The 57,671-nt window shown below is 66.7% G+C and carries 49 protein-coding genes (1 of these 49 running past the window's edge); 35 read left to right on the top strand and 14 right to left on the bottom strand.

Going from position 1 to position 57,671, the window contains the following annotated elements; all coding sequences use genetic code 11:
• The 3 genes in view from QC821_RS18660 to QC821_RS18650 are tightly spaced (each overlapping or abutting the next) and all read right to left on the bottom strand, a layout consistent with a single transcriptional unit that may run on beyond the window.
• A protein-coding gene (locus tag QC821_RS18660; RefSeq protein ID WP_309724557.1) for a bifunctional DedA family/phosphatase PAP2 family protein crosses the window boundary here: on the bottom strand, window positions 1-218 show its beginning. The gene continues 1,189 nt to the left of window position 1, outside the view; the window shows 218 of its 1,407 coding nt (coding positions 1-218); it begins with the start codon at window positions 216-218; its stop codon lies beyond the left edge, outside the window.
• A complete protein-coding gene (locus QC821_RS18655) occupies window positions 215-1,159 on the bottom strand; it encodes a diguanylate cyclase domain-containing protein (protein ID WP_309724555.1) in 945 nt (314 codons plus the stop codon). Before QC821_RS18655 ends, QC821_RS18660 begins: the two co-directional genes overlap by 4 nt.
• Window positions 1,156-2,013: a hypothetical protein gene (locus tag QC821_RS18650; protein WP_309724553.1), complete on the bottom strand. Its 858-nt coding sequence runs from the start codon at window positions 2,011-2,013 to the stop codon at window positions 1,156-1,158. The genes QC821_RS18655 and QC821_RS18650 overlap by 4 nt, the downstream gene beginning before the upstream one ends.
• Before the next feature lie 105 nt (window positions 2,014-2,118).
• On the opposite strand from QC821_RS18650, the gene QC821_RS18645 reads away from it, so the two are divergent.
• The 11 genes from QC821_RS18645 (at window position 2,119) to lipB (ending at window position 12,498) form a co-directional block, all read left to right on the top strand.
• On the top strand, window positions 2,119-3,399 hold the full coding sequence (locus QC821_RS18645) for a glutamate-5-semialdehyde dehydrogenase (RefSeq protein ID WP_309724551.1): 1,281 nt from the start codon (window positions 2,119-2,121) through the stop codon (window positions 3,397-3,399).
• A complete protein-coding gene (gene nadD, locus QC821_RS18640) occupies window positions 3,380-4,048 on the top strand; it encodes a nicotinate-nucleotide adenylyltransferase (protein ID WP_309724549.1) in 669 nt (222 codons plus the stop codon). The genes QC821_RS18645 and nadD overlap by 20 nt, the downstream gene beginning before the upstream one ends.
• A gap of 55 nt (window positions 4,049-4,103) precedes the next feature.
• Window positions 4,104-4,466, top strand: a complete 363-nt coding sequence (gene rsfS, locus QC821_RS18635; RefSeq protein WP_309724547.1) for a ribosome silencing factor — start codon at window positions 4,104-4,106, stop codon at window positions 4,464-4,466.
• Window positions 4,463-4,930 carry a 23S rRNA (pseudouridine(1915)-N(3))-methyltransferase RlmH gene (gene rlmH, locus QC821_RS18630; protein WP_309724545.1) on the top strand — a complete coding sequence of 156 codons (468 nt, stop codon included), beginning with the start codon at window positions 4,463-4,465 and terminating at the stop codon, window positions 4,928-4,930. Before rsfS ends, rlmH begins: the two co-directional genes overlap by 4 nt.
• Before the next feature lie 33 nt (window positions 4,931-4,963).
• The gene (gene mrdA, locus QC821_RS18625; RefSeq protein WP_309724543.1) at window positions 4,964-6,871 is read left to right on the top strand and encodes a penicillin-binding protein 2; all 1,908 of its coding nucleotides are present in this window, start codon (window positions 4,964-4,966) and stop codon (window positions 6,869-6,871) included.
• A gap of 22 nt (window positions 6,872-6,893) precedes the next feature.
• Window positions 6,894-8,051 carry a rod shape-determining protein RodA gene (gene rodA, locus QC821_RS18620; RefSeq protein WP_309724541.1) on the top strand — a complete coding sequence of 386 codons (1,158 nt, stop codon included), beginning with the start codon at window positions 6,894-6,896 and terminating at the stop codon, window positions 8,049-8,051.
• A gap of 43 nt (window positions 8,052-8,094) precedes the next feature.
• The gene (gene mltB, locus QC821_RS18615) at window positions 8,095-9,153 is read left to right on the top strand and encodes a lytic murein transglycosylase B (protein WP_309724539.1); all 1,059 of its coding nucleotides are present in this window, start codon (window positions 8,095-8,097) and stop codon (window positions 9,151-9,153) included.
• On the top strand, window positions 9,132-10,112 hold the full coding sequence (locus QC821_RS18610; RefSeq protein ID WP_309724537.1) for a septal ring lytic transglycosylase RlpA family protein: 981 nt from the start codon (window positions 9,132-9,134) through the stop codon (window positions 10,110-10,112). The genes mltB and QC821_RS18610 overlap by 22 nt, the downstream gene beginning before the upstream one ends.
• Window positions 10,113-10,163: 51 nt before the next feature.
• Window positions 10,164-11,372 carry a D-alanyl-D-alanine carboxypeptidase family protein gene (locus tag QC821_RS18605; protein ID WP_422720128.1) on the top strand — a complete coding sequence of 403 codons (1,209 nt, stop codon included), beginning with the start codon at window positions 10,164-10,166 and terminating at the stop codon, window positions 11,370-11,372.
• Window positions 11,373-11,484: 112 nt separating this feature from the next.
• Window positions 11,485-11,796 (top strand): HP0495 family protein, encoded by a 312-nt coding sequence (locus QC821_RS18600; RefSeq protein WP_309724535.1) that lies wholly within the window; start codon window positions 11,485-11,487, stop codon window positions 11,794-11,796.
• Window positions 11,797-12,498: a lipoyl(octanoyl) transferase LipB gene (gene lipB, locus QC821_RS18595; protein ID WP_309724534.1), complete on the top strand. Its 702-nt coding sequence runs from the start codon at window positions 11,797-11,799 to the stop codon at window positions 12,496-12,498.
• Here the strand turns inward: lipB and lipA are convergent.
• Both lipA and QC821_RS18585 read right to left on the bottom strand, forming a co-directional pair.
• Window positions 12,482-13,555, bottom strand: coding sequence for a lipoyl synthase (lipA, locus tag QC821_RS18590; protein ID WP_309724532.1), 1,074 nt, complete (start codon window positions 13,553-13,555; stop codon window positions 12,482-12,484). The genes lipB and lipA overlap by 17 nt on opposite strands.
• Before the next feature lie 382 nt (window positions 13,556-13,937).
• Window positions 13,938-14,933 carry a LysR family transcriptional regulator gene (locus QC821_RS18585; RefSeq protein WP_309724530.1) on the bottom strand — a complete coding sequence of 332 codons (996 nt, stop codon included), beginning with the start codon at window positions 14,931-14,933 and terminating at the stop codon, window positions 13,938-13,940.
• Between the two features lie 75 nt (window positions 14,934-15,008).
• Here QC821_RS18585 and QC821_RS18580 point away from each other — a divergent pair, with 75 nt between their 5' ends.
• The 3 genes from QC821_RS18580 to QC821_RS18570 all read left to right on the top strand — a co-directional run bounded on the left by QC821_RS18580 (window position 15,009) and on the right by QC821_RS18570 (window position 20,887).
• Window positions 15,009-16,424, top strand: coding sequence for an acetyl-CoA carboxylase biotin carboxylase subunit (locus QC821_RS18580; RefSeq protein ID WP_309724528.1), 1,416 nt, complete (start codon window positions 15,009-15,011; stop codon window positions 16,422-16,424).
• A 26-nt stretch (window positions 16,425-16,450) separates the two neighbouring features.
• Window positions 16,451-18,259 carry a sodium-extruding oxaloacetate decarboxylase subunit alpha gene (gene oadA / locus QC821_RS18575; protein WP_309724526.1) on the top strand — a complete coding sequence of 603 codons (1,809 nt, stop codon included), beginning with the start codon at window positions 16,451-16,453 and terminating at the stop codon, window positions 18,257-18,259.
• 267 nt (window positions 18,260-18,526) lie between these two features.
• The gene (locus tag QC821_RS18570) at window positions 18,527-20,887 is read left to right on the top strand and encodes a DUF3141 domain-containing protein (protein ID WP_309724524.1); all 2,361 of its coding nucleotides are present in this window, start codon (window positions 18,527-18,529) and stop codon (window positions 20,885-20,887) included.
• Between the two features lie 62 nt (window positions 20,888-20,949).
• On the opposite strand, the gene QC821_RS18565 is transcribed toward QC821_RS18570, so the two are convergent.
• Together QC821_RS18565 and pyk are read right to left on the bottom strand one after the other, a co-directional pair.
• Entirely contained in the window at window positions 20,950-21,441 is a 492-nt protein-coding gene (locus QC821_RS18565; RefSeq protein ID WP_309724522.1) for a methylglyoxal synthase, read from the bottom strand.
• 3 nt (window positions 21,442-21,444) lie between these two features.
• Window positions 21,445-22,902 (bottom strand): pyruvate kinase, encoded by a 1,458-nt coding sequence (pyk, locus tag QC821_RS18560; protein WP_309724520.1) that lies wholly within the window; start codon window positions 22,900-22,902, stop codon window positions 21,445-21,447.
• Window positions 22,903-23,232: 330 nt separating this feature from the next.
• On the opposite strand from pyk, the gene topA reads away from it, so the two are divergent.
• The 11 genes from topA (at window position 23,233) to QC821_RS18505 (ending at window position 37,929) form a co-directional block, all read left to right on the top strand.
• Window positions 23,233-25,869 carry a type I DNA topoisomerase gene (gene topA, locus QC821_RS18555; protein WP_309724518.1) on the top strand — a complete coding sequence of 879 codons (2,637 nt, stop codon included), beginning with the start codon at window positions 23,233-23,235 and terminating at the stop codon, window positions 25,867-25,869.
• Window positions 25,866-26,327 carry a DUF6586 family protein gene (locus QC821_RS18550; RefSeq protein ID WP_309724516.1) on the top strand — a complete coding sequence of 154 codons (462 nt, stop codon included), beginning with the start codon at window positions 25,866-25,868 and terminating at the stop codon, window positions 26,325-26,327. The genes topA and QC821_RS18550 overlap by 4 nt, the downstream gene beginning before the upstream one ends.
• Window positions 26,328-26,508: 181 nt before the next feature.
• The gene (locus QC821_RS18545) at window positions 26,509-26,745 is read left to right on the top strand and encodes a hypothetical protein (RefSeq protein WP_309724514.1); all 237 of its coding nucleotides are present in this window, start codon (window positions 26,509-26,511) and stop codon (window positions 26,743-26,745) included.
• 220 nt (window positions 26,746-26,965) lie between these two features.
• Window positions 26,966-29,164, top strand: a complete 2,199-nt coding sequence (locus tag QC821_RS18540) for a TolC family protein (protein WP_309724512.1) — start codon at window positions 26,966-26,968, stop codon at window positions 29,162-29,164.
• A 5-nt stretch (window positions 29,165-29,169) separates the two neighbouring features.
• Complete coding sequence (locus QC821_RS18535) at window positions 29,170-30,312, top strand: efflux RND transporter periplasmic adaptor subunit (protein WP_309724510.1); 1,143 nt, start codon at window positions 29,170-29,172, stop codon at window positions 30,310-30,312.
• On the top strand, window positions 30,309-33,464 hold the full coding sequence (locus QC821_RS18530) for an efflux RND transporter permease subunit (RefSeq protein ID WP_309724509.1): 3,156 nt from the start codon (window positions 30,309-30,311) through the stop codon (window positions 33,462-33,464). Before QC821_RS18535 ends, QC821_RS18530 begins: the two co-directional genes overlap by 4 nt.
• 28 nt (window positions 33,465-33,492) lie before the next feature.
• On the top strand, window positions 33,493-33,966 hold the full coding sequence (locus tag QC821_RS18525; protein WP_309724507.1) for a LabA-like NYN domain-containing protein: 474 nt from the start codon (window positions 33,493-33,495) through the stop codon (window positions 33,964-33,966).
• Window positions 33,967-34,351: 385 nt separating this feature from the next.
• Entirely contained in the window at window positions 34,352-34,810 is a 459-nt protein-coding gene (locus tag QC821_RS18520; protein WP_309724505.1) for a hypothetical protein, read from the top strand.
• 364 nt (window positions 34,811-35,174) lie between these two features.
• Window positions 35,175-36,761 (top strand): ABC-F family ATPase, encoded by a 1,587-nt coding sequence (locus tag QC821_RS18515; protein ID WP_309724503.1) that lies wholly within the window; start codon window positions 35,175-35,177, stop codon window positions 36,759-36,761.
• Between the two features lie 119 nt (window positions 36,762-36,880).
• Window positions 36,881-37,477 carry a L,D-transpeptidase family protein gene (locus tag QC821_RS18510; protein ID WP_309724502.1) on the top strand — a complete coding sequence of 199 codons (597 nt, stop codon included), beginning with the start codon at window positions 36,881-36,883 and terminating at the stop codon, window positions 37,475-37,477.
• A gap of 188 nt (window positions 37,478-37,665) precedes the next feature.
• The gene (locus tag QC821_RS18505; RefSeq protein ID WP_089660681.1) at window positions 37,666-37,929 is read left to right on the top strand and encodes an Lpp/OprI family alanine-zipper lipoprotein; all 264 of its coding nucleotides are present in this window, start codon (window positions 37,666-37,668) and stop codon (window positions 37,927-37,929) included.
• A 260-nt stretch (window positions 37,930-38,189) separates the two neighbouring features.
• Here QC821_RS18505 and QC821_RS18500 read toward each other — a convergent pair whose 3' ends face one another.
• Window positions 38,190-39,293, bottom strand: coding sequence for a L,D-transpeptidase family protein (locus QC821_RS18500; protein WP_309724498.1), 1,104 nt, complete (start codon window positions 39,291-39,293; stop codon window positions 38,190-38,192).
• A 44-nt stretch (window positions 39,294-39,337) separates the two neighbouring features.
• Window positions 39,338-42,799, bottom strand: coding sequence for a transcription-repair coupling factor (mfd, locus tag QC821_RS18495; RefSeq protein WP_309724496.1), 3,462 nt, complete (start codon window positions 42,797-42,799; stop codon window positions 39,338-39,340).
• Between the two features lie 185 nt (window positions 42,800-42,984).
• On the opposite strand from mfd, the gene QC821_RS18490 reads away from it, so the two are divergent.
• The 10 genes from QC821_RS18490 (at window position 42,985) to sthA (ending at window position 53,360) form a co-directional block, all read left to right on the top strand.
• Complete coding sequence (locus QC821_RS18490; protein WP_309724494.1) at window positions 42,985-44,448, top strand: glyceraldehyde-3-phosphate dehydrogenase; 1,464 nt, start codon at window positions 42,985-42,987, stop codon at window positions 44,446-44,448.
• 286 nt (window positions 44,449-44,734) lie between these two features.
• Window positions 44,735-46,087, top strand: coding sequence for a Na(+)-translocating NADH-quinone reductase subunit A (locus QC821_RS18485; protein ID WP_309724492.1), 1,353 nt, complete (start codon window positions 44,735-44,737; stop codon window positions 46,085-46,087).
• Window positions 46,087-47,313 (top strand): NADH:ubiquinone reductase (Na(+)-transporting) subunit B, encoded by a 1,227-nt coding sequence (locus QC821_RS18480; protein WP_309724490.1) that lies wholly within the window; start codon window positions 46,087-46,089, stop codon window positions 47,311-47,313. The genes QC821_RS18485 and QC821_RS18480 overlap by 1 nt, the downstream gene beginning before the upstream one ends.
• On the top strand, window positions 47,313-48,128 hold the full coding sequence (locus QC821_RS18475) for a Na(+)-translocating NADH-quinone reductase subunit C (RefSeq protein ID WP_309724488.1): 816 nt from the start codon (window positions 47,313-47,315) through the stop codon (window positions 48,126-48,128). The genes QC821_RS18480 and QC821_RS18475 overlap by 1 nt, the downstream gene beginning before the upstream one ends.
• 2 nt (window positions 48,129-48,130) lie before the next feature.
• On the top strand, window positions 48,131-48,799 hold the full coding sequence (locus tag QC821_RS18470) for an NADH:ubiquinone reductase (Na(+)-transporting) subunit D (RefSeq protein ID WP_309724487.1): 669 nt from the start codon (window positions 48,131-48,133) through the stop codon (window positions 48,797-48,799).
• 1 nt (window position 48,800) lies between these two features.
• A complete protein-coding gene (nqrE, locus tag QC821_RS18465; protein WP_309724485.1) occupies window positions 48,801-49,418 on the top strand; it encodes an NADH:ubiquinone reductase (Na(+)-transporting) subunit E in 618 nt (205 codons plus the stop codon).
• A 72-nt stretch (window positions 49,419-49,490) separates the two neighbouring features.
• On the top strand, window positions 49,491-50,723 hold the full coding sequence (nqrF, locus tag QC821_RS18460) for an NADH:ubiquinone reductase (Na(+)-transporting) subunit F (protein ID WP_309724483.1): 1,233 nt from the start codon (window positions 49,491-49,493) through the stop codon (window positions 50,721-50,723).
• Window positions 50,720-51,556, top strand: coding sequence for an FAD:protein FMN transferase (locus tag QC821_RS18455; protein WP_309724481.1), 837 nt, complete (start codon window positions 50,720-50,722; stop codon window positions 51,554-51,556). Before nqrF ends, QC821_RS18455 begins: the two co-directional genes overlap by 4 nt.
• Window positions 51,557-51,585: 29 nt before the next feature.
• On the top strand, window positions 51,586-51,840 hold the full coding sequence (nqrM, locus tag QC821_RS18450) for a (Na+)-NQR maturation NqrM (RefSeq protein WP_076747544.1): 255 nt from the start codon (window positions 51,586-51,588) through the stop codon (window positions 51,838-51,840).
• Between the two features lie 128 nt (window positions 51,841-51,968).
• A complete protein-coding gene (gene sthA, locus QC821_RS18445) occupies window positions 51,969-53,360 on the top strand; it encodes a Si-specific NAD(P)(+) transhydrogenase (protein WP_309724478.1) in 1,392 nt (463 codons plus the stop codon).
• Between the two features lie 101 nt (window positions 53,361-53,461).
• On the opposite strand, the gene QC821_RS18440 is transcribed toward sthA, so the two are convergent.
• The 5 genes from QC821_RS18440 to QC821_RS18420 all read right to left on the bottom strand — a co-directional run bounded on the left by QC821_RS18440 (window position 53,462) and on the right by QC821_RS18420 (window position 57,401).
• Window positions 53,462-54,337: a DNA replication terminus site-binding protein gene (locus QC821_RS18440; protein ID WP_309724476.1), complete on the bottom strand. Its 876-nt coding sequence runs from the start codon at window positions 54,335-54,337 to the stop codon at window positions 53,462-53,464.
• A gap of 2 nt (window positions 54,338-54,339) precedes the next feature.
• Window positions 54,340-54,582, bottom strand: coding sequence for a DNA gyrase inhibitor YacG (gene yacG, locus QC821_RS18435; RefSeq protein WP_309724474.1), 243 nt, complete (start codon window positions 54,580-54,582; stop codon window positions 54,340-54,342).
• A gap of 1 nt (window position 54,583) precedes the next feature.
• On the bottom strand, window positions 54,584-55,216 hold the full coding sequence (coaE, locus tag QC821_RS18430; protein WP_309724472.1) for a dephospho-CoA kinase: 633 nt from the start codon (window positions 55,214-55,216) through the stop codon (window positions 54,584-54,586).
• Between the two features lie 95 nt (window positions 55,217-55,311).
• Entirely contained in the window at window positions 55,312-56,166 is an 855-nt protein-coding gene (locus QC821_RS18425; RefSeq protein WP_309724630.1) for a prepilin peptidase, read from the bottom strand.
• A 2-nt stretch (window positions 56,167-56,168) separates the two neighbouring features.
• Window positions 56,169-57,401, bottom strand: coding sequence for a type II secretion system F family protein (locus tag QC821_RS18420; protein WP_309724470.1), 1,233 nt, complete (start codon window positions 57,399-57,401; stop codon window positions 56,169-56,171).
• Window positions 57,402-57,671: the final 270 nt, after the last annotated feature.

Here is a 57,671-nt window from a genome sequence, read left to right as displayed (position 1 = left end):
CCGTCGCCGACCAGGGCGCCGAGAAAGGCGGCCAGCAGCACCAGGGGGATCGCCAGGTCCTGGTGGCCGGCCAGCGAGGCGGCCGCGGTCATCAGCAGCACGCCGGGCATGATCAGGCCGACCACGGCCAGGCACTCGAGTAGCGCAATCACGGCGATGATCAGCAGCAGCAGGGCGGGGGATGGGGTCAACTGGTAGAGCCAGTCGGCAATATTCAAGACGCGGACTCCGTCAGCGCGTGCCCCCTGCGCAGGAGGCGTTGTTCGAAGGCCAGCCAGCGTTCGCTGGGCTGCGGGGTGCACACTGCGATGCGTGCGGTGAGTGGCCCGGTCTCAGCCAGGACACAGCGCTCCAGCGCTGCCAGCAGGCGGTTGCGGACCATCAGGGCGCCGTTGTCTCCGGTATCCGGCAGTACCAGCCAGAACAGGTTGCCCTCGGCGCGGCCGAGGCTGTCATGGCTGCGGCAGGTATGGTGCGCCACCTGGCAGAAACGTTGCAACATGTGGCGGTAGAGGCGCTGGCCGAACTGCTCGCCGGCCATCTCGAGCTGCGGCAGATAGATGACCAGCACGCTAAGGCGCCGCTCGAGTGCCTGGGAGCGCGCCAGCTCGCTCTGCAGGGTCTCCTCGAGTGCGCTGGGCGTCAGCGCCTCGCACTGCGGATCGTTGGGGTCGGTGGCGCGCAGCAGGGCGTGGTGGCGCAGTTGCTCCCAGGGAGCCAGGGTGCAAAGGGCTACCAGTGTCAGGTAGCTGAGGGTGGCCTGTCGCAGGCTCATCTCGATGTCCATCAACAGCAGCCAGAGCGGGGCCAGCAGCAGGTTGAGCACCAGCGCCGGGCCCAGCGGCAGCAGCAGCAGCGCCAGCACCGGCGGCAGCCCCAGCCACAGGTCGGCGACCCGTTCGAGCCGTATCAGCTCCACGGTCAGCAGCAGGTAGCCGGTGCTGATCAGCATGTAGGAGGCCATGCGCTGGGCGAGATGATTGGCAAGGCGTACCACCGCCGCCGCCAGCAGCAGCAGGGCGCCGATACTGGGCAGCAGGATGTAGTCGTAGTGGCCCATCAGGTAGTGCCAGCCGGCCTGGGCGGCGGCAAACAGGGCCGTCAGCAGGTAGACCAGCACGAACAGCCGCGACGGTGAAGGCTCGAGGCGTGGCGTCATGGGCAGGCCTCGTCGTGTACCAGCGGGGCCTTCTGCTCAGCGAGCGCCTCGCGCGCCTCCTCGAGGCGCTCGCTGTCGCTCAGTGGCAGGGTGCGGGCACGCAGGTCTCGCTGGGGCAGCATGCTCAGCAGGGCCTGGCAGCGCTGGCGAACCGCGGCGGGATCGCGGCCCACCAGGGTGATCGCCAGGGTGCGTCGGTCGAGGCGGTAGCAGTGTTCGAAAGAGTGGCTGGCCTCGGCCAGGCGCTGCGCCAGCCGCCAGCAGCGGTACCCGGCACTGCGGACCAGCAGCAGTTCACCGTGCAACGGGTCGCGCTCGCTGCGGGTGCGCTCGCGGGCCAGCGACTCCTCGAGGCGCTGGGCCGACCACAGGCGCAGGCCCGGGATCAGCCGCTGGCGCTGGCTGACCCGCTGCCACAGCGGGCGCAGCTGCACGGCATGGGCGGCCCCGGCCAGCATCAGCAGAGCCAGCGCCGCGCCGCTGATGTTGGCCTCGGCGCGGGGCAGCGTGGCGGCCACCTGCCACCAGGCGAATGCGGCCAGGGTCACGTTGAGGGCCATCATCCAGCGCGGCTGGGGCAGCATCATCAGAATCGCGAAGGCCCACATCCACACCCCGAAGGAGTCCGGGTCGAGTGTCAGCAGGCTTGCCAGCAGCAGGCTCGGCACCAGCTGCCAGGGCATGCGCGCCGGCCAGTACAGGCGGTGCTGCAGAAGGGCGGCGGTGGCCAGTAGCCACAGTGCCGTGATCCATAGCAGCGGTTGCACCGCGCCGAGATCCAGCGTGACGGCCATTGTCGCGCAGAGCACGGCGCCGGCCAGCAGGGTGAGGCGAAAACCGCGGACTTTGTACATGCTCTCCATGGTGCCTTATATTGGTCTGCTTCGCTGTATCATGAGCCTTTTCAGCCTGTCGGTCATCGCCGCCGTACACCCTTATATCAGGAGTTTCGCCAGGGCATGTCACACCATACCGCTGCCATCACCGATGTCGTTGCCTACATGGATCAGTTGGGTCAGCAGGCCCGTGCCGCCAGCGTCACGCTACGGCGTCTCGATACCGCGCGCAAGAATGCCGCCCTGTTGGCCACCGCGGCCCAGCTCGAGCAGGCACGACCGCGGCTGCTGGCGGCCAATGCGGCTGATCTGGTGCGGGGTCGCGAGAACGGCCTGGATGCGGCGCTGCTCGACCGCCTGGCGCTGACCGATGCACGTATCGACGCCATGATCGAAGGCCTTCACCAGGTCGCCGCACTGCCCGATCCGGTGGGCGAGGTGGACGGCCTGCGCTACCGGCCCAGCGGCATTCAGGTCGGGCAGATGCGCGTACCGCTGGGCGTGATCGGCATCATCTACGAATCGCGCCCCAACGTCACCGTCGAGGCGGCCGGCCTGTGCCTCAAGTCGGGCAATGCCTGCATTCTGCGCGGTGGCTCCGAGGCGCGCGACAGCAATGCTGCCATCGCTGCCTGCCTGCAGGCGGGGCTGGCCGAGGCCGGGGTGCCCGAGGCCGCGGTGCAGGTCGTGGCCACCACCGATCGCGCCGCGGTCGGGCGGCTCATCGCCATGCCCGAGTACGTCGATGTGATCATTCCGCGTGGCGGCAAGTCGCTGATCGAACGCATTACCCGCGAGGCGCGGGTGCCGGTGATCAAGCATCTCGACGGCGTCTGCCATGTCTATATCGATGCCACGGCCGACCACGACAAGGCGCTGGCTATCGCGCTCAATGCCAAGACCCACCGCTACGGCACCTGCAACACCATGGAGACGCTGCTGGTGGATGCACCGCTGGCCGCCGAGCTGCTGCCGCGGCTCGCCTCCGCCTACGCCGAGCATCATGTCGAACTGCGTGGCTGTCCGCGGACCCGCGAGATCCTGCCCCAGGCCGTCGCGGCCACCGAGGAGGACTGGCACGCCGAGTACCTGGCGCCGGTACTGGCGATCCGTGTGGTTGATGGTATCGACGCGGCCATGGCGCATATCGACCGCTACGGTTCGCAGCATACCGACGCCATCGTCACCGAGCAGTACGCCCTGGCACGCCGTTTCATGGCCGAGGTCGACTCCAGCTCGGTGATCGTCAACGCCTCGACGCGCTTTGCCGACGGTTTCGAGTACGGTCTCGGCGCCGAGATCGGCATCTCCACCGACAAGCTGCATGCGCGGGGCCCCGTGGGGCTCGAGGGGCTGACCACCCGCAAGTACGTGGTGTTCGGGGATGGGCATATCCGTGAGTGAAACCGTGCGGGTGGCGATGCTCGGCGGCACCTTCGATCCGGTGCACCTTGGGCACCTGCGCAGCGCCGTGGAGCTGGTCGATGCGCTCGGCCTGGACCGGGTGCATATGATTCCCGCCCATCAGCCGCCGCTGCGCGAGGCGCCTGGGGTGCCCAGCCATGAGCGCCTGACGCTGCTGCAGCACGGCATCGGCGACACGCCGCGGCTGGTTGCCGACGACCGCGAGATCCGCCGCGACGGCCCCTCCTACTCCGCCGACACCCTGGCTAGCCTGCGCGCAGAGTACGGCGAGTCGGCGCGGCTGGTGATGGCGCTGGGCCACGACGCCTTCCTCAAGCTGGCCGACTGGCATCAGCCGCAGCGGCTGTTCGAGCTGGCGCATCTGGTGGTCATCGCGCGGCCCGATCATCACCAGCCGCTGCCGCACACGCTTGGCGAACTGGTTGCCGGCCGCGAGGTCGATGACCCGGCGGCGCTTTTTGCCACACCGGCCGGCGGGCTGCTGCGGCTCTCGCTGCCCACGCGCATGGCGATCTCTGCGACCGAGGTGCGCCAGCGCCTGTGCCACGGCGGTTCGGTACGCTATCTGCTACCCGAGGCGGTGGAGCGGCGCATCATGGCACTGGGCCTCTACCGCCACGAGCGGTAGAATGGTGGGTCAATGACCGTGATTTCCGCTACGCACCAGGAGCCCCACGCACACTATGCAGATTGACGACCTCAAGACACTGGTGATCGATGCCCTCGAGTCCCTAAAGGGCCAGGATATCGCCACCCTCGACGTGTCGCGCCTGACCAGCGTGACGGACCTGATGGTGGTGACCAGCGGTACCTCGACGCGGCATGTCTCGGCGCTGGCCAATCGCGTGGTGGAAACCGCCAAGGAGCACGGCCTGCAGCCGCTGGGTGTCGAAGGGCAGGCCGGCTCCGACTGGGTGCTGGTGGATCTCGGCGAACTGGTGGTGCATGTGATGCTGGTCGAGACCCGGCGCCTCTACGACCTCGAACGGCTGTGGTCGGACCTGCCCAGCGACGGCGAGGCCGAGGTGCGCGGGGAGCGTGTGTGAAGCTCAAGCTGTTGGCGGTAGGCACCAAGATGCCGGGCTGGGTGGAGCAGGGCGTCGGCGAGTATCGCAAGCGCCTGCCGCGTGACTTCAGCCTCGAGGTGATCGAGATTGCCCCCGGCGCGCGCGGCAAGAACGCCGATATCGCCCGCGCCGTGGCCAGCGAAGGCGAGCGCATGCGCGAGCGGCTCAAGGGCAACGAGCAACTGGTGGCGCTGGAGGTCGGCGGCAAGCCCTGGAGCACCGAGCAGCTCGCCGAGCAGGCCGCCGACTGGCGCCTCGCCGGGCGCGACGTGGCGCTGCTGGTGGGCGGTCCCGACGGTATCGAGCCGGGGCTCTCGGCGAGTGCCGACCAGCGCTGGTCGCTGTCGCCGCTGACTCTGCCGCATCCGCTGGTGCGCATCCTGCTCGCCGAACAGCTGTATCGCGCCTGGACGCTGCTGGTAGGGCATCCCTACCACCGTTGAGGTGTTTCTTGTTTCAACTCTCGAGTTCGCTCCATGCGTGATCGTCGCCATGTACTCAAGAACACGCATCAGGAAGTGCGTATTTTCCGACTGCGCTCGCTGCTGGCGCTATTGGTGGTGGTGGCGCTGACCGCGACGCTGATGGGCCGCCTTGCCTACCTGCAGGTGACCCAGCACGAGGTCTACATCACCCGTTCGGAGAAGAATCGCGTGCGGGTCGAGCCACTGCCGCCGACCCGCGGGTTGATCTATGACCGCAACGGCCAACTGCTGGCCGAGAATCGCCCCACCTACAACCTGATGCTGGTGCGCGAGCGCGTCGAGGACCTCGACGCCACCCTCAACCTGCTGGTGGAGTTGCTGGCGCTACCAGAGGAGGGCGTCGAGGCGTTTCGCGAGCGTTCGCGACAGCGCACTCGGCCGTTCCAGCCAGCGCTGCTGATGAGTGATCTTGAGGAGGAGCAGATCGCCCACCTGGCACTCAATCGCCACCGCCTGCCAGGGGTCGAGGTCGAGGCGCAGCTGCTGCGCTACTATCCGGATGCCCAGATGCTGTCCCACGCGCTGGGCTACGTGGGGCGTATCAATGCCGAGGAGTTGGCGACCCTCGATCCGGGCAACTACGCCGGCACCCACTTCATCGGCAAGACCGGCGTCGAGCGCTTCTACGAGGATGTGCTGCACGGTCAGGCCGGGCTGCGCAAGGTCGAGACCAATGCCCGCGGCCGGGTGCTGCGCGAGCTGGGGCGCACCGACCCGGTGCCGGGCGAGAACTTGACCCTTACCATCGACCGCGACATGCAGAAGCTGGCCTATGAGCTGCTCGACGGCCGGCGCGGCTCGATCGTCGCCATCGAGCCGGCCAGCGGCGAGATCCTGGCCATGGTCTCGGCGCCGGGATTCGACAGCAACCGCTTCGTCACCGGCATCGACGTCGCCTCCTATCAGGCGCTGCAGGACGATCTCGACCTGCCGCTGTTCAACCGCGCGATCCGCGGCCAGTACCCGCCGGGCTCGACCGTCAAGCCGTTTCTGGCCATCGCCGGGCTCGCCGAAGGGGTGATCACGCCCAATCGAGTGATCAACGACCCCGGCTATTTCCAGCTCCCTGGCGATACGCGCCGCTATCGCAACTGGCTGCGCTGGGGCCACGGCCGGGTCGACATGGAGCGCTCCATCGAGGTCTCCAACAACACCTACTACTACACCCTGGCCCATGAGATGGGGATCGATCGCCTGCATGAGCACATGACCAACTTCGGCTTCGGCCAGCGGGTCGGTCACGACGTGTTCGGCGAGAGCGCTGCGCTGATGCCGTCACGGGAGTGGAAGCGCGGTCGCTTCAATCAGCCCTGGTATCCCGGCGAAACCATTTCGGTGGGTATCGGCCAGGGCTACTGGCAGGTAACCCCGCTGCAGCTGGCGGCCGCAACCGCGGTGCTGGCCAACCGCGGCAAGTGGGTCAAGCCGCGTATGGCCAAGCGCATCGGCGACCACGAGCAGGGGGCCGTGCTGCCCGAGACCCTGAGTGACATCGTGCTCGACAGCGAGGAGTGGTGGGATCGGGTCTTCTCGGGTGCCGAGAAGGTGCTCAGCGGCAGCGAAGGCACCGCGCGGCGTACCGGGGTCGATCTCGACTACCGCATGGGCGGCAAGTCGGGTACCGCCCAGGTGTTCTCGCTGGGCCAGGACCAGCGCTACGATGCCGATGAGCTCGCCGAGCGGCTGCGCGATCACGCCCTGTTCGTCGCTTATGCGCCGATCGAGGATCCGCAGATTGCGGTGTCGGTGATCGTCGAGAACGCCGGTGGCGGCAGCACCCATGCGGCTCATCTGGCGCGGGCGATGAGCGATGCCTGGCTGCTCGACGACGAAGCGCTGGACGTCGAGGAGCTGCGCGAAGAGATGGAAAACGACGACGCCAGCGTGGCGGGTAACTGATGCTCAGGAAAGGACGCTGACGATGCTCGGTGATATTACCCGGGGCCTGCGAGGCTATCCGGTACGCCCTCCAGAAAGCGGCATGTCGCGCCGCAAGAGCGTGTGGACCAAGCTGCGCATCGACCCCTGGATCATGCTGCTGCTGCTGGTGCTGATGAGTGCCGGCCTGCTGGTGCTCTACAGTGCCAGCGGCCAGCGCCTGGAAACGGTGATCGCCCAGGCGACCCGCTTTGGGCTGGGGTTGGTGGTGCTGATGGTATTGGCGCGGCTGTCACCCACCACGCTGCTGCGCTGGGCGCCGCTGCTGTACGGCGCGGCGCTGGCGATGCTGGTCGCGGTTGAGGTGATGGGCGACATGGGCATGGGGGCGCAGCGCTGGCTGGTCATTCCCGGGGTGGTGCGCTTCCAGCCCTCCGAGTTGATGAAGCTGGCGATGCCGATGATGCTCGCCGCCTATCTATGTCGCCGTGAGCTGCCGCCAAGATGGATCGACCTGCTGGTGTGTGGCCTGATCATGGTGGTGCCGGTCATGCTGATCGCGCGCCAGCCAGACCTCGGCACCTCGCTGCTGGTGATCTGTGCCGCAGTATTCGTGATCCTGCTGGCCGGGCTGTCGTGGCGCTTCATCGCCTTTCTGGTGGTGCTGGCCGGCGCGGCGCTGCCGCTGCTGTGGATCAACATGCACAACTATCAGCGCCAGCGGGTGCTGACCTTTCTCAACCCCGAGAGCGATCCGCTGGGCGCAGGCTGGAACATCATCCAGTCGACCACCGCCATCGGCAGCGGCGGGCTGGTGGGAAAGGGCTGGTTGCAGGGTACCCAGTCGCAGCTCGAGTTTCTCCCCGAGCGACATACCGACTTCATCGTCGCGGTGCTCGGCGAGGAGTTTGGCCTGATCGGTATGCTGGTGGTGCTGACGCTCTATCTGCTGATCATCATCCGCGGGCTGTGGCTGGCCAACGCTGCACAGGACTGTTTTGGCCGCCTGCTGGCGGGCAGTATCGTGCTGACGTTCTTCATTTATGTCTTCGTCAACGTGGGCATGGTCAGCGGTATTCTACCGGTCGTCGGCGTGCCCTTGCCGCTGGTCAGCTATGGTGGCACCTCCAGCGTGACCTTGATGGCCGGTTTCGGTATTCTCATGTCGATTCATGCCCACCGCCGCCTGCTGCCACGCTGAGGCGGTGTTCCAGCGAAAGATTCAGCAAGGAGCTGCCCGACCGATGACGGTGTCTGCAATTCAGGGAAGGGGCGCGCGCAGCGTGCTGGCCGCAGTGGGGTTGTCACTGATGGCGTCGGCGAGCCTGGCCGACGATTTCGACCCGACGTCCGATGACGCGGTCGCTGCGCTGGTTGAACAGCTCGGCGAGCAGGGCGTGCCGCGCGACTGGGCCGAGGCGGCCATGCGCCAGGCCGACTTCAGTCAGGACGTGCTCGACGCCATGGAGGGCGCCGCCGAGCGCCGCCTGCGCTGGGACGAGTACCGCGAGATCTTCCTTCAGCGCGACCGTATCCTGCAGGGCGCGGCCTTCATTGATGCCCATCAGGATGCCTTCGACCGCGCCGAGGCCGAATATGGCGTGCCGCCGGAGGTGATCGCCGCGATCATCGGTGTCGAGACCAAGTACGGCCAGTTCACCGGTCGTCACCGCGTGCTCGACTCGCTGTCGACCTTGGCCTTCCACCATCCCAGCCGCCATCGCTTCTTCCACGGCGAGCTGGCCGCGTTTCTCGAAATCGCCTATGAGGAGGGCGTGGAACCCGGCTCGCTGTACGGTTCCTATGCCGGGGCCATGGGCTATCCGCAGTTCATCCCCACCAGCTACCGCGCCTATGCGGTGGACTTCGATGGCGACGACATCCGCGACCTTTGGACCAACCCGGTGGACGCTATCGGCAGCGTCGGCAACTACTTTGCCGAGCACCGCTGGCGCGCCGGTGAGGCCATCTTGAGCGAGGCCAGCGGCCCCGACAGCCTGCCCGACGGCATCGAGTTCAACGCCACGCGTCCTCCCTATGCGGGCCTTGACGAGCTTGCCGCGGCGGGCGTCGAGCCGGAGCGCGACGCCGATGCTCCGCAGCAGGTGATTCCGCTGGCGTTCGATTTCCTGCGCGACGACGACAGTCAGGAAGTGGGCTATCACTACCGCCTCGGGCATCACAATTTTTACGTGATCACTCGCTACAATCACAGCCATCTGTATGCCATGGCGGTCACCGAGCTGGCCGAACGCATTGCCGAGGCCTATGAGGAGGGTGCATGGGCTCAGCACGACAGCTGATTCGCACGGCCGGCGCACTGGCTGCGCTGCTGATGGTGGCGGGCTGTGCCAGCAATGGGGGCGGTACCCAGCGGGCTGGCGACGGCGGCGCTGCCAGCTCGGCACAGAACGAGGCCACCAGCACCGCCAGCGGGCGCTATGCGATGAGTCGCGATGCCTACCCCGACTTGCCACCGGATGTGTCCAACGTGCCGGATGCCGAGCCGCGGGTCGAGCCACGCTCGCGGGGCGGCAACCGATCCACCTACGAGGTGTGGGGCAAGACCTACCAGGTGCTCTCGGACGAGGTGGGCTACAGCAACGAGGGCGTTGCCTCCTGGTACGGCGAGAAGTTCCACGGCTACGCCACCGCCAACGGCGAGATCTACGATATGTACATGATGACCGCCGCGCACCGCTCGCTGCCGCTGCCCAGCTTCGTCAAGGTGACCAGCGTCGACAACGGCCGCTCGGTGATCGTGCGGGTCAACGATCGCGGGCCTTTCCATGACAATCGCGAGATCGATCTCTCCTATGCGGCGGCGGCAAGGCTGGATATCCTGGGCCGCGGCACCGGCCGGGTGCGCGTCGAGGCCATCGATCCGGTGGCCTGGCAGCAGAATCGCGGCAACGGCGAGCGGCAGGTGGCCGAGGTGCAGCGCCAGGCCCGCGATGGCGCCGAGCAGGTGGCTGCGCCAGCGGCACAGGTCTCGCCGCCCAGGGAAGTCGCTGCCTCCGACAACGGGGCGTCGCAGGCCGGCGGGGTCTTCCTGCAGGTTGCGGCCCTCGGCTCGGCGAGCAACGCCGAGGCGCTCAAGTCGCGGCTGCAGAGCGAACTCAACCAGCCGGTGCGGGTGGCCAGCGATGCCAGCGTGCATCGCGTCCAGGTCGGGCCGGTGAGCGATGCCAGCCGGGTCGAGCCGCTACGCGACGAACTGCGCCGCGCGGGGTTCGAGCAGACCCTGGTGATCAATGACTGACCCGAAGCGGGTCGTGAATCTTGTGACGTTTCTTCTTTGAGAGTGGGTGTAATGAAAGTGTTTGCCTTGTTGTCCGGTTTGCGTCGCTCGATGCTCCCGCTGGCTGCCGCCGGCCTGACCAGCCTGGGGGTGATGACCCTGGGTGTGTCGGCCCAGGCCCAGCAGCCCAGCCCGCAGACCATGATTCCCTCGCCGCCGCAGCTGGCGGCCAAGTCGTGGTTCCTGATGGATGCCGATAGCGGCGAGGTGCTGGTCGAGCATAACGCCGACGAGCGCCTGCCACCGGCCAGCCTGACCAAGCTGATGACCGCCTATCTGGTGGAGCGCGAGCTCGATCGCGGCAACATCAACATGGATGACATGGTGCGGGTCAGCGAGAATGCCTGGCGCACCGGCGGATCGAAGATGTTCATCGAGGTCGATACCGAGGTATCGATCCGCGATCTGCTCTACGGCATCGTCATCGCCTCGGGCAACGATGCCAGCGTCGCCGTGGCCGAGCACCTGGCCGGCGGCGAGCAGCCGTTCGCCGACCTGATGAACCAGCACGCCCAGCGCCTGGGTCTGCACAACACCAGCTTCGCCAATGCCACCGGCCTGCCTGACCCCGAGCAGTACTCCTCGGCGCGCGACATGGCGCTGCTGTCGCAGTACATCATCAACGACTACCCCGAGCACTACGCGATCTACGCCGAGCGCTACTTCGACTACAACGACATTCGTCAGCCCAATCGCAACCGCCTGCTGTGGCGCGATGCCACCGTCGACGGCCTCAAGACCGGCTGGACCACCGAGGCCGGCTACGGCCTGGTGGCCTCGGCCAAGCGCGACGACATGCGCCTGATCTCGGTGGTGATGGGCACCAGTTCCGAAGAAGCCCGCGCCCAGGAAACCCAGAAGCTGTTCAGCTACGGCTTCCGCTACTTCGAGACCCTCAACCTCTATGAGGCGGGCTCGGTGCTCGAAACGCCGCGTATCTGGGGCGGTGCCGAGAACCAGGTGCGCGTGGGTGTCGACAACGACGTCAGGATGACCGTGCCGCGCGGCCGCAGCGATGAGCTCACCGCACGTCTCAACCTGCGCGGCGATATCACCGCGCCGGTAGCAGCCGGCGACCAGCTCGGCACGCTCGAGGTCAAGCTCGGCGACGAGGTGCTCGGCGAACGCCCGCTGGTGGCCCTGGAGAACGTCGAACAGGGCGGGATCTTCAAGCGTGTCTTCGACATGGTGCGCCAGTTCATCAGCGGGCTGTTTGGCTAACCGATGGCCTAGCGCTGCAGTCTTGCACCGGGCCGCCGCTTGCGGCGGCCTTGGTCGCAGCGGCTCGGTTGCGTAAAATGGTGTCACACTCCCGTTTCGAGTACCCAGCATCATGGCCGACAAGCCCCTGCGAGACCTGCGTCTCGACACCCCGGCGACGTCCACGCCGGCCCCCCGCGTCGAGTTCCCCTGCGACTATTCGCTGAAAATCGTCGGCGATGCCGCCGACGATTTTCAGGACAGCGTGGCTGAGGTGGTCGAGGCCCATGCGCCCGGCTTCGACCGCGAGTCGATTCGCGTCGTCGACAGCCGCAACGGCAAGTTTCAGTCGGTGCGGCTGACCATCGTCGCCACCGGCAAGCCCCAGCTCGAGGCACTGTTTGCCGCGCTCAAGGCCACCGGCCGCGTCCACATGGTGCTGTAGATGAGCGAGCATCCCGTCGCGCCTGTACAGGTCTACCGCCTGGGTCGCCAGCCGTACCTGCCGGTGTGGCAGGCGATGCGCGAGCTGACCGATACGCGCGACGCCGAGACCCCGGACCAGTGCTGGGTGGTCGAGCACGATCCGGTCTTCACCCAGGGCCAGGCCGGCAAGCCCGAGCATCTGCTGATGCCCGGTGATATCCCTGTGGTACAGACTGACCGCGGTGGCCAGGTGACCTATCACGGCCCCGGCCAGCTGGTGGTCTATCCGTTACTCGATGTGCGCCGTACGCGGCTCGGCGTGCGCGAGCTGGTGACCGCGCTGGAGCAGGCGGTGGTCGGCGTGCTGGGGGATCTGGGGATTGCGGCGGCGGCGCGGGCGGACGCCCCGGGGGTCTACGTGGGCGAGGCCAAGATCGCCTCGTTGGGGCTGCGTATACGTCGCGGTGCCAGCTTCCACGGCGTGGCGCTCAACGTCGATATCGATCTCACTCCGTTCTCGCGTATCAATCCCTGCGGCTATGCCGGCATGGCGATGACGCGCATCAGCGACCTGGTCTCTGTGGCGCCGGACGCGGACAGCGTGGCGCGTGGCATGGTGCGCCATCTGGGTGAGCAGTTGGGGCGTGACCTGGACTGGGCAGCGCCCGGCGAGCTGCCGGAGCACTGCCGCCTGCAGCAGGGGGTCAGCTTACCGGCGTGACCGGAATCAGGCCGTCATCCGCGGGCGCCTGCTGGCCGGGTACCTTGGCCGGGGCGGCCAGCCCCAGGTTGTTCTTCTCGAACACCTGGTCGGCGCGGTAGCTGGAGCGCACCAGCGGTCCCGAGGCGACTTCCAGGAAGCCCCGCTCCAGGCCCAACTGGCGATAGCGCTCGAACTCCTCGGGGGTCACCCAGCGCTCCACCGGGAGGTGGTTCTTGGTCGGGCGCAGGTACTGGCCGAGGGTGACGATGTCGACGCCGATCTCGCGCAGGTCGTCGAAGGTGGCGAGGATCTCCTCTTCGGTTTCACCGAGGCCCAGCATCAGGCTGGTCTTGGTCAGCACCTCGGGCTTGTGGCGCTTGGCAAACGCCAGCACGTCGAGGGTCTTGCGGTAGCCGGCGCGGGGATCGCGGACGCGCTGGGTGAGGCGCTCGACGGTCTCGACGTTCTGGGCAAACACCTCGAGGCCGGAATCCACCACGTCGGCGATGGCGTCGTGCACGCCGTCGAAATCCGGGGTCAGGGCCTCGACCACCACCTCCGGGGTGCGCGCCTTGATGGCGCGGACGCAGGCGGCGTAGTGGCTGGCGCCACCGTCGTCGAGGTCGTCGCGGTCCACCGAGGTCAGCACGATGTAGCGCAGCCCCATTAGCTCCACCGACTTGGCGGTATTCTGCGGCTCTTCATGATCGAGCCAGCCGCGTGGGTTGCCGGTGTCCACCGCGCAGAAGCGACAGGCGCGGGTGCATACCGAGCCCATCAGCATGATGGTGGCGGTGCCGTTGCTCCAGCACTCGCCCATGTTGGGGCAGTGCGATTCGGCGCACACCGTGCTCAGGCGGTGCTCGCTGACGTTGCGCTTGACCGCCTCGAAGCGTTCGCCGCCGGCGATCTGGATGCGCAGCCAGGGCGGCTTGCGGCCGTTGCTGACACCCTCGTGGGGCTCTGCTGTTTCGCTCTGCCTGCGCTGCTTGATGCCATCCTTGATCACGGACATGCCGTGCTCGTTGCGGAATTTGGCCCCGCTGGAAACGGCTTGCGACGGCTTGTTGCTCATAGCGATTCGCGCCTCTCTGTTCGCTGCCCGGGCGGCGTCACCCGAACCAATATGGGCGCCACTTTAGCATAAGGTCGGGGGTGGGTTCAGCCTGCCCCGGCTGTTCGTACCCTTGGCATGCCCCAGCGTGCCTCGAGCTCGGAGCTAACCCGTCGGCAGGCCTAAGAGGAGGCGCTGTAAACCCATCCCTGGGCGCTACCTTGCGCCCTGCTGCGCTCTCGCATCCTGCTCCGCTTGCAGGACCGGGGCTGGCCATCCATGGCCAGCCCGTTCGGAGACATGCTCCTCACCCATGGCGCAAACCTCCTCTCCGACCTGCCCCCGGCGTCCTCGCAATCGGCACTGATGGCGGCGGATCAGTCCCGAGCGGTGCTTGCCCAAATTAACTGCCTTGTGCCTTGGGTACCGGCAGGCAGACCACCGAGTGGCCGCGGTGGGGCGTCAGCGGGGCGCTGAAGTGGGCGTTGAGCTCCGGCAGCAGCTCCTGGACGAAGCGCAGGAACAGCTCGGTGATCGGCGAGGGGTGGCGGTCCTTGGGATACACCGTGCACCACGAGCGGCGCAGCGGAAATCCGGGCAGCGGCGGCGAGGCGAGCAGCCCGCCGGCCAGTTCCAGCTGCACGGCCAGGCGCGGCAGTACCGCCACGCCGAGATGCGCCATCACGCCCTGCTTAATCGCCTCGTTGGTACCCATCTCGATGGTGTGGGCCAGCGTCACCCGCTCGCGGGAGGCGAAGTCCTCGAAGGCGCTGCGGGTGCCGGAGCCAGGCTCGCGCATCAGCACATAGTGGTGGGCGAAGTCGTCGAGGGTCGGGCTGGGGCTGTGCATCAATGGGTGTTCCGGCCACACCACCGGGATCATCTCGTTGTCGAGGATCGGCATGAAGGTGAGGTTGGGGTCATCGGGCACCATGCCCATGATTACCAGGTCGTCGCGGCGCTCGGCGAGGCGCTCCAGGGCCTGGCCGCGGTTGCATACCCGTAGGCGAATCTGCACCTCGGGGTAGAGGGCGCGAAAGCGCGCCAGGATATACGGCACCACGTACTGGGCGGTGGAGACTGCCGCCAGGTTGAGCTCGCCGCGGATGCTGCCGGCCATCTCCGAGAGCGCCATCTGCAGGCTCGAAACCTGACCGAAGATCGACTGTACCGAACTCGCCAGGGCATCGGCGGCGGGCAGCACGTGCAGGGTCTTGCCGGCATACTTGAACAGCGGCTGTTCGAGGGCCTGCTCGAGCTGGCGGATCTGCGCGCTGACCGCCGGCTGAGTCAGGCCGAGCTGCTCCGCCGCCCGCGAGTAGGACTGCTGGCGGTGCACGGCCTGAAACACCTGCAGCTGGCGGAAGGTCAGGCGGTTGAGCAGACTGGGTCGCGTCATCGAGGCGTCCAAGCGGTGTCGGTTATGACAGAATAGGTCATTGAAATACTATCAACTTTGCTTGGGTGGGTCGCCATGTTCCACAAGCTGCTGATCGCCAACCGCGGCGAGATTGCGGTGCGCATCGAGCGCGCCTGCGCCGAGATGGGCATCCGCTCGGTGGCGGTGTACACCGAACCGGACCGTTTCGCACTGCACGTGAAGCGCGCCGACGAGGCCTACTTCATCGGCGATGACCCGCTGGACGGCTACCTGGATGCCCAGCGCCTGGTCGACCTGGCCCGCGAGACCGGCTGCGATGCGCTGCATCCCGGCTACGGTTTTCTTGCCGAGCAGGCCGATTTCGCCAGGCTGTGCGCCCAAGCGGGCATTGCCTTCATCGGCCCGGATGCCGAGGTGATCGCGCGCATGGCCGACAAGAGCGGCGCGCGGGAGACCCTGCGCGAGGCGGGCATCCCCGTCACGCCGGGTTCGCGGGCGCCGCTGGCAAGCGTAGAGGAGGCGCTGGCGCTGGCCGAGGCGCTGGGCTACCCGGTGATGCTCAAGGCCAACCACGGCGGCGGCGGCCGCGGCCTGCGGCGCTGTGACGACCCCGCCCAGCTCGAGCAGGCCTGGGACCAGGTCGGCGAAGAAGCCGATGCACGTTTCTCGAGCGGCGCGCTGTTCCTCGAGAAGTGCCTGGTCGGCAGCCAGCATATCGAGGTGCAGGTGCTGGCCGACCGCCACGCCAGCGTGATTCACCTGTTCGAGCGCGACTGTTCTATTCAGCGCCGCAACCAGAAGCTGATGGAGATCGCCCCCAGCCCGCGGCTGACCCCCGAGCAGCGCGCCTACGTCGGCCTGCTGGCGGTGCGCGCGGCGCGGCTGGTGGGCTACGAGAATGCCGGCACCGTGGAGTTCCTGGTCAGGGGCAACGAGATCTACTTCATGGAAATGAACACGCGTATCCAGGTAGAGCATACCGTCAGCGAGGCGGTCACCGGGGTCGATATCGTGCGCGAGCAGATCCGCATCGCCTACGGCCTCAAGCTGGCGTTTCGCCAGGAGGACATTCGCCACCACGGCTACGCCATCGAGTTTCGTATCAATGCCGAAGACCCCAAGAACGACTTCCTGCCGTCGTTCGGCCGTATCACCCGCTACTATGCGCCAGGTGGCCCCGGGGTACGCACCGACACCGCCATCTATACCGGCTATCGTTTGCCGCCTCACTTCGACACCCTGTGCCTCAAGCTGATCGTGTGGGGCATGACCTGGGAGGAGACCCTCGACCGCGGCGTGCGGGCGCTCAACGACATGCGCCTGCAGGGCATCAAGACCACCGCGCCGCTCTACGAGGAGATCCTCAAGCACCCCGACTTTCGCCGCGGCGCCTTCGATACCGGCTTTGTGCTGCGCCACCCCGAGCTGCTCGACTACTCGGTGAAGCGTAATCCCGACGAGGTGGCGCTGGTGGTGGCTGCCGCCATCGCCGCCCACGCCGGCCTATGAACCACCGCCCTGACAGGGAGAGAGACATGACCGCCAACCCCGACACCCGGGTGCGCCTCAGCGATGTGGTGCTGCGCGACGGCCATCAATCGCTGATCGCCACGCGGCTGCGCACCGACGACATGCTGCCGGTGTGCCCGGCGCTCGACGCCATCGGCTTCGAGTCGCTGGAGGTATGGGGCGGGGCGACCTTCGACGCCTGCGTGCGCTTTCTCAAGGAGGACCCCTGGCAGCGCCTGCAGCGGCTCAAGGCTGCGCTGCCCAACACGCCGCTGCAGATGCTGCTGCGTGGCCAGAACCTGGTCGGCTACCGCCACTACGCCGATGACGTGGTGGAGGCCTTCGTGGCGCGCGCCGCGGCGGGCGGCATCGATGTCTTCAGGATGTTCGACCCGCTCAACGACCTGCGCAACCTGGAGACCGCCATGGCGGCGGTCAAGGCCGCCGGCAAGCACGCCCAGGGCGCGATCTGCTACACCATGAGTCCGGTGCATGACCTGAAGATGTACGTCAAGGACGCCCGCCGGCTGGTGGCGATGGGCGCCGACTCCATCGCCATCAAGGACATGGCCGGGCTGCTCACGCCCTACGCCACTGCCGAGCTGGTCGCCGCACTGCTGGATGCCGTCGAAGTGCCTGTACACCTGCACGCCCACGCCACGTCGGGGCTGGCTGCGCAGTGCCATCTCAAGGCGGTGGAGGCGGGCTGCCGTCATCTCGACACCTGCTGTGCGGCCTTTGCTGGCGGCGCCAGCCATCCGGCCAGTGAGGCGATGGTGGCGACCTTCCAGGACACCGACTACGACACCGGGCTCGACCTCGAGGCGATCAAGGCGGTCAGCGACCGGCTGCGCGAGGTGCGCCGCCAGTATGCCGGTTTCGAGAGCGAGGTGACCCGCGAGGACATCGGCGTGCTGGTCAGCCAGGTGCCCGGCGGAATGATGTCGAATCTCGCCCACCAGCTGCGCGAACAGAACGCACTGTCGCGGATTCGCGAGGTGTTCGACGAGATCCCGCGGGTGCGTGCCGACCTCGGCTATCCGCCGCTGGTCACGCCGACCTCGCAGTTCATCGGCTCCCAGGCGGTGACCAACGTGCTCACCGGCGAGCGCTACAAGACCATCAGCAACGAGATCAAGCGCTATCTGCTGGGCGGCTACGGGCGCCCGCCGGCCCCTGCCGACCCTGAGCTGCGGCGCCTGGCGGTGGGCCAGGAGCCGGCCGAGCAGGGCCGCCCGGCGGACCTGCTGCCGCCTGAGATGGCGCGCTTTCGCCAAGCGATCGGCAGCCTTGCCGAGAGTGAGGAGGACGTGCTGACCTATGCGCTGTTTCCCGACATCGGCCGCGACTTCCTGCAGGGGCGCCGCGACGGCAGCCTGATCCCCGAACCGCTGCCGGCGCCGGACGTCGGCCAGCGGCCGGTCAGCGAGGGCACCCCCACCGAATTCGTGATCGACGTTCACGGCGAGTCCTACAACGTGCAGATCACCGGCGTGGGTCGCGACCGCGGCGGACGCCGCCAGGTCTACCTGACCCTGGACGGCATGCCCGAGGCGGTGGTGTTCGAGCCCCGCGACCGCTATCAGCCGCCGCCAGAGAGCGGCCGCGCCCGTGCCAGCGGCGCCGGCCACGTGACCACCGCCATGCCGGGCAACATCGTCGACGTGCTGGTGGCCGTCGGCGACCGGGTCGAGGAGGGCCAGCCGGTGCTGATCACCGAGGCGATGAAGATGGAAACCGAGCTGCACGCGCGGCGCGCCGGTACGGTGATCGCGCTGCACGTGGCACGCGGCGAGCGGGTGATGCCCGGCGAGGTGCTGGTGGAGATCGAGTGACGCGGCGACTGGCAAGCATCAGGCGAAACGACTAGTCTATATTGCAATGCAGCATGATGGCATAATGGCCTCACTCGAGTCATCGCAGCTGATCTTCGCAAGAAACGCTGGCGGTAGGTCGAAGGGGAGGTTTGCGCCAGGGATGGCGCAAGTAGCGCCCAGGGACGGGTTTACAGCGCCTCCTCGTAGGCCTACCGCCAGATCAGTTTGGAGCGGTTCTGCTCTCTGTGATGACGCTACCACTTTCCGCCGCTATGGAGTGATCTCATGCTACCGGCCGCTAGTTCCATGATGAATGCGTCGCTTGCGATGTTCGATCCCCTCGGCATCGGCCGCGCCAGCGTCGACTACTGGCGCGACAGCCTCGAGCGCAGCGTGCTCTACCTCGACGTGATGCGCCAGCGCGGCAATCAGTATCTCGAACATATGGAGCAGACCAAGCCCAATGTGCTGGGCTTCGAGTCCGAGGTGCTGCTCGACGGCCGCGATCTGCCGCGACCGGTCAACTACGAGCTGTTGCGTATCGTGCCGCCGGCCGGGGTCGACGTCGACCCGCTGGCACGCCCGTTCGTGGTGGTCGACCCCCGCGCCGGCCACGGCCCCGGCATCGGCGGCTTCAAGCCCGACAGCGAGATCGGCGTGGCACTGCGTGCCGGCCATCCCTGCTACTTCATCGGCTTCCTGCCATTCCCCGAGCCGGGTCAGAGCGTAGAGGACGTGGTTGACGCCGAAATCGCCTTCCTGCGCGAGGTGATCGCCCGCCATCCCGATGTCTCGGAGAAGCCGATGGTGGTGGGCAACTGCCAGGCCGGCTGGCAGATCATGATGGCCGCGGCGCTGGAGCCCGAGGTGTTCGGTCCGATCCTGATCGCCGGGGCGCCGCTCTCCTACTGGGCGGGTGAGCGCGGCGGTGCACCGATGCGCTACACCGGCGGCATGACCGGCGGCAGCTGGATGACGGCGCTGGCCGGCGACCTCGGCGCCGGGCTGTTCGACGGTGCGCTACTGGTGCAGAACTTCGAGAAGCTCAATCCGGCCAATACCCTGTGGGACAAGCAGTATCGGCTCTACGCCAACGTCGACAGCGAGGCCGAACGCTACCTGCAGTTCGAGCGCTGGTGGGGCGGGCACGTGGTGCTCGGCGCCGAGGAGATCCAGTACATCGTCGATAACCTGTTCATCGGCAACCGCTTGAGTACCGCCGGGCTGTCGACCCGCGATGGGCGGCGTATCGACCTGCGCAACATCCGTTCGCCGATCGTGGTGTTCTGCTCCAAGGGCGACGACATCACGCCGCCGCCCCAGGCACTGGGCTGGGTGCGCGATCTCTACGCCGACGTCGAGGATATCTACGCCCACGAGCAGACCATCGTCTACTGCGTACACGACACCACCGGCCACCTGGGCATCTTTGTGTCAGGCAGCGTATCGCGCAAGGAGCACACCGAGTTCACCGCCAACATGGACTACATCGACGTGCTGCCGCCGGGCCTCTATGAGACCCAGGTCACCGAGCGCGCGCCGTCGGGCAAGGATGCCGCGCATATCGACGGCGACTACCTGCTCGAGTTCACCCCGCGCGACGTCAAGGAGCTCGATGAGATCGTCCAGCCCAATGAGGAAGACGACCGCCGCTTCGCCACCGTGGAGCGGGTCTCGCAGATCAACCTGGGGCTCTACCAGATGCTGCTGCAGCCGTGGCTCAAGGCAATCATGACGCCGGAAGCGGCGCGCTGGATCCGCCGCATGCATCCGATCCGCCTGGCCTACAAGCTTTATTCCGATCGCAACCCGTTGATGGTGCCGATCCCGGTCATCGCCGAGCGCGTACGCGCGGAGCGCCAGGTGGCGGAGGCCGACAACCCGTGGCGCCTGGCCGAGAGCGTCGCCAGCGACCATCTCAGCGGCAGCCTCGACGCCTACCGCGAGCTGCGCGACAGCCTCACCGAGAAGCTGTTCATGGGCTGGTACGGTCAGCCGTGGCTGCAGACCGTGGCCGGCCTTGGCATCGGCGGCGAGCCGCTGCGCCGGCGTCCCGGCATCGAGCCGGAGCATCGCCGCTTCGTCGATAACCGCCAGGCCGAGCTGTGCCAGCGTATCGATCAGGGCGGCGGCCACGAGGCGGTGATGCGTGCGCTGATCTACGTGCTCGGCGGAGCCCCGTCCACCGACGAGCGCAACTTCCAGCGCCTCAAGGCGTCGCGGGATGAGCTCGAGCCGGGCCTCAAGCTGGCCGACTTCAAGGCGCTGGTGCGTGACCAGTTCTTCATCCTCAAGCTCGACCGCCCGCGGGCCCTGGCGGCCATCCCGACGCTGCTGGCCAGCTGCAGCAACGCCGAGATCGACGAGCACCTCGAGCATCTCGAGCATGTGCTGGCAGCCAGCGGGCCTCAGGCCGAGGGCGTCAACGAACGGCTCGACGAGGTGCGCGGCTACTTCGCCGAGGCGCGCCCGGCGCCTGCTCCCAAGCCCGTTGCCGCACCGGTCGAAGAGGCCGCGTCCGTTGCAAAGGAGCCTTCGGCAGAGAAGCAGGCGCCTGCCAGGAAAGCGCCGTCTGCGCAGAAAAAGCCAGCGGCCAAGCCGCGGGCCCGCAAGGCACCAGCCGACAAGCCCAGCGATAAAGAGTGAGTCAGCTGCTTAAACGCCAACGCCGCCCATGAGGGCGGCGTTGGTGCGTTAGGTGATGCCTGTCAGTCGGCGCGGGCGCTGACCCAGGCTCCAGCGTCGGGGATGGCGATGTCCACTTCCTCGCCAACATAGGGCGAGGAGATCAGGAAGTCGGCGCTGGCCGCATTGCAGGCCACCGGGATGTTCCACAGCGCGGCCAGGCGCAGCAGCGCCTTGACGTCGGGATCGTGGGGCTGCGGTGCGAACGGATCCCAGAAGAAGATCAGCAGGTCGAGGCCTTGCTCGGTGATCCGCGCGCCGATCTGCTGGTCGCCGCCCAGCGGCCCGCTCATCAGACCCTCGACCTCGAGCCCGCGCTCCTTGGCAATCCGCCGCGCGGTGGTGCCGGTGCCGACCAGCTGGTGCTGGGCCAGGGTCGACTGCCAACGTTCGACCCAGGCCAGCATCTCGTCCTTCTTGCCGTCGTGGGCGATCAGCGCAATGCGCTTGCGCGCGGGCAGGGTACGGCTGGCCTGCTGGACCGGGCGCAGGTCATTGTCGGGGAGGGGGCTCATGGCTCACTGTACCTCGAGAATCTTCATGGTATTGGTGCCGCCGTGGGCGTTCATATGGTCGCCGCGGGTCAGGATCATCAGCTGGCCGGCTTCGGCAATGCCGTGGTCCTTGAGGATCGCCATGGCCTGACGGTTGAGCTCGGTGGGGTCCATGTCGGCGGTGTCGAAGGGCAGCGAGACCACGCCGCGATACAGCGCCATGCGCCGCTGGGCGGTGGCGCTGTGGGCCAGGCCGACGATCGGCAGCCCCGAGCGAATCCGCGAGGCGATCAGCGGCGTATAGCCGGTGGCGGTCATGCAGGCGATGGCGGCGACACCCTCGAGGTGGTTGGCGGCGTACATCGCCGACAGCGCGATGGTCTCGTCGATCTGGGTGAAGCCTTCGTGGATGCGGTGGCCCGACTCCTGGGCGGTGCGTTCGCGCTCGGCGCCCAGGCACAGCCGGTGCATCGCCTCGACGGTCTCTACCGGGTAGTCGCCGGCGGCGGTCTCGGCGGATAGCATCACCGCATCGGTGCCGTCGAGCACCGCGTTGGCGACGTCGAACACCTCGGCCCGGGTCGGCAGCGGCGAGTCGATCATCGACTCCATCATCTGGGTGGCGGTGATCACCGCGCGGTTGAGGCTGCGGGCGCGCTTGATCATGCGCTTCTGCACGCCGATCAGCTGGGCGTCGCCGATCTCCACGCCGAGGTCGCCACGCGCTACCATCACCGCCTCGGAGGCGAGGATGATGCCGTCGAGGGTGGCATCGTCGGCCACTGCTTCGGCGCGCTCGACCTTGGCCACCAGGCCGATCTCCTTGCCGGCTTCACCGAGCAGGTCGCGGGCCTCCTGCATATCGGCGGCGGAGCGCGGGAAGGAGACCGCGAGGTAGTCGACGCCGATGTCGATGGCGGTCTCGAGGTCGGCCTTGTCCTTGTCGGTGAGCGCTGCGGCGGAGAGGCCGCCGCCCTGCTTGTTGATGCCCTTGTTGTTGGACAGCTTGCCGCCGACCACCACCGTGGTGTGGACCTCGTCACCCTGGATGGCGCTGACCTCGAGCACCAGTCGACCGTCGTCGAGCAGCAGGCGGTCGCCGACGGCGACGTCGGCGGCCAGGGTCTTGTAGTCGCAGCCGACCCGGGAGGCGTCGCCGGCGTCGCTGTCCAGCGCCATGTCGAGAACGAAGCTGGCACCCTCGTCAAGGGTCACTGCGCCGTTGGCGAAGCGCGCGATACGGATCTTGGGGCCCTGCAGGTCCCCCAGGGCGGCAACGCTCTTGCCGAGGCGCGCGGCGATCTCGCGGACCCGGGCCAGGCGGCGGCGGTGGTCATCGGCGGAGCCGTGGGAGAAGTTGAGGCGCACCACGTCGACGCCGGCCTCGAGCATGGCTTCGAGTACGCCGTCGCGGTCGCTGGCCGGTCCCAGGGTGGCGACGATCTTGGTGCGGCGGATAGCGTTGAGCGGGGCTGTCGACATCTGTCTCTCCTGAAGAATAGTGCCGGTGAATCAGTGGCCTATGCGCTCTCGGCACAGGCTCGGCCGGCGTGCTTGGTATTATGTAGTGATTTTACTACATGATACTACACCAAGGGCTCGACCCGGGAAACGTCTTGCCGAGCCCACTCCCGGCGGTCTAGGGTCAAAGGAGCGTGGCGGCTCGGCGCCAGCGCCGAGACTAGCGCGGCTTCTGGCACTGGGTTAGGGTAGGCGCATTTTTCCAACGCCGCGTAGTACATGTAGTAGTACGTGTGGCGAACGACTCGCAGGTCCAGGGCGCTGGCCCGGACAACAGGAATGTGGAGCACTATGGGCAAGTCACTGGTCATCGTCGAGTCGCCGGCCAAGGCCAAGACGATCAATAAGTACCTCGGCAACGATTTCATCGTGAAGTCGAGCGTGGGTCATATCCGTGACCTGCCGACCAGCGGCTCGGGCAAGGCAGCCTCCGACCCTAAGGAGCGCGCCCGCCAGGCCGCTGCGACACGCAAGATGTCGCCGGAAGAGAAGGCGGTATACAAGAAGCACAAGTCGTGGGATCAGCTGATCCGGCGCATGGGCATCGACCCCGAGCATGGCTGGGAAGCGCACTACGAGGTGCTGCCGGGCAAGGAGAAGGTGGTCGCCGAGCTGCAGAAGCACGCCGAGAAGGCCGACGCCGTCTATCTGGCGACGGATTTGGACCGCGAAGGGGAGGCGATTGCCTGGCACCTTCAGGAGACCATCGGCGGTGACCCCTCGCGCTACAAGCGGGTAGTGTTCAACGAGATCACCAAGAACGCCATCCAGGAGGCCTTCAAGGAGCCTGGCAGCCTCAATATCGAGCGCGTCGAGGCGCAGCAGGCGCGGCGCTTCCTCGATCGCGTGGTGGGCTTCATGCTCTCGCCGCTGCTATGGGCCAAGGTCGCCCGCGGGCTCTCCGCCGGTCGCGTGCAGTCGGTGGCGGTGCGTCTGATCGTCGAGCGCGAGCGCGAGATCCGTGCCTTTGTGCCCGAGGAGTTCTGGGACGTCCACGCCGACCTGGCGGTGGCCGACGACGCCAAGGCCGATCCGATCCGCTTCGAACTGGTGCGCCAGGATGGCAAGGCCTTCCGGCCCACCTCGGAGACCGAAACCCTGGAACGCATCGCCGCGCTGCGCAAGGCGAGCCTGGCGATTACCGCGCGGGAGGACAAGCCGACCCGCTCCAAGCCCAATGCGCCCTTTATTACCTCGACCCTGCAGCAGGCCGCCAGCGGCCGCCTGGGTTTCTCGGTCAAGAAGACCATGACCCTGGCCCAGCGCCTCTATGAGGCGGGCTATATCACCTACATGCGGACCGACTCCACCAATCTCTCCAAGGATGCGGTGGACGGCGTGCGCGAGCATATCGAGCAGGCCTACGGCAAGCGCTACCTGCCCGAGGCGCCCAACCGCTACTCCAGCAAGGAGGGCGCCCAGGAGGCCCACGAGGCGATTCGCCCCTCCGACGTCACCCTCAAGGCCAGCGACCTTTCCGGTATGGAGCGTGACTCCGAACGGCTCTATGAGTTGATCTGGCGCCAGTTCGTGGCCTGCCAGATGACCCCGGCGGAGTATCTGTCCAGCACCCTGACGGTGGAGGTCGACGGCTATGAGCTGCGCGCCAAGGGCCGGGTGCTCAAGTTCGACGGCTATACCCGGGTAATGAAGCCGTCGGGCAAGAACGAGGACCAGTCGCTGCCCGACCTCGCCGAGGGCACGTCGATGACCCTCGAGCAGCTCGATCCGCAGCAGCACTTCACCAAGCCGCCGGCGCGCTTCACCGAGGCGAGCCTGGTCAAGGAGCTGGAGAAGCGCGGCATCGGCCGGCCGTCGACCTACGCCTCGATCATCTCGACCATCCAGGACCGCGGCTATGTCAAGCTCGAGAGCCGGCGCTTCTATGCCGAGAAGCTCGGCGATATCGTCACCGAGCGTCTCAAGGAGTCGTTTCCCGACCTGATGGACTTCTCGTTCACCGCGCGCATGGAAGACGGCCTAGACGAAGTCGCCGAGGGCGAGCGCAACTGGCAGGCGCTGCTCGACGCCTTCTACGCCGAGTTCAAGAAAGAGCTCGAGATCGCCGAGAGCGAAGATGGCATGCGCCCCAACCAGCCGGTGCCGACCGGCATCGACTGCCCGACCTGCGGGCGCAAGATGCAGATCCGCACCGCCTCCACCGGGGTCTTCCTGGGCTGCTCGGGCTACAACCTGCCGCCCAAGGAGCGCTGCAAGACCACCATCGACCTGATCCCCGGCGAGGAGGCGGTAGCCGCCGACGCCGGCGAAGAGGCCGAGACCGAGGCGCTGCGCGCCAAGCACCGCTGCCCCAAGTGCGGCACGGCGATGGACAGCTATCTGATCGACGAGACCCGCAAGCTGCATATCTGCGGTAATAGCCCAGACTGCGACGGCCACGAGGTGGAGCAGGGGCGCTTCAAGCTCAAGGGCTACGAAGGCCCGGTCATCGAGTGCGACAAGTGCGGCAGCGAGATGCAGCTCAAGAGCGGCCGCTTCGGCAAGTACTTCGGTTGTACCAACAGCGAGTGCAAGAACACCCGCAAGCTGCTCAAGAGCGGCGAGGTGGCGCCGCCCAAGATCGACCCGATCCCGATGCCCGAGCTGGCCTGCCAGAAGGTCGATGACCACTACGTGCTGCGCGACGGCGCCAGCGGCCTGTTCCTGGCCGCCAGTCAGTTTCCCAAGAACCGCGAGACCCGCCCGCCGCTGGTCAAGGAGCTCAAGGCCCACGCCGAGGAGCTGCCCGAGAAGTATCACTTCCTGCTCGAGGCGCCCAGCGAGGACCCGGACGGGCGGCCGGCGCAGATCCGCTTCTCGCGCAAGACCAAGAGCCAGTTCGTGATGACCGACGAGGACGGCAAGGCCACCGGCTGGAAGGCGCTCTACGAGAACGGCAAGTGGCAGGTGGAGGACAAGCGCAAATGACCCCCCGCGGGCGCACCAACCAGCTGCTCTACCAGGCCGAGCTGCTGCTCGCTCAGGCGCCGGGTGACGACGAACACGCCGCGGCACGCCGCATGGCGCAGGAGGAGGGCGCCCTGGCCCTGCTCGAGCTGGCCTTGAATGCCGCGCTGCGCGAACTCACCGAGCATGCCTTGCTGGCGCGCCACGACTGGCGCGAGCTGCTCGCCGACGACAGTCCGCCGCTGGCCGCCCTCGAGCACCTGCGCGAGCTGGCGCGCCGCGACGGCAGCTGGCTGGACGTGTTGCTGGCGCGCCTCGAGGCGCTGCACGCCGTGGAGGGCGCGGCACGCCGCCAGCCGCCGCGCAGCGGCCTGATCGTCAGCGCCGCCCAGCACAGCCTGGCCGACGAGCTGGGCGAGGCCCTCGCCGGGTTCAAGGCGACCCTTGCCACCCTGCGCGAAACCAGCGAGGAGTGGTGACCAAGGCTATCGCTATTGCCCTTAGACGAAGGACGCCAGGGACAGGCAGAAGAGGAGGTTTCAGTGGTGACGCCGCGCCGCCCTAAGTGGTAGTCTGGCCATCAAGACGACGACCATGGTCCTTGCCCTGGTCGTTTTTTGTTGTCACCGCTAGTGTCCCCACGCTGGGAGAGAGGTCGCCGTGTCTGATACCGCTATCCTGGAAATCGTCGAGCTCAGCGACGGCGAGATCGTGCTGCGACCCGCCGAGGGCGAGGGCGAGCCGCTGCTGCGCATTCGTTTCTCCGAGGAGGCCGCCGAGCTGCTGCGCCAGAGCCGCTTCGAGGTCGCCCAGGAGATGATCGACCACGCTATTACCCGCAGTAAACTGTGGCAGGAAGAGAGCGACGACCAGGCCTTCCCCGCCACCCTGCACTGAGTCAACGCTGCGCAATTTACGATCGAGCCCGCCGTTAACCGGCGGGCTTTTTGCTGGTAGCACCAAGGCAAGGGTGCCGTTCTCCCTTTCAGGGTGGCCTTCTCAGGCCGGCTGGTAAAATTCAATCACTCGTTTAAACTCTGGCACAGCAGTCGCGCCCAAGGTCGGAACAGGCCGCGCGTTTCGGACATGACGCAATAACGATCAAGCGAGAGTGATCATGATCGCAGGGAGCCTCAAGGGAATGATGGCGCTGGTCGCCTGGCTGCCGGTGGTGGCCTGGGCGGCCAGCGTCAGCGTGGCGCCGGCGGATCTGCCGCGTGGCAGCGCGTCACTGGTACAGCTAGAAGCCGAGCTAGAGCGCCTCAGCGCCGGCCGCGAGCCGCTGAGGCTGATCGGCGATGCGCAGGCGCCGTCCTTTCGCGACGCCGACGACCTCGAGCAGGGACTACGCGGTGAGCGCGACCCCTTTATTCATCTGCCCGACGACCTGGCCGGGGGTACCGCGCTGCGGCATATCGCCATCGTCGGCCCGGCGGCGCAGGCCCAGCGCGCCGCTGAGCTGCTTGCCGAGCGCGCCTCGGCCCGCGATATCAGGCTCTCACTGCACCCCCCACGCCACGACGCCATTGCCGAGATCGCCGCCGCCGACATCGCCTTGATCCTGGCGCTGCCGGCGCTCGACGCCGACGCCCAGCGCGACTGGTTCGAGGCGCTCACGGACGCCGGCGTGCCCGGCGTGGCGCTCTCCGACCCCGCCCAGGTCGAGCACGGCGCGCTGCTGTCGTTGCCCGGGGCGGTAGATGAAGCCGCCTGGCTGCGGCGGCTGGCGCTGCGTCTCGACGATCGTGCCGCCGGTCGCCCGGTCGAGGCGCTGGATGCCTGGCCGACCCAGGGGCGCGAGTGGCTCAACCTGGCTACGGCAAGGGCGCTCGGCTGGTCGCCGGACTTTGCCTTGCTGACCCGCGCGCGACTGCTCGAGGCGTCGTGGGGCGAGGCCCCTGGCGATGCGAGTGAGGCGGGTACCCTGAGCCTCGAGCAGGCGATAGCACTGGCGCTGTCCGACAACCTGAACCTCGAAATCGCCCGCCACGAGGTCGACACCGAGGCGCTGGCAGAGGACGAGGCGCGCTCGCGCTGGCGGCCCAATCTCTATCTCGAGGCCACCGGCCGCCAGATCGATGAGCAGCGCGCCGCCCTGGGACTTGGCCAGCAGCCCGAGCGCCGCGCCACCGCCGGCGTGACCCTCGAGCAGCTGCTGTTCTCGGAGCCTGCCCTGGCCGCGCTGACGGTCAGCGCGAGCCTCGACCGGGTGCGCCGCGCCGAGTTGGAGGTCGAGAGCCTCGACCTGGCGCTGGAGACCGCCCGCGAGTTTCTCGACGCGCTGCGTCTCGATGCCCAGCTCGAGGTGCTGCGCGAAGACCTCGAACTGGTCGATGCCAATCTGCGCCAGGCCGAGCGGCGCGAGGCGGCCGGTGCCGCCGGCCGCGAGGAGCGGATGCGCTTCGAAAGCGAGCGCGCCCAGGCCCGTGAGCGGCTCGACCAGGCGCAGGCCCAGCGCGAGCAGCTCAGGCTGGCACTCAACCGCCGCTTGGGCCGTGCGCCGTCGGCGGCGCTGCGACCCCAGGCGCCGGATACCCGGCGGCCCGAGTGGCTGGCTGGTGATGAACGCTTCGCTGCGGCGGTGCGCAGCCCGGCGCGCCTCGAACAGTGGCAGACGCAGCTGCTGGCGGACGCGCTGCGCGACTCCCGCGAGCTGCAGGCGCTGGCTGCGGGGCGCGAGGCGGCCCAGCGCGAGCTGGTCTCGCGGCGGCGCGCCTTCTGGGCGCCGGAGGTGGGCCTGCAGGTCAGCTACGAGCGTGAGCTCTACCGTGACGGCGCAGGCGACAGCGCCCCCTGGGAGTCCGATGCTGCCGCGGTGCAGGCCGGCGTGGCCGCCCTCGACGACGCCGGCGTGACGTTCCCCGAGACCGGCTCGGACGCCTGGAGCGTGGGGATTTCGGCGCGCCTGCCGCTGTATGCCGGCGGGCGCCGTAGCCTCGAGCGCGAACGCAGCGCGCGCCAGTTGGAGAGTGTCACCCTGCGCGAAGAGGATGCCCGGCAGGGTATCGAGACCCAGCTGCGCGCGGCGAGCGTCGAACTGGCCGCCGCCTGGCGGCGCATCGGCCTGCGCGAGACCTCCCGCGACAACGCCGTGGCGGCCCGTGATCTCGTCGAGTCGGCCTGGCGCGAGGGCGCCGCCGAGCAGGTCGCGCTGCTCGATGCCCAGACCAGCGCACGCCAGGCCCAACTGGCCGAGGTCGAGGCGCGCTGGCAGTACCTGCAGTCGCTGATACATCTGCAGCGCGCCCTGGGCATGCTGCCGGGCCCGCTCACCCCCGCCGACCGCGACCGCCTGCTGGCAAGCTTGCCGCAATGATACCCATGACCCGGAAGCCCATGCGTATGACGCCCTGGATTCTCCCCCCGACCATCCTGCTGCTGGCCTTGGCCCTGATCGGCTGCGACAGTGCCCCCCCCGCCGAGGAGGCGCTGCGCCCGGTGCGCACCCAGCTAGTCGAGCCGGGCGTGCCGGATGCCGAGCGGCGCCTGCCCGGGCGGCTCGAGGCGGGGGCCAACCGCCGCCTGAGTTTTCGTCTCGATGGCCAGCTCGATGCCTTCGAGGTCAGCGTCGGCGAGCGGGTCGCGGCCGGCCAGCCGCTGGCGCGCCTCGACAGTACCGATATCACGCTGCAGCGCGACCAGGCCCAAGCCGGTCTGGCCAGTGCGGCGGCCACTGCGGCCAATGCCGAGGCCGAGTGGCAGCGTGCCCGGCGCCTGTATGAGGCCGGCAGCGCACCGGCGCGCCAGCTTGATGCCGCCCGCGCCCAGGTCGAGTCGGCTCGTGCCCAGCAGCGCAGTGCCGAGCGTCAGCTGGCGCTGGCCGAACGCCAGTTGGGGTTTGCCGAGCTCGACTCGCCGGGGGCGTGTCGCGTGGCCCAGCGGCTGGTCGAAGCGGGGGAGAACGTCGGCGCCGGCCAGCCGGTGCTGGTACTCGCCTGCGGCGAGGGCATGGACGTGCGTGCGGCGCTCTCCGAGGACCTGCTCGAACGGGTTGAAGAGGGCGATCGGGTCGAGGTCGAGCTGCCGCTACTGGGGCTCACGCTGCAGGGGCGGGTGGCCGAGATCGGCCTGCCGCTGCAGCCGCCCCAGGCGACCTGGCCGCTGCGGGTCAGCCTGGAGGTTGGCGACGATAGCGCTTCGGCGACGCTCACGCCGGGCATGGCCGCCGAGATCCGCCTGCCGCAGGCCGCCAACGGCGCCGACTCGCTGTGGGTGCCGATGGCGGCGGTGGGCGAGGATGACGCCGGCCACTACGTCTATGTGGCCCTCGAGGAGGACGCGGCGGAGACCGACGCCAACGACCGGCCGCTGGCGCAGATCGAGCGGCGCGAGATAGGCCTCGGGCGACGCCAGGGCGAGTCGCTTGAGATCGTTGCCGGACTCGATGCCGGCGAGCGGCTGGTAGTCGCCGGCATGAGCCGTATCAGCGACGGCCAGCGGGTGCGCCTGGAGGCGAACCGATGAGCCTCACCGCTGCCGCGCTGCGCTACAACCGCGTCACCGTGGTGGCGCTGCTGGTTATCTTCCTGGGGGCGGTGATCAGCTACCTGGGCATCTCGCGAGCCGAGGATCCCGAGGTCACGGTGCGCGTGGCGCAGATCGTCACGCCGATGCCGGGTGCCACCCCGGAGCGCATAGAGCAGCTGGTCAGCGACCCGCTGGAAACCGCGATCATGGAGATGCCGGAACTCGACTATGTCGAGAGTACCTCGCGGGCCGGGGTGTCGATCATCCGCGTCGAGCTGCGCCCCGATGTGGCCGACGTCCAGGCCGGCTGGGACAAGCTGCGGCGCAAGATCGGCGATATCCAGCACCAACTGCCCGACGAGGCCCACCCGCCGCAGATCAACGACGAGTTTGGCGATGTGTTCGGCATCATGCTGTCGCTGACCGGCGAGGGCTTCTCGCCGGCCGAGCTCAAGCAGGTCGCCGACGACGCCCGCGATCGCCTGCTGCAGCTGCCCGACGTGGCCAAGGTCACCCTCCATGGCTATGCCGAGGAGAGGATCTTCCTCGACTACAACGAGGCGCGGCTGGCCGAGCTCGAGGTGTCGCCCCAGGGCCTCGGGCAGCTGCTGGCGGCGCGCAATATCGTGCTGCCCGGTGGGGCGATCCGCTCGGGCAGCGAGCGGCTGGTGCTCGAGCCCACCGGCAACTTCGAAAGCATCGACGACATCCGCCGCGCGCTGGTGCCGCTGCCTGAAGGCGAGCGCGTGCCGCTGGGCTCGCTGGTGGAGGTCTATCACGGCTACGCCGACCCGCCGATGAGCCGTTACCACGCCAGTGGCGTACCGGGCCTGGCGCTGGGTGTAGCGATGCGCGAGGGCGGCAATATCACCGACCTGGGCGATCAGGTGCGCCAGCGCATCGCCGAGATAGAGGCCGAACTGCCCATTGGCCTCGAATTCGAGGAACTGGCCTTCCAGCCGGACCGCGTCGACGAGCGCATCAATGAGTTCCTGATCAACCTGCTGCAGGCGGTGGTGCTGGTCTGCGTGGTGATGCTGCTGTTCCTCGGCCTGCGCACCGGGTTGATCGTGGCCAGCCTGGTGCCGGCGGCGATCCTCGCCTGCCTGGCCTTCATGGGGCTGTTCGACATCGGCCTCAATCAGGTCTCGCTGGGGGCGCTGATCATCGCCCTGGGCATGCTGGTCGACAACGCCATCGTCATGGTCGAGTCGATCCAGGTCTCGACCCGCGAGGGCAAGAGCGTGCGCCAGGCGGCGCTGGAGTCGGCCGCCCAGCTGCGCTTTCCGCTGTTGACCGCCTCGTTGACCACCTCGGCGGCCTTCCTGCCGCAGTTCCTGGCGGTCTCCGATGTCGGCGAATACACCCGCTCGCTGTTCCAGGTGGTGACCATAACGCTACTGTCGTCGTGGCTACTGTCGCTGACCATGATCCCGCTGCTGTGCGTGGCACTGCTCAAGCCCAAGCGCGAGACCTCCGACGCCCAGCCAGCAGATGCCGGCGAGCAGCCCGCGGGGCGTGTGGCACGCGCCGTCTACCCGCGCTATCGACGCGGCCTGCTGGCGCTGCTGCGCCATCCGCTGCCGACCCTGGGCGTGGTGCTGGGGCTGTTCGCCCTGACCCTGGTCGGTTATGGCTATCTGCCCAAGATCTTCTTTCCCCAGGCCGAACGTAACCTGGTCACCGTCGAGCTGCGGCTACCCTATTCGGCGCCCATCGAGCGCACCCGCGAGGTGGTCGAGGCGATCGAGGCGCATCTCGGCGAGGCGCTTGCCGCCGAGCGCGATGACGCCGGCGAGTGGCGCCGCGACGGCGTGACCCACTGGGGCAGCTTCATCGGCTTCGGTGGCGAGCGCTATATCATCAATCACGCCCCGGAGCCGCCGAGCCCCGAGTACGCCTTCATGCTGCTGCAGGCCAACCGCTGGGAGGCCGTCGCCCCCTTGATCGGCGAGCTCGACGAGTGGCTCAACGATGAATTTCCCGACCTGCGCGCCAGCGTCAAGGCCACCAGCTTCGGCCCGCCGGTCAAGGTGCCGCTGTCGATCCGGCTGTCGGGCAACGACCGCGAAAGGCTGGCCGAGATCGCCGAGCAGGTGCGCCGCCATACCGACGACCAGCCGGGTACCCGCAACGTGCGCGACGACTGGGGCGACTGGGTCAAGCGGCTGCGCGTCGACGTCGACCCGGCGCGGGCCCTTCGCGCCGGGGTCACCGAGCGCGATGTGGCGCTGAGCCTGCAGTCGGCGCTGTCGGGTATCGAGGTGTCGACCTTCCGCGACGGCGACACCCTGGTGCCGATCATGCTGCGCCATGAGCGCGGCGAGCTGCGCAATGCCGACGAGCTCGACGACGTGGTGGTGATGCCCCAGGAGGGCGGCCAGGGTGTGCCGCTGGCCCAGGTCGCCGAGGTCAAGATGGTCTGGGGGCCGCCGCGCATCCTGCGCCGCGACCGCTATCAGACCATCTCGGTGGAGTCGGAGCTGGCGCCGGGGATCACTGCCGAGGCGATGGCCGCCGAGCTGCGCCCCTGGCTCGACGCTCAGCAGGCCGATTGGCCCAGTGACGTTTTCTACGAATTCGGCGGCGAGATGGAGGCCTCGCAGATCGGCACCGCCTCGATCGCCGAGAAGCTACCGATCGGTGCCATGGTGATCCTGGTGCTGCTGGTGATGCAGTTCAACTCGCTGCGGCGCCCGCTGATCATCCTGACGACTATCCCGCTGTCGCTGATCGGGGTGGTCTTCGGCCTGCTGATCACCGGCTCGCATTTCGGCATCATGACCTTCCTCGGGGTGGTGTCGCTGGCCGGCATCGTGATCAACAACGCCATCGTGCTGATCGACCGCATCGATCTCGAGCGTAGCCGCGGCCTGGCGCCGCTGGAGGCGATCCTCGAGGCCGGCAGCCGCCGCCTGCGGCCGGTGGTGATGTCGACCCTGACCACCAGTGGCGGCCTGCTGCCGCTGTGGCTGGGCGGCGGCCTGCTGTGGGCGCCGATGGCCATTGCCATCATCTTCGGCCTGCTGGCCGCCTCGATCATCACCCTGTGCGTGGTGCCGGTGCTCTACGCGCTGCTGATGCGCGTGCCGGTCGACAAGCACGAGGCGCCAGCAGGCGACGCCGAGGGGCGAGCTGTGTCAGGCTGAAGGCCTACTCCCTGATGAGGCAGCACCGGTGGAACGAGTCGCGATACTGGTCGACGTGCAGAACGTCTACTACACCACCCGCGAGGCGTTCGGTCGTCATTTCGACTACCACGCCTGCTGGGCGCGCTTCGCGGCCGACCGCGAGGTGGTGGTCGCCAACGCCTATGCGGTGGAGCGCGGCGACCCGCGCCAGCAGCAGTTCCAGGCGATCCTGCGCCGCATCGGCTTTACGATAAAGCTCAAGCCCTTCATCCAGCGCAGCGACGGCTCGGCCAAGGGCGACTGGGACGTTGGCATCACCCTCGACGCCATGGAGGCCGCCGCCGAGGTCGACCGCCTGGTGCTGCTCTCCGGCGACGGCGACTTCGACCTGCTGGTGAGCCGCATCCGCGAGCGCTATGGGATTCCCGTCGAGGTGGTTGGTGTCGAGCGCCTCACCGCCGCCTCGCTGATGCGCGCCGCAAGTCACTTCGTGCCGATTGAAGGCGACTTGTTGCGCTAGCAACATCGCCCCGACTCGCCTGTTTAGCCTGTCGCTCGGCACTAATCCGTCGGCAGGCCTTCGAGGAGGCGCTGTAAACCATCCCTGGGCGCTACCTACGCCCAGCTGCGCTCTCGCATCCTGCTCCGCTTGCAGGACCGGGGCTGGCCATCCTTGGCCAGCCCGTTCGGAGGAATCCTCCTCACCCCTGGCGTAGAACCCTCCTCTTCGGCCTGCCCCCGGCGTTCCTCGCTAGTGGCAGTGGCTAGCGCCTTTGTCGGCAGGCCCTTAGCCTAGGCGCGGGTAGGGCAAAAACGCCCAATTTGACTAGGCTGTAGGTGAGTCGCCACGTTGGGTGTCGGGTTTGGCGCCCACATCGTCAGGCGAGCAATAGGAGGTGATAGCGATGTCAGATCAACTGCTTTCCCCCAAGATGCTTGGCTACTGGACGCTGGATGAGCTCAGCGAGGTGCCCGATGAGTCGGGGATCTACTGCGTTTACCGCGCCGCCCACGACCCCGAAAGCGGCGAGATGGAGGTGCAGGAGCTGATCTACGTAGGCGAGCACCGCAATGCCCGCCACGGCCTGACCTTCCATGAGGACCACGCCAGCTGGCGAGACTTCCTGCAGCCGGAGGAGGCGCTGTGGGTCAGCGTCGGCCTCTCGGGGCATATCAACCGCGAGCGACTGGCGGCGGCGATGATCAATGCCCACAAGCCGCGCTTCAACCTGCACAGCGAATACATCGAGTACTTCCCCTTCGATCAGACCACCGTCCACCTGTACGGAAAGAAGGACAAGCTGCAGTCGATCTTTACCGTCGAGCGCCACGACCCGCCGAACCATCAGCAGGCGGCGGTTTAGCGGCGTTGAGCTGCTCCGCCTCGGGTAATGCTGATAGCGAGGGACGCCGGGGGCTGGCCGTAGAGGAGGTTTGCGCCATGGGTGAGGAGGATTCCTCCGAACGGGCTGGCCAAGGATGGCCAGCACCGGTCCTGCAAGCGAAGCAGGATGCGAGAGCGCAGCAGGGCGCAAGGTAGCGCCCAGGGAGGGGTTTACAGCGCCTCCTCGCAGGCCTGCCGCCGGATGAGTCCCGAGCGATGCCGGTCACTGCAATACCTTTGTCTCTCTGGTGACCGGGCGTAGTGGGAATGCTAGCCAGCACAGGGTGAACCGCGGCCCGATAGCGCGTACAATCGCGCCCCTTTGCACTATCCGGGACGCCGCTTTGATCTCTACCGCCAATATCACCATGCAGTTCGGGGCCAAGCCCCTTTTCGAGAACGTCTCCGTCAAGTTCGGCAAGGGCCATCGCTACGGTCTGATTGGCGCCAACGGCTGCGGCAAGTCGACCTTCATGAAGATCCTCGGCGGCGATCTCGAGCCCAGCGCCGGTCAGGTGATGGTCGAGCCCGATGCGCGGCTCGGCAAGCTGCGCCAGGACCAGTTCGCCTTCGAGGACCAGCGGGTCATCGACACCGTGATCATGGGCAACACCGAACTCTGGTCGGTGGCCGCCGAGCGCGAGCGCATCTACGCGCTGCCCGAGATGAGCGAAGCCGACGGCATGGCGGTGGCCGACCTGGAAGTGCGCTTCGCCGAGCTCGACGGCTACACCGCCGATGCCCGCGCCGGCGAGCTGCTGCTGGGGCTGGGCATCCCTCTCGACCAGCACCACGGCCCGATGAGCGCCGTGGCGCCCGGCTGGAAGCTGCGCGTGCTGCTCGCCCAGGCGCTGTTCGCCGATCCCGACGTGCTGCTGCTCGACGAGCCCACCAACCACCTCGATATCGCCACCATCAGCTGGTTGGAAGGGGTGCTGAACGCTCGCGACAGCACCATGATCATCATTTCCCACGACCGCCACTTCCTCAACAGCGTGTGCACGCACATGGCCGACCTGGACTATGGCGAGATCACCCTGTTCCCCGGCAACTACGACGACTACATGACCGCCGCCACCGCGGTGCGCGAGCGCATGCACGCCGACAACGCCAAGAAGAAGGCGCAGATCGCCGAGCTGCAGGCCTTCGTCAGCCGCTTCTCGGCCAACGCCTCCAAGGCCAAGCAGGCCACCTCACGGGCGCGTCAGATCGACAAGATCAAGCTCACCGACATCAAGCCGTCGAGCCGGGTCAGCCCGTTCATCCGCTTCGAGCAGAACAAGAAGATCCACCGCAATGCGCTCAACGTCGAGGGACTGACCAAGGGCTACGACAGTGCGCCACTGTTCGAGGGGATCTCGATGACGGTGGAGGCCGGCGAGCGAATCGCCATCATCGGCCCCAACGGCATCGGCAAGACCACGCTGCTCAAGACCCTGAGCGGCGAGCTGGCGCCTGACAGCGGCAGCGCCAAGTGGACCGACAGCGCCGAGCTTGGCGTGTTCGCCCAGGACCACGGCGACGACTTCGCCAATTCGGCCACGCTGTTCGAATGGATGCAGCAGTGGACCGATGCCGGCGAGCAGGTGGTGCGCGGCGCACTGGGGCGGATGCTGTTCAGCAGCGACGATATCGGCAAGTCGGTCAAGGTGCTGTCGGGGGGGGAGCAGGGCCGCATGCTGTTCGGCAAGCTGTCGCTGATCAATCCCAACGTGCTGCTGATGGACGAGCCCACCAACCACCTCGACATGGAGTCCATCGAAGCCCTCAACCTGGCCCTGGAGCACTACCCCGGCACGCTGATCTTCGTCAGCCACGACCGCGAATTCGTCTCCTCGCTGGCCACCCGGGTGCTCGACATGACGCCGCAGGGGATCATCGACTTCAGCGGCAGCTATGAGGACTATCTACGCAGCCAAGGACTTGGTTAGAGCCGATTGTGGCCTCCCGCAAGTGCGTTGAACGCGCGGTGATAAATAGGGTTTGTCACGGCGCGCCCGATAGCGTAGAAGACACTCATTGAACGTGTTAGACGAGAGCACCTGACTCCATGAGCCGACTCACCCGACTGATCGCCATCATCGCGATGGCGCTTGCGCCGACCCTTGGCCTGAAGGCCAGCCTGATCGACAACATCGCCACCGATTTTGGCCCCCGCGACCCGTTTGAAGTGTGGGTCAAGGTCGATAACAGCGATGCTACGCTCACGGTGTATCGCGGCGACTTTCCCATCGAGCGCATTCATGGCATCTCGATCGGTCAGCGCGGCGCCGCCCGCATGCGGGTGCGGGGCGACAAGCAGACCCCTCAGGGGGAGTTTCGTATCAACGGCATCAACCCCGAGAGCCGCTTTCACCTGTTCTTCGCCGTCGACTACCCCACGCCGTGGAATGCGCTGGAAGCGCTCAACGCCGGCGTGATGAGCCGTGTCGAGTACGAGGAGTACCACTATTTCCTGCGTCGCCATGGTCGTCCGCCCCAGGACACCGTACTGGGTGGTAACATCGGCCTGCACGGCATTGGCGGCGGCGATCCGGAGATTCACGGTCGTTTCGACTGGACCCTGGGCTGCGTGGCGGTGACCAATGAGGAGATCGAGCGGCTTGCCGAGCTGATCGGCATTGGCACACGGGTCGTGATCCGCTAGGCTCTAGGGGCGCGATAGGTTTTTTCGTGTAGACAGGCGGAGCCTGTCTATAATAAAACAGTGTTTGACATCACGTGTTGGCTGTCTATTATTGCCATCGTGACGTGCAGAAGAACCTGCAATAGCAGGACGCCTGTTAAGCAGGCACAACCCAAGCTGAACCAAGGAAGTCTCTCAAGGAGAACACCATGACCATTAAGAACACTCTGAAGCTTACCGCTGCCGCTGCATCTCTGGCGATTCTGGCGGGCTGTGCCTCTACCGGCGCCCTGGACGAAGTGCGCATGACAGCTGAGTCCGCTCAGGCTGACGCTTCTGAAGCGCTGAACGTGGCCAACCAGGCACAGAACACCGCTAACCAAGCGCAGCGCGACGCTCAGGCTGCTCTGCAGATGTCTCGCGAAAACCGCGAAGAGATGAACCGCATGTTCGAGCGCTCCATGCAGAAGTAATTCTGTCATGGGTGCCGAAAGCTAACGCTTTCAGCATCGGTTTACCCGAGGCCGGCTCCATCAGGAGCCGGCCTCGGCGTTTGTGTCAGGGGGAAAAGGGCAAGAAGAGAATTGCGAGGTTTCCTGCCGGCTATTGAGGGTAACCCTCGGTGGGTAAGGGGAGTAACCTAGCCTGGCAAACGACTAGCATCCCTTGGCAAATCGTTTGCACCCTGCAAATTTGCCCGGGCCCATGGCCCGGGCTTTTTTTGCAACGTCTTTCAGCCCATCGCCAGTTCGAGCTGCTGGTAGAGGCCGTTGTCAGGCTCGCCGAGGTGGCGGTAGATGCCTTCGGGAGTGGGGTGTGGCTCATCGGCGTGCTCGATGGTTTCCTCGCGGGCTTCACGCAGCACCGCCACCGGCTGGCCCTTGGGCGCCTCGACCTCGGCGCGCACGCGAGCGTAATCTACCGGGGGTTGTTCATCGCCGAAGGCGCTGGCGAGCATCTCCAGGGCGTTGAGCACCGGCTGGAAGGAGCCCTCCTGCTCGTCGAGCAGCGGGAACGACTGCACCAGTAGTGTGCCCTCAGCGTCCCAGCCGGCCTTGAACGGCTCGTTGATCAGGTGCACGGCGGTGCCCACTGGTACCCGCGAGTAGAGCGACTCGATATCCCGCGGCAGCATGCGGATACAGCCGCGGCTGGCGCGCATGCCGACGCCGTCGGGCTGGTTGGTGCCGTGGATCAGGTAGCTCGGCAGGCCGAGCAGGATCGCATGCCGGCCCAGCGGGTTGTCGGGGCCGGGCGGGACCACCGCGGGCGGCGGCTCGCCGCGGGCGGCGGCCTCTTCGCGCATCGAGCGCGGCGGCGCCCAGTGCGGATCCTTGATGTTCATGGTGGTGCGAGTCGAGGCCACCGGCGTGGCAAAGCCTTCGCGGCCGACGCTGATCGGGTAGGTCTCGACGATCGGCGTCTCGCCGCTGGCCGTGGGCGGGTAGTAGTAGAGGCGCATCTCCGGCAGGTTGACGACGATGCCGTCGCGCGGGCCGGGGGGCAGGATGTGCTGGGTAGGCAGCACCACCTCGGCGCCTTCGCCCGGGTACCACATGCTCAGCTCGGGGTTGGCACGGCGCATCTCCTCGATGCCGAGGCCGAAGCGGTGGCCGATGTCGATCAGGGTGTCTTCCTTGGCCGCGGTCACGGTCTGGATGCTGCCGATCACGTCGCCCCGCTCGGGGATAGGATAGTGCCCCACCGGGCGTTCGCCGTTGGCGGCATCGGCCAGTGCCAGCGGCGAGATCGCCAGCAGGGCTGTGGCCAGGGCGGCACGCAGGCGTCCGCTCAGGCCGTGGGTCAGGTGCATGTTCATGGGCTTGGTCTCGTTCACCGAGTCATACCTTTATCATCAGGCGCTTGCTCGGTGTCAGCCGTTCAAGCCGCCTCGGTCTTGCGGTTCAATCGCTCCAGCAGGCCTTCGACCACGCTGAAGCGCGTTTCTTCGGTTTCCATCTCGAGCTCGAAGCGCAGGGTATCGGCGCCATCGAGCCGGTAGTGAACCGGATCCTTCTGTATCAGGGTGACCAGCGTCATCGGGTCGACGGCGGTGCCGGTGGCAAATATCGCCCGGCCGCGCTGTGGCCCCGCCTCCAGCCGCGAAATGCCCAGCCGCTCGGCGCGCTGGCGCAGCCGGGTCTGGCGCATCAGCGTCTTGAGCGGTGCCGGCAGCAGGCCGAAACGGTCTACCAGTTCGACCTGCAGTTCCTTGAGTGCTGCCTCGTCCTCGGCGCTGGCAATGCGTTTATACATGATCAGGCGCTGCTGCACATCAGGCATGTAGTCGTCCGGGATCAGCGCCGGCAGATTCAGGCTGATTTCCACCCCCTGGTCCAGCGGCGCCTCGATGTTCGGCGTCTTGCCGGCCTTGATTGCCTTCACCGCACGCTCGAGCATCTGCATATACAAACTATAGCCGATGGTTTCCATCTGGCCGCTCTGTTCGTCGCCGAGCAGCTCGCCGGCGCCGCGAATCTCCATGTCATGGCTGGCCAGGGTGAAGCCGGCGCCGAGGTCCTCGGCCTGGCTGATCGCCTCGAGGCGCTTGGCGGCATCGCGGGTGATCGCCTTGGGCGGCGGGGTCAGCAGGTAGGCGTAGGCCTGGTGATGGCTGCGGCCTACGCGGCCGCGCAGCTGGTGCAGCTGGGCCAGGCCGAACTTGTCGGCGCGCTCGATGATGATGGTGTTGGCGCTGGGTACGTCGATGCCGGTCTCGATGATGGTCGAGCACACCAGCACATTGAAGCGCTTGTGGTAGAAGTCGGACATGATGCGCTCCAGCGAGCGCTCAGGCAGCTGGCCGTGGGCTACCGCCACCCGTGCCTCGGGCACTAGCTCGCGCAGTTGCTCGGCGCTGGTCTCGATGGTCTTGACCTCGTTGTGCAGCACGTAGACCTGGCCGCCGCGCAGGATCTCGCGCAGGATCGCCTCCTTGACCACCGCCTCGTTGCGCTGCTGGACGAAAGTCTTCACCGACAGCCGCCGCGCCGGCGGGGTGGCGATGATCGACAGGTCGCGGATGCCGCTCATCGCCATATTGAGGGTGCGCGGGATCGGCGTGGCGGTCAGGGTCAGGATGTCGACCTCGGCACGCAGGCTCTTGAGGCGCTCCTTCTGGGCGACCCCGAAGCGGTGCTCCTCGTCGATGATCAGCAGCCCCATGTTGGGGAAGTGCATGCGCTTGGCGAGCAGCTTGTGGGTACCGATGACGATATCGGCGCGGCCCTCCTCGATGCGCTTGAGCGACTCGGCCTGGCCCTTGCCGCCGGTGAAGCGCGAGATCAGCTCGACCTGCACCGCGGTATCGGCGAAGCGGTCGCGGAAGTTGTCGTAGTGCTGCTGGGCGAGCAGGGTGGTGGGCACCAGCACCACCACCTGGCGGCCGGAGTGCACGGCCAGGAAGGCGGCGCGCATCGCCACTTCAGTCTTGCCGAAGCCGACGTCGCCGCACACCACGCGGTCCATCGGCTGGGTGCGGGTCATGTCGCCGATCACCGCGCCGATCGCTGCCCGCTGGTCGGGGGTCTCCTCGAAGGGGAAGCTGCCGGCGAAGCGCGCGTACTCCTCCACCGGCAGGTCGCAGGCGAAGCCGACCCGCGCCTCGCGCCGGGCGTAGACATCGAGCAGCTCGGCGGCGGTGTCGCGTATCTTCTCGGCGGCCTTCTTCTTGGCCTTGTCCCAGGTCTCCGAGCCGAGCTTGTGCAGCGGTGCCAGCTCGTCGCTGGCGCCGGCGTAGCGTGAGATCAGGTGCAGGCTGTCCACCGGCACGTAGAGCTTGGCGCCGTCGGCGTACTCCAGGGCCAGGAATTCTGCTGCCTGGCCGCCGGCCTCGAGGCGCTCCAGGCCCAGGTAGCGGCCTACGCCGTGGGCCTGGTGGACCACCGGTGAGCCCTCGTGGAGCTCGGCCAGGTGGCGCACCGCCAGCTCATTGTCGTCGGTGGCCTTGGCGCGCCGGCGGCTCTGGCGCACCACGTCGCCGAACAGCTCCGACTCGGTGACCACGGCAAGCGTGATGCCGGCGTCGCTGTCACCCATTGCCAGGCCGGCCTCGAGGCCGCCCTCGGTAATCGCCAGGTGCTGCTCGCCGCCGGCGAAAGCGTGCCAGTCGTCGACGTGGGGCAGGGCGAGATGCAGCGGGGCGAGCTGCTCCTCGATGGCCTCGCGGCGGCCGCGGGACTCGGCGACGAACAGCACCCGCGCCGTCGGATGGTCGGCGAGGAAGCGCTGCAATGATGCCAGCGGCTGCTGGGCGCGGGCGTTGATGGCCACCGTGGGCGGCGGCTGGGTGGCCGACAGCCGCACGTGGGGGTGGTCGGGGTCCTCGGTCATCGCCACCCGTGGGTGGCGCTTGATGGCGCCAAACACCTCGGCTACCGGCACGAAGGCGCGATGCGGCGGCAGCAGCGGCCGGGTAGGGTCGACGCCGAGGTTCTCAAAGCGGCTCTCGATCGCCGCCCAGTGGTGCTCGGCGGCCTCGAACACACCGGGCAGGGTGGCGACCCGGGTGCTCGCGGCAAGATGCTCGAACAGCGTCGCGGTTTCCTCGAAGAACAGCGGCAGGTACTGCTCCAGGCCCGGCGAAGGGATGCCCTTGAGGGCATCGACGTAGAGTGGGCACTGGCGCGGGTCGACGTCGAACAGCGTCTCGAAGCCTTCGCGGAAGCAGGCGATGGCGCTGCGCGACAGCGAATACTCGTGGGCTGGCAGCAGCTCGACCCGCTCGACCTTGTCCTGGCTGCGCTGGGTGTCGGGGTCGAAGTGGCGCAGGGTGTCGATCTCGTCGTCGAACAGGTCGATGCGCAGCGGCGCTTCGCTGCCCATCGGGTAGAGGTCGATCAGCGCGCCGCGCAGGGCGTACTCGCCGGGCTCATAGACCGTTTCCACCGCGCGGTAGCCGGCCCGCGACAGGCTCTCGCGAAAGCCCTCGCGGTCCAGGGTCTGGCCGACTTCCAGGCTCAAGACCCGCCCGGCGATGTACTCCACCGGTGCCAGGCGCTGCATCAGTGTGTTGATCGGTACCAGTACGATGCCGTGGCTGGCCTGCTGCAGCTCGCGCAGGGTGCGTAGCCGTGCCGATACGATGTCCTGATGCGGCGAGAAGCTGTCGTAGGGCAGCGTCTCCCAGTCGGGGAAGGGCATCACCGGGGCGTCGGCGAAGAACGCCAGGTCGTTTTCCAGGCGCTGGGCCTCGGCGGTGTCGGCGGTGATCACCAGCAACGGTGCATCGGCAGCCAGGCGCGCCAGGGCCAGGGCCAGGGCGCTGCCGTGGGGGCGCTGCCAGTAGAGCGTCTCGCGGGTGCCGGAGGGGCGCGGTGGGTCGAGCGGAGAAAAATGCGGCATGGTATCGAAATCGCGAACCTTGAGAGCGAATCCGCGATAATAGCAGCCTTATATGTATCTTGTAGTCAAGCCCGCGATTCTGTAATTGCCCTACAGCGGCTGCGACCATCCAGCAATTGCTGTCGTGCTGCGCTGCCGCGATAATAGCGCCACATTCGATACCCATGACGTAGAAGAGGCCCCACGTGAGTCAGCAAACGCTCGAGACCGTCTTTGAGGAGTGGCAAGGTAGCGAAGCCATCGCCGAAGAAATGATTCCGCTGCTGGGCAAGCTCTATCGCCAGTACAACATCGTCACTTCGCTGTTCGGCCGCTCGCTGATCAACCAGTCGGTGATTCGTATCCTCAAGGACCACCGCTTCGTCAAGAAGGTCGAGGGCACCGAGCTCGACGTGCGCGACACCTTCCCGCTGGTCAAGGCCATGACCGAGCTCGACCTGGGGCCGGCCCACATCGACGTCGGCAAGCTGGCGGTGGCCTACAAGACCCGCGGCAACGGTGACGTCCACGCCTTCCTCGAGCGTGAGCTGGCCGAGATCGTCGGCGGGCATCAGAGCAACGGCAACCACAACGAGCCCAAGGACGTAGTGCTCTACGGTTTCGGGCGTATCGGCCGCATCCTCGCGCGGATCCTGATCGAGAAGGCCGGCGGCGGCAATCTGCTGCGTCTGCGCGCCATCGTCGTGCGCGGTCGCGGCGATATCGCCAAGGACCTCGAGAAGCGCGCCAGCCTGCTGCGCCGCGACTCGGTACACGGCCCCTTCTCGGGCAGTATTGCCGTGGATGCCGAGAATAGCGCGCTGATCGCCAACGGCAACTACATCAAGGTGATCTACGCCGACTCGCCCTCCGAGATCGACTACACCGCCTACGGCATCGACAATGCCCTGATCGTCGACAACACCGGCATGTGGCGCGACGAGGAGGGCCTCTCCCAGCACCTCGCGTGCAAGGGGGCGGCCAAGGCGCTGCTGACCGCGCCGGGCAAGGGCGATATCAAGAACGTCGTCTACGGCATCAACCACGCCGACATCACCAGCGACGACCGCATCGTCTCCGCCGCCTCGTGCACCACCAACGCCATCGTGCCGGTGCTCAAGGCGATCAATGACCAGTACGGTATCGAGCACGGCCACGTCGAGACGGTACACGCCTACACCAACGACCAGAACCTGATCGATAACTATCACAAGGGCGACCGCCGTGGCCGCAGCGCGCCGCTCAACATGGTGTTGACCGAGACCGGCGCCGCCAAGGCGGTGGCCAAGGCGCTGCCCGAGCTCACCGGCAAGCTGACCGGCAACGCCATCCGCGTGCCGATCCCCAATGTGTCGATGGCGATCCTCAACCTCAACCTGCACCAGGACACCGACGCCGAGGCGCTCAACGACTACCTGCGGCGCATGGCGGTGCACTCGCCGATGCAGAAGCAGATCGACTACGTCGATTCGCCGGAAGTGGTGTCGTCGGACTTCGTCGGCAACCGCCACGCCGGCATCGTCGACGCCAAGGCGACCATCGCCGACGGCAAGAATGCGGTGCTCTATGTGTGGTACGACAACGAGTTCGGCTACAGCTGCCAGGTGGTGCGTATCCTCCAGCATATGTCCAACGTCAGCTTCCTGGTGTTCCCCAAGGACCGCGACTGATCGTCGCCGCTGGGCGGGGCCGCCCAGCGCCATCGCCACGCTTCTGCACGGCCCGTCGAGACCTTCGGCGGGCCGTTTTGCGCCCTCTCGCCGGTGGCCTTTCGCTGCGTATCTCTTTATAATACTCAGGATTTTTGGCACGACTCGAGTGAGCTCGGGTCGAACTGGCAACCTTCTGATAAGAAAAGAATTCGAAGTCCGTGACGAGCGGCCGGCGCAAGCCGTGCTGGCGCGTGCGTCCGTCGAACCCCTTTCCTTCCACATCAGATCCTAACTGGGCGAGACTATGATCGAAGTCAAAAAAGGCCTGGATCTCCCCATCACCGGGGTGCCCGAGCAGCGCATCGAGGATGCGCGCGCGGTGCGCCACGTGGCAGTCCTGGGTACCGACTACGTTGGCATGAAGCCGACCATGGAGGTCCGGGAGGGGGACAGCGTCAAGCTGGGCCAGCTACTCTTCACCGACAAGAAGATCGACGGCGTGCGCTTCACCGCGCCGGCGGCTGGTGAGGTGGTGGCTATCAACCGCGGCGAAAAGCGCCGCCTGCTGTCGGTGGTGATCAAGGTCGCCGAAGGCAACGAGGAGCGCGTCGAGTTCACCGCCCACGGTGCCGACAAGCTCGACGGCCTGGAGCGCCAGGTGGTGGTCGACCAGCTGGTCGAGTCCGGCCTCTGGACCGCGCTGCGCACGCGCCCCTATTCCCGTACCCCGGCCCTCGACGCCACGCCCGAGAATATCTTTGTCACCGCCGTGGATACCCATCCGCTGGCCGGCGACCCGGCGCTGGTGATCAACGAGCAGCCCGAGGCGTTCGAGCACGGCCTCAAGGTGCTGACGCGCCTGACAGAAGGCAAGGTGTTCCTGTGTACCGGCGCCGATGCCAAGCTGCCCGGCAGCGATGTCGACGGCGTGCAAGTCGAGCAGTTCGCTGGCCCGCATCCCGCCGGCCTGGTGGGTACCCATATCCACTATCTGTCGCCGGTGGCCCTGCACAAGCAGGTCTGGCACATCGGCTATCAGGATGTGATCGCCTTCGGCAAGCTGTTTGCCCAGGGCGTCCTGGATGTCAGCCGCGTGGTCGCCCTGGGCGGCCCGCGCGCCGAGAATCCTCGCCTGCTGCGCACCCGGGTGGGTGCCAGCAGCGAGGAACTGCTCGCTGGTGAAGTGGTCAACCCCGATGACACTCGCGTCATTTCCGGTTCGGTATTCTCCGGCTCTACCTGCGAGGGAGCGCTGCGCTACCTGGGGCGTTTCCACAATCAGGTCAGCCTGCTCGAGGAGGGCAACAAGCGCGCCTTCATGGGCTGGTTGTCGCCGGGTGCCAACCGTCATTCGGTGCTGGGTATCTATGTCTCCAAGGTCCTTGGCCTGTCGAACTATGCGCCTGACACCTCGACCAATGGCTCCGAGCGCGCCATGGTCCCGGTGGGCGCCTACGAGACAGTGATGCCACTGGATATCCTGCCCACTCAGCTGCTGCGTTCATTGATCGTCGGTGACATCGAGACCGCCATGCAGCTCGGTTGTCTGGAACTGGATGAGGAAGACCTCGCGCTGTGCACCTACGTGTGCCCCGGCAAGTACGAGTACGGTCCCATCCTGCGCGACAATCTCACCACGATCGAGAAAGAGGCTTGATGATGGGTATCCGACAGACACTCGACAATCTCGAGCCGCACTTCCACAAGGGCGGCAAGTACGAGAAGTTCTATCCGCTGTACGAAGCCGTCGACACCATCTTCTACGCGCCGCCCAGCGTGACCAAGACCACGGCGCACGTGCGCGATGGCGTCGACCTCAAGCGCATCATGATCACCGTCTGGATGTGTACCTTCCCGGCGATGTTCTTCGGCATGTGGAACGCCGGCTGGCAGGCCAACACCGCCATCGCCGGCGGCTACGAGTCGATGGCTGGCTGGCGCGAGGCGATCATGATGCTGCTCGCCAGCGGCCATGATCCGGGCAGCCTGTGGGCCAACTTCGTGCTCGGCGCGACCTACTTCCTGCCCATCTACCTGGTGACCTTCGCCGTGGGCGGTTTCTGGGAAGTGCTGTTCGCAGTCAAGCGCGGCCACGAGGTCAACGAAGGCTTCTTCGTCACTTCGGTGCTGTATGCGCTGATCCTGCCGGCCACCATCCCGCTGTGGCAGGTGGCGCTGGGCATCACCTTCGGCATCGTGATCGGCAAGGAGATCTTCGGCGGTACCGGCAAGAACTTCCTCAACCCTGCGTTGACCGGCCGCGCCTTCCTCTACTTTGCCTACCCGGCGCAGATCTCCGGTGACGCAGTATGGGTCGCAGCCGACGGCTACACCGGCGCCACCGCGCTGTCGATCGCCTTCCAGGAGGGCATGGCCAGCCTGACTACCCAGTTCAGCTGGTGGGACGCCTTCTTCGGCTTCATCCCCGGCTCGGTGGGTGAGGTCTCGACGCTGGCGATCTTCATTGGTGCTGCAGTCTTGCTATGGACGCGAATCGCCTCGTGGCGAATCATGCTCGGGGTGTTCCTCGGCATGGTCGCGACCAGTTCGCTGTTCAACTTGATCGGTTCCGACACCAATCCGATGTTCGCCATGCCGTGGTACTGGCACCTGGTGATTGGCGGCTTCGCCTTCGGCATGGTGTTCATGGCCACTGACCCGGTGTCGGCCTCCATGACCAACCAGGGGCGTCTGATCTTCGGCGCACTGATCGGCGTGATGACCGTGCTGATTCGCGTGGTCAACCCGGCGTTCCCCGAGGGCATCATGCTGGCGATCCTGTTCGCCAACCTGTTCGCTCCGCTGATCGACCACATCTTTGTTCAGGCCAACATCAAGCGCCGTCAGCAGCGCGTTGGTGCGCCGGCCGAGGAGACTGCCTGATGGCACAGAGCAATAACTCCATCAAGAAGATCCTGATCGTGGCGTTCGCGCTGTGCATCGTCTGCTCGGTGGTGGTCTCCACCGCCGCGGTGGCGCTGCGTCCGATGCAGGCGCTCAACGAGGAGCTCGACCGCAAGACCAACATCCTGCGCGTCGCCAACCTCTACGAGCGCGGCATGGACGTGGAAGCGGCCTTCGCCGAGATCGAGCCCCGCGTGGTGGATCTGCGCACCGGTGAGTACACCGATGAGTTCGATCCTGACACCTTCGATCACTTCCAGGCCGCTCGCGATCCGGCGTCCTCGCGCACCCTGTCGGGTGATCGCGACATCGCCGGCCTCAGCCGCCAGGAGAACTACGCCACCGTTTACCTGGTGGGTGATGGCGACAATCCCGACCAGATCATTGTGCCGATCCGTGGCCAGGGTCTGTGGGGGCTGATGCGCGGCTACATGTCGATTCAGGGCGACGGCAACACCATCGTCGGCATCACCTACTATGAGCACAGCGAGACCCCGGGGCTTGGCGCCGAGGTCAACAACCCGCGCTGGCAGGCGCAGTGGGAAGGCAAGCGGATATACGACGAAGAGGGTAGCCTTAATCCGGCCATTCGCGTGGCCCGCGGCAGCGGCAGCGGCGACTATGAAGTCGACGGCCTGTCCGGTGCCACCCTGACCGCCAACGGGGTGACCAACATGCTGCAGTTCTGGCTTAGCCCGGAAGGCTTCGGTGAATACCTGGCGCGCTTCCGCGATGGCATCAGCCTCGAAGAGGCCCAGGACGCCGACGTCGACATCGAAGAAGAGGGAGCTTGATCATGGCTGCTGATTCCACCAAAGGCGTTCTGATAACGCCTCTGTTCAAGAACAACCCCATCGCCCTGCAGATCCTCGGGGTCTGCTCGGCACTGGCGGTCACCACCAGCATGAGCGTGTCGCTGGTCATGACCCTGGCGGTGGTGTTCGTGTGTGCGTTCTCGAACCTGTTCGTGTCGCTGATTCGCGCCCACATTCCGTCGTCGATCCGCATCATCGTGCAGGTGACCATCATCGCCTCGCTGGTTATCGTGGTCGACCAGGTGCTGCGCGCCTTCGCCTACCAGATGTCCCAGCAGCTGTCGGTGTTCGTCGGGCTGATCATCACCAACTGCATCATCCTTGGCCGCGCCGAGGGCTTCGCCATGCAGAACAGCCCCAAGATGTCGTTCATCGACGGCATCGGCAACGGCCTGGGCTACGGTGTGGTGCTGATGGTAGTGGGCTTCTTCCGCGAGCTGTTCGGCTCCGGCAGCGTGTTCGGCTTCACCATCCTCGCACCGGTGCAGGATGGCGGCTGGTATGTACCCAACGGCCTGATGCTGCTGCCGCCCTCGGCGTTCTTCATCATCGGCCTGATGATCTGGGTGATCCGCGAGGCCTATCCGGAGCAGATCGAAGAGAACGAGTTCAAGATGAAGCACAACACCGAACCCAAGGAGGCCGTGTAACATGGAACACTATCTGAGCCTGTTCATCGCCTCGGTGTTCGTCGAAAACATGGCGCTGGCGTTCTTCCTCGGCATGTGCACCTTCCTGGCGGTATCCAAGAAGGTCTCCTCGTCGTTCGGCCTCGGCGTGGCGGTGGTGGTCGTACTCACCATCACCGTGCCGGTCAACAACCTGGTGCTCAATTACCTCCTCGCCGAAGGGGCATTGACCTGGACCGGCATCGCTGGCGCCGAGAACATCGACCTGTCGTTCCTCGGGCTGCTCAGCTACATCGGCGTGATCGCCGCCCTGGTGCAGATCATCGAGATGTTCCTCGACAAGTACGTGCCCGCGCTCTATAACGCGCTGGGCGTGTTCCTGCCGCTGATCACCGTGAACTGCGCGATCCTGGGTGGCGTACTGTTCATGGTCGAGCGTAACTACACCTTCGGCGAGTCGGTGGTCTACGGCGCCGGTGCTGGCTTCGGCTGGGCGCTGGCGATCACCGCCCTGGCCGGCATCCGCGAGAAGCTCAAGTACAGCGACGTGCCCGGCGGCCTGCAGGGCCTGGGCATTACCTTCATCACCGTGGGCCTGATGTCGCTCGGCTTCATGTCGTTCTCCGGCATCCAGCTATAAGTCGCGTGCCGGGTGGCAGCGCCGCCCGGCATGCCCCACGTGACAAGGCAACGATTGAAATAGGAACCCGACATGGTTGATATAACTGTCATCTTGCTCGGCGTAGTCATGTTCACCATTATCGTCATCGCATTGACGCTGGTGATCCTGGCGGCGCGCAGCAAGCTCGTCAGCAGCGGGGACGTGACCATCGAGGTCAACGGTGACCCCGAGCACACCTTGACCACCCAGGCCGGCGGCAAGCTGCTTAACACCCTGGCCGCCAACGGCATCTTCCTGTCGTCGGCGTGCGGCGGCGGCGGCTCCTGCGCCCAGTGCAAGTGCCGCGTGGAAGAGGGCGGCGGCTCGATCCTGCCCACCGAAGAGTCGGCCTTCACCATGCGTGAAAAGAAGGAGGGCTGGAGGCTCTCCTGTCAGGTGCCGGTCAAGCAGGACATGAAGGTCGAGGTGCCCGAGGAGGTCTTCGGCGTCAAGCAGTGGGAGTGCGAGGTCATCTCCAACCCCAACGTCGCCACCTTCATCAAGGAGCTCAACCTCAAGCTGCCGGAAGGCGAGAACGTCGACTTCCGGGCCGGCGGCTACGTGCAGCTGGTCGCGCCGCCCTACGACATCAAGTTCTCCGACTTCGATATCGAAGAGGAGTATCGCGGTGACTGGGACAAGTTCGACCTGTTCAAGATATCGCACAAGAACCCCGAGGAGACCATCCGCGCCTACTCGATGGCCAACTACCCCGAAGAAGTGGGTATCCTCAAGTTCAACATCCGTATCGCCACGCCGCCTCCCGGCACCAACCACCCGCCGGGCATCATGTCGACCTACGTCTTCAACCTGAAGCCGGGCGACAAGGTCCAGGTGATGGGGCCCTTCGGTGAGTTCTTCGCCAAGGATTCCGACGCCGAGATGGTCTTCGTCGGCGGCGGTGCCGGCATGGCGCCGATGCGCAGCCACATCTTCGACCAGCTCAAGCGCCTCAAGTCGACGCGCAAGATCTCCTTCTGGTACGGCGCGCGCTCCTGGCGCGAGACCTTCTACAACGAAGAGTACGACCAGCTGGCCGAGGAGTTCGACAACTTCGAGTGGCATCTGGCGCTTTCCGACCCACTGCCGGAAGACAACTGGGAAGGCCCCACCGGCTTCATCCACAACGTGCTCTACGAGAAGTACCTCAAGGACCACCCGGCGCCCGAGGACTGCGAGTACTACATGTGCGGGCCGCCGATGATGAACGCCTCGGTGATCAAGCTGCTGCTCGACATGGGGGTAGAGCCCGAGAACATCATGCTGGATGACTTCGGCGGATGATCGGCGTCGCCTCACGGCGACTCACAGGGCTGGCCCGCGGGCCAGCCCTGTTCATCTCGGCCCTGCTGGGGCTGGCCATGATGGCCACTGCCCTGGCGGGGTGCCGCGATAGCGGCAGCCAGCGGCTCGACGTGCAGGGCGCGGCCCTGGACTACGGATACCATTTCACCCTGTATGCCGATTCCGGCGCCGACGCAAGGTCCCTCGAAGTCGGCATACAGAGTGAACTGGCACGCTTTGAACGCCAGCATGCGGCGTTTCTCGACCACATCACCCTGCTCGATGCAGCGCTGACCAGCGCGCCTGGCGTATCTGGCGCAGCGTTTTCGCGGGCGCATCGGGGCCTGGCCCACGCCTGGCTGATCGACGGCCTGGCCAGCTGGCTGGATGCCCAGGGCGAGGCGCGCTACTTCCTCGAGGTGGGTGGTGACGTGCGCGCGCGGGGCACCCAGGCCGGGCGACGCCCCTGGCAGCTGGCCCTCGAACAGCCCACCGATTTCGGCGCCTCCGAGGTACGCCGCTTGGCCATCGACGACCTGGCTCTGGCCACTGCGGGCGACTTCCGCGACCGCTGGCTGGGGCTTGCCGGCAGCGCCGAAACCCCCGCCGGCTGGTGGCTGGCCAACGGCAGCGAGCGGGTCGTCGAGGTCAGCGTGCTGGCCACCACGGCGCTGGAGGCCGCCGCCTGGGCCAGCTGGCTGCTACGCATGACACCTCAGGCGGCGCTGGCCCTGGCCGAGCGGCGGAGCATTGCCGCCTATTTCATTGTCACAGCCCAGACAGGCTACGATGTACGCATCAGCCCGGCCATGACGCCTTACCTTGGCGATTAGTCGCCCCACGAGGGCACTCAGGAGGAACGATGACAATCTGGTTACTGGTATTCGGTTTCATGCTGCTGCTGATGGCTGCCATGGCCATCGGCGTGATCCTCGGACGCAAGCCGATTGCTGGCTCCTGCGGCGGGCTCAATAACATCGGCATGAAAGACGGCTGCGAAGTCTGCGGCGGCAAGGACGAGGTCTGCGAGGAAGAGAACCGCAAGCGCGGCAGCGCCCGCCGTCGCGGTGATGAGAGCCGCGGCGCCGACCTCGGCTACAACGCAGTTCGCCGCTAGTCCTGCCGGCAGCGCCGCGCGCTGCCATCGCGAATGAATTGGCTCCCACAGATCGCGAATGAATTCGCTCCTACAGGGAGTGGCGCCGAGGCAATAACACATTCAGGGGAAAGGAGACGCGACAGCACATGGCAGTCCACAACTACGACGTAGTGGTGATCGGCACCGGCCCGTCCGGCGAGAGTGCCGCCATCAACGCCGCCAAGCATGGCAAGCGCGTGGCCGTGATCGAGAAGCAGCAGGCGGTGGGCGGCAACTGCACCCACTGGGGCACCATCCCCTCCAAGGCGCTGCGCCATCAGGTCAAGCAGATCATGCAGTTCAACACCAACCGCATGTTCCGCGATATCGGCGAGCCGCGCTGGTTCTCCTTCCCCAAGGTACTCGAACGCTCCCGGGTCACCATCGACCAGCAGGTCGAGATGCGCACCCGCTTCTATGCCCGTAACCGCATCGACCTGTTCTTCGGCGTGGCGCGCTTCAAGGACGAGCACACCCTGGTGATACGCGACGACCACGAAGGCGTCGAGGAGATCTGTGCCCAGAAGATCGTCATCGCCACCGGCTCGCGTCCCTACCGGCCGGCCGACGTCAACTTCCGCCACCCGCGCATCTACTGCTCCGACACCGTGCTCGGCCTGTCGCACACTCCGCGCACCCTGATCATCTTCGGCGCCGGCGTCATCGGCAGCGAATACGCCTCGATCTTCTCCGGGCTCGGCGTCAAGGTCGACCTGATCGACTCCCGTGACCGCCTGCTGTCGTTCCTCGACGACGAGATCTCCGACGCGCTCTCCTATCACCTGCGCCAGAACGGCGTGCTGGTGCGCCACAACGAGGATTACGAGCGCATCGAAGGCGACGAGTCCGGCGTGGTGGTGCACCTCAAGTCGGGCAAGCGGCTGCGCGCCGACGCCTTCCTGTGGGCCAACGGCCGCACCGGTAATACCGACCAGCTGGGCCTCGAGAACATCGGCCTGAAGGCCAACGGCCGCGGTCAGCTGCAGGTCGACAACCACTACCGCACCGCCCTCCCGCACATCTACGCGGTGGGCGACGTGATCGGCTGGCCGAGCCTGGCCAGCGCCGCCTATGACCAGGGTCGCAACGCCAGCGACGACCTGCTCGACGCCGACTTCCGCTTCGTCGACGACGTGCCCACCGGCATCTATACCATTCCCGAGATCAGCTCGGTGGGCAAGAACGAGCGCGAGCTGACCGACGCCAAGGTGCCCTACGAAGTCGCCCAGGCGTTCTTCAAGGATACCGCCCGCGCCCAGATCACCGGCGACACCGTGGGCATGCTCAAGATCCTCTTCCACCGCGACACCCTCGAGATCCTTGGCATCCACTGCTTTGGTGACCAGGCCTCGGAGATCGTGCATATCGGCCAGGCGATCATGCAGCAGCCCGGTGAAGCGAATACCCTCAAGTACTTCATCAACACAACCTTCAACTACCCGACCATGGCCGAAGCCTACCGCGTCGCCGCCCAGAACGGCCTCAACCGGCTGTTCTAGGCAGCGCTGCGCGCTGCAATCGCGAATGAATTCGCTCCTACGGCGAATGGCGCCAAGGCCAATGTAGGAGCGACTTCAGTCGCGATGGGGTTGGGGGCGAGTCAGCCGCGGTAGCGATACACCCGCAGGCTGGGCAGAAACACCTCGTCCTCGAGCTTCTCGTCGCTGCGCCTGGCTCGGGTGCGCTTTTCAAGCGGCGCCAAGGGCGGCAGATTGTAGTCGGGCAGGCGGCCGTCGTGGCTAGGAATGAACAGCGGCAGGGCGACGTTCGTGGCGCGGCGGCTGCGGCCGTCGGCCAGCGGCTCGGCGAAGAACAGGTTGGCGCGCATCAACGGCGCCTGCTTCTGCACCTGGGCCAGCGGCTCGGCGCTGGGAATCCCCGCCAGGCGCCGGAGTTGAATGCGTACGTGGGACGCCTCGCTGTCCAGCGCCAGCAGTTTTTGCTCGGCGTCGCTCACGCTCAGCTTCTTGATCGAGCGCCCGCTCGAATACCACGCCAGGCGCACCCGCGCCAGCGGCGCATCGGCGACCGGAATTGCCCGCCAGCACTGCTTGAGCTGCAGCCGCGCCAGGCCCTGACCGCGTAGGTGGCTATGCAGCGCCGGATGGCGAAACGGCAGCACTGCCTTGAGCTCGGGGACCAGGCTCGCCGCTTTGGCACGGATCTCCGCCAGCAGCTCGGCAAACGCCGCCTTGGCGGCATTGACCCTGGCCACTTCGTCGAGCAGCGTCTGATTGGCGGCCACCAGCCCCACGTGGCTACGCGTGGCGCGACCGTCCTGGCCGTCCTGATACCAGAAATCCAGCAGTACACGGCGCAGCCACTCGGCGTCAGGTGTCGGGGTGTGCAGCGCCCAGGCCGTTCCCGGTGCCTGGCGATACACCTCGCACAGCCCCTCGACCCGCTCGATCAGCCGATCGAATGCCGCCTCAAGCTCGGCCAGCAGGCGGTACTCGGTGGGTGGGCGAGCGGCCACGGCTAGTCGTCTCGGCCTGTGTCGCCGCGCTCGGCGCGCATGATCATCTCATCGATCTCGGTCTCGTCCATCGCCGGCTCGCCGGCGATACGGTGGCTGCCGTCGGCCCAAGCGCCGAGGTCGATCAGCTTACAGCGCTCTGAGCAGAACGGGCGGAATAGATTCTCCTCCACCCAGGCCACCGGCGTCTGGCAGCGAGGGCAGGGAACCTCGAGAGGGCGTGATGGGGTCTGACGCTGGCTCATGTCACTTCCGTGGTAAGTCGTTGGCGAGTTGCCGACACAGTTGTCGATAGTAGCGGTCTAGCTCGGCGACGCGCTGGGTCAGCGCCGCGAGATCCCCCCCATTGTCGAGGATATCGTCGCCGCGGGCCAGGCGTTCGGTGCGCGGCAGCTGGGCGGCGACGATGGCCTTGGCCTGAGCCTCGTCGACGCCGTCGCGTGCCGCGGTGCGCGCGACCTGCACTGCTTCTGGCACATCGATCACCAGGGTGCGGTCGGTAAGCGCCGCCTGGCCCGACTCGAACAGCAGCGGCGAGACCAGCAGATGATAGGGCGCCGGGCTCTCTGCCATCTCCGCCAGCCGTGCCACCAGGCGCTCGCGGATACGCGGATGGGTCACCGACTCCAGCCAGCGTCGCTCGTCGGCATCCTGGAACACGATCTCACGAAGCGCGCGGCGGTTCAGGCGGCCGTCGTCCTCCAGCACCCGCGGGCCGAAACGCTCGGCGATCTCTTCGAGCGCCGGCTCGCCGGGCTCGACCACGTCGCGGGCTACATCGTCGGCGTCCACCCAAGGGATACCGTGCTCGGCAAAGGCCCGCGCCACGCTCGACTTGCCGGAGGCAATGCCGCCGGTAACGCCTACGCAAAGGCTCATGAATGCTCCCGCCAGTTGTCCACGTTCAGCTCCGCCCAAGCATAAACGGCCCCTGATTCGCGGTCACCAGTGGCCACCCCGGCGGGGGCGCAGCACTAGACACCGACGATCCCGATATAGAACGCCATCAGCGGCTCGCCCATCAGCAGGGCGATCCAGCCGGCCATGGCCAGGAAGGGGCCGAACGGCATAGGCGCGCCGCGCAGCTTGGGCAGCGCCAGCTGCAGTGCGATGCCGATCAGCGCGCCGACCCCGGCAGACAGGATCAGCAGCAGCGGCAGGTACTGCCAGCCTAGCCAGGCACCGAGTGCGGCGAGCAGCTTGAAGTCGCCGTAGCCCATGCCCTCCTTGCCGGTGACCAGCTTGAACAGCCAGTAGAAGCTCCACAGTGCGAGATAGCCGAGCATCGCCCCGATCACCGCGCTGGGCAGCAGCAGCGGCTGGAACAGCAACTGGTAGAGCAGCCCTGCCCATAGCAGCGGCAGGGTCACGATGTCGGGCAGCAGCTGGGTGCGCAGGTCGATCACCGCCAGCGCCAGCAGCGTCAGGCAGGCGCCGACGATGAACAGCCCGGCCAGGCTGGCGCCGTACAGCGCTACTGCGGCGAGCGTCAGTATCGCCCCGGCCAGCTCGATCAGCGGGTACTGCGGACTGATCCGTCCGTTGCAGCCGGCGCAGCGCCCGCGGCGCTTGAGATAGCCGAGCAGCGGGATGTTGTCGTGCCAGGCAATCGGCTGGCCGCAGCCGGGGCACTGCGAGCGCGGCGTCAGCAGGTTGAAGCGCGGCACTGCCTCCGGCTGCTGCTCCAGGGCATCCAGCGCCTCGGCCCGCCAGCCCTGCATCAGCATCACCGGCAGGCGGGTGATCACCACGTTGAGAAAACTGCCCAGGCACAGCCCGAGCAGAGCGGCCAGCGGCCAGAGCACCGCGGCTGGAAGGTCTAGCGTCACGCTCAAAGTACACTCCCCAGTTCGAAGATCGGCAGGTACATCGAGACTACCAGGCCGCCCACCAGCACGCCGAGGACCACGATGATGAACGGCTCTAGCAGCGAGGTGAGGGCGTCTACCTTGTTGTCGACCTCCTCCTCGTAGTAGTCGGCCACGCGGTTGAGCATGGCGTCCAGCGAGCCGGCCTCCTCGCCGATGCTGACCATCTGCACGGCCAGCGGCGGGAAGCGCTCGGTGAGGCGCATGGCAAAGTAGAGCTGCTGGCCGGTGGCAACGTCGTCGCGCACCTGCAGTACGGCGCGCTCGTAGACCTTGTTGCCGGCGGCGCCGGCGGCGGTCTCCAGCGACTCGACCAGCGGCACCCCGGCGCCGAAGGTGGTGGCCAGGGTGCGCGAGTAGCGCGCCACGCACGACTTGTCGAGTATGTCGCCAATCACCGGAATCCGCAGCGACAGGGCGTGCATGCGGTAGGCGAAGGCCTCGGAGCGCTTCATGCCCTGGCGGATACCGACTACCGTCCCCACCGCGATGACGATGCCCCACAGCCAGTAGGCCTGGGCAAACTCGGAGAGCGTAATGGTCATGCGCGTCATCGCCGGCAGCTCGGCGCCGAAACCGCGGAACAGGCTCTCGAACTGCGGTACTACCTTGATCAGCAGCAGCGCGGTGACGCCGATGGCCACAGTGATGACCGCGATCGGGTAGTAGAGCGCCTTCTTGACCCGCCCCTTGAGCGACTCGACCTTCTCCTTGTAGGTCGCCACCCGCTCCAGCATGCGGTCCAGCGAGCCCGACTGCTCGCCGGCCTCGACCATGTTGGCGAACAGCCGATCGAAGTGCTCGGGATGGCGCTTGAGCGCCTCGGAGAAGCTCGCCCCGGCTGCTACCTCGTTCATCAGCTCCTGTACCAGGGCGCTCATGGCGGGCTTCTTGAGGCTCTCGGCGACCACCTGGAAGGCCTGCAGCACCGGCACCCCGGCGCGAATCATGGTCGCCATCTGGCGGGCGAACAGCATTACGTCACGGGACTTGATCGTGCCCATGCCGCCGAACAGCGAGCTCTTGCGGCGCACGCTCTTGATGATGATGCTCTGCCCGGCCAGTTCGCGTTCCACCTCGGCCTTCTGGCTGGCGACGATCTCGCCCTGCACCTTGCGCCCGTTGGGGCCCTTGCCGGCCCACTTCCAACGGTGCAGCTTGACCTTGGTTGGCGCCTTGAGCTGTCGTGTCGCCATTATTGTTCCCCTGCGTTATAGGTTGCAGCGCCCAGCGAGTTGATTAGGACCACCCCCGCCTCCGCTCGGGACTTACCTGGCGGTAGGCCTACGAGGGGGCGCTGTAAACCATCCCTGGCATAGAACCCCCTCTGCGACCTACCGCCAGCGTCCCTCGCTTGCTGCTCGGCGCCCTCTTTAGTGTGGGAAATGGGATGGACCCGTCCCCCCTTGTGCCAAGATGAGTTTGCAACGCCATCTTGGGTGCATGGGGCACCACACGGCATCTCG

Origin of the sequence: Franzmannia qiaohouensis (assembly GCF_031451695.1) — a bacterium.
GTDB classification, from domain to species: domain Bacteria; phylum Pseudomonadota; class Gammaproteobacteria; order Pseudomonadales; family Halomonadaceae; genus Franzmannia; species Franzmannia qiaohouensis.
The sequence above is the reverse complement of the archived record's forward strand: the minus strand, read 5'-3'. Positions and strand labels throughout refer to the sequence as shown.

Coding starts and splice junctions, on each gene's coding strand:
- QC821_RS18655 (WP_309724555.1), bottom strand. CDS start 1,159: ATGACGCCACGCCTCGAGCCTTCACCGTCGCGGCTGTTCGTGCTGGTC.
- QC821_RS18650 (WP_309724553.1), bottom strand. CDS start 2,013: ATGTACAAAGTCCGCGGTTTTCGCCTCACCCTGCTGGCCGGCGCCGTG.
- QC821_RS18645 (WP_309724551.1), top strand. CDS start 2,119: ATGTCACACCATACCGCTGCCATCACCGATGTCGTTGCCTACATGGAT.
- nadD (WP_309724549.1), top strand. CDS start 3,380: ATGGGCATATCCGTGAGTGAAACCGTGCGGGTGGCGATGCTCGGCGGC.
- rsfS (WP_309724547.1), top strand. CDS start 4,104: ATGCAGATTGACGACCTCAAGACACTGGTGATCGATGCCCTCGAGTCC.
- mrdA (WP_309724543.1), top strand. CDS start 4,964: ATGCGTGATCGTCGCCATGTACTCAAGAACACGCATCAGGAAGTGCGT.
- rodA (WP_309724541.1), top strand. CDS start 6,894: ATGCTCGGTGATATTACCCGGGGCCTGCGAGGCTATCCGGTACGCCCT.
- mltB (WP_309724539.1), top strand. CDS start 8,095: ATGACGGTGTCTGCAATTCAGGGAAGGGGCGCGCGCAGCGTGCTGGCC.
- QC821_RS18610 (WP_309724537.1), top strand. CDS start 9,132: ATGGGCTCAGCACGACAGCTGATTCGCACGGCCGGCGCACTGGCTGCG.
- QC821_RS18605 (WP_422720128.1), top strand. CDS start 10,164: ATGAAAGTGTTTGCCTTGTTGTCCGGTTTGCGTCGCTCGATGCTCCCG.
- QC821_RS18600 (WP_309724535.1), top strand. CDS start 11,485: ATGGCCGACAAGCCCCTGCGAGACCTGCGTCTCGACACCCCGGCGACG.
- lipB (WP_309724534.1), top strand. CDS start 11,797: ATGAGCGAGCATCCCGTCGCGCCTGTACAGGTCTACCGCCTGGGTCGC.
- lipA (WP_309724532.1), bottom strand. CDS start 13,555: ATGAGCAACAAGCCGTCGCAAGCCGTTTCCAGCGGGGCCAAATTCCGC.
- QC821_RS18585 (WP_309724530.1), bottom strand. CDS start 14,933: ATGACGCGACCCAGTCTGCTCAACCGCCTGACCTTCCGCCAGCTGCAG.
- QC821_RS18580 (WP_309724528.1), top strand. CDS start 15,009: ATGTTCCACAAGCTGCTGATCGCCAACCGCGGCGAGATTGCGGTGCGC.
- oadA (WP_309724526.1), top strand. CDS start 16,451: ATGACCGCCAACCCCGACACCCGGGTGCGCCTCAGCGATGTGGTGCTG.
- QC821_RS18570 (WP_309724524.1), top strand. CDS start 18,527: ATGCTACCGGCCGCTAGTTCCATGATGAATGCGTCGCTTGCGATGTTC.
- QC821_RS18565 (WP_309724522.1), bottom strand. CDS start 21,441: ATGAGCCCCCTCCCCGACAATGACCTGCGCCCGGTCCAGCAGGCCAGC.
- pyk (WP_309724520.1), bottom strand. CDS start 22,902: ATGTCGACAGCCCCGCTCAACGCTATCCGCCGCACCAAGATCGTCGCC.
- topA (WP_309724518.1), top strand. CDS start 23,233: ATGGGCAAGTCACTGGTCATCGTCGAGTCGCCGGCCAAGGCCAAGACG.
- QC821_RS18550 (WP_309724516.1), top strand. CDS start 25,866: ATGACCCCCCGCGGGCGCACCAACCAGCTGCTCTACCAGGCCGAGCTG.
- QC821_RS18540 (WP_309724512.1), top strand. CDS start 26,966: ATGATCGCAGGGAGCCTCAAGGGAATGATGGCGCTGGTCGCCTGGCTG.
- QC821_RS18535 (WP_309724510.1), top strand. CDS start 29,170: ATGACCCGGAAGCCCATGCGTATGACGCCCTGGATTCTCCCCCCGACC.
- QC821_RS18530 (WP_309724509.1), top strand. CDS start 30,309: ATGAGCCTCACCGCTGCCGCGCTGCGCTACAACCGCGTCACCGTGGTG.
- QC821_RS18520 (WP_309724505.1), top strand. CDS start 34,352: ATGTCAGATCAACTGCTTTCCCCCAAGATGCTTGGCTACTGGACGCTG.
- QC821_RS18510 (WP_309724502.1), top strand. CDS start 36,881: ATGAGCCGACTCACCCGACTGATCGCCATCATCGCGATGGCGCTTGCG.
- QC821_RS18505 (WP_089660681.1), top strand. CDS start 37,666: ATGACCATTAAGAACACTCTGAAGCTTACCGCTGCCGCTGCATCTCTG.
- mfd (WP_309724496.1), bottom strand. CDS start 42,799: ATGCCGCATTTTTCTCCGCTCGACCCACCGCGCCCCTCCGGCACCCGC.
- QC821_RS18485 (WP_309724492.1), top strand. CDS start 44,735: ATGATCGAAGTCAAAAAAGGCCTGGATCTCCCCATCACCGGGGTGCCC.
- QC821_RS18480 (WP_309724490.1), top strand. CDS start 46,087: ATGATGGGTATCCGACAGACACTCGACAATCTCGAGCCGCACTTCCAC.
- QC821_RS18475 (WP_309724488.1), top strand. CDS start 47,313: ATGGCACAGAGCAATAACTCCATCAAGAAGATCCTGATCGTGGCGTTC.
- QC821_RS18470 (WP_309724487.1), top strand. CDS start 48,131: ATGGCTGCTGATTCCACCAAAGGCGTTCTGATAACGCCTCTGTTCAAG.
- nqrE (WP_309724485.1), top strand. CDS start 48,801: ATGGAACACTATCTGAGCCTGTTCATCGCCTCGGTGTTCGTCGAAAAC.
- nqrF (WP_309724483.1), top strand. CDS start 49,491: ATGGTTGATATAACTGTCATCTTGCTCGGCGTAGTCATGTTCACCATT.
- QC821_RS18455 (WP_309724481.1), top strand. CDS start 50,720: ATGATCGGCGTCGCCTCACGGCGACTCACAGGGCTGGCCCGCGGGCCA.
- nqrM (WP_076747544.1), top strand. CDS start 51,586: ATGACAATCTGGTTACTGGTATTCGGTTTCATGCTGCTGCTGATGGCT.
- sthA (WP_309724478.1), top strand. CDS start 51,969: ATGGCAGTCCACAACTACGACGTAGTGGTGATCGGCACCGGCCCGTCC.
- yacG (WP_309724474.1), bottom strand. CDS start 54,582: ATGAGCCAGCGTCAGACCCCATCACGCCCTCTCGAGGTTCCCTGCCCT.
- coaE (WP_309724472.1), bottom strand. CDS start 55,216: ATGAGCCTTTGCGTAGGCGTTACCGGCGGCATTGCCTCCGGCAAGTCG.
- QC821_RS18420 (WP_309724470.1), bottom strand. CDS start 57,401: ATGGCGACACGACAGCTCAAGGCGCCAACCAAGGTCAAGCTGCACCGT.